The sequence below is a fragment of the Streptomyces sp. NPDC048521 genome (assembly GCF_043199855.1).
GTDB lineage: Bacteria > Actinomycetota > Actinomycetes > Streptomycetales > Streptomycetaceae > Streptomyces.
Map to the genome: position 1 here is coordinate 280,408 of NZ_JBICWR010000010.1, position 56,100 is coordinate 336,507.

The 56,100-nt window shown below is 71.6% G+C and carries 53 protein-coding genes (1 of these 53 only partly in view); 20 read left to right on the top strand and 33 right to left on the bottom strand.

Annotated elements, in window-relative coordinates:
- Positions 1–1,225, bottom strand: partial view of a helix-turn-helix domain-containing protein gene (locus ACGFRF_RS24230; protein ID WP_393743139.1) — the 5' portion only. 47 nt of this gene lie to the left of the window's left edge; the window shows 1,225 of its 1,272 coding nt (coding positions 1–1,225); it begins with the start codon at positions 1,223–1,225; its stop codon lies beyond the left edge, outside the window.
- 175 nt (positions 1,226–1,400) lie between these two features.
- Between ACGFRF_RS24230 and ACGFRF_RS24235 the strand changes: the two genes are divergently transcribed.
- Positions 1,401–1,838, top strand: a complete 438-nt coding sequence (locus ACGFRF_RS24235) for an ATP-binding protein (RefSeq protein WP_393743141.1) — start codon at positions 1,401–1,403, stop codon at positions 1,836–1,838.
- Positions 1,839–1,844: 6 nt separating this feature from the next.
- Here the strand turns inward: ACGFRF_RS24235 and ACGFRF_RS24240 are convergent, their stop codons facing one another.
- Positions 1,845–3,203: an APC family permease gene (locus ACGFRF_RS24240; protein ID WP_393743143.1), complete on the bottom strand. Its 1,359-nt coding sequence runs from the start codon at positions 3,201–3,203 to the stop codon at positions 1,845–1,847.
- Positions 3,200–4,087 (bottom strand): carbon-nitrogen hydrolase family protein, encoded by an 888-nt coding sequence (locus tag ACGFRF_RS24245; RefSeq protein ID WP_393743145.1) that lies wholly within the window; start codon positions 4,085–4,087, stop codon positions 3,200–3,202. Before ACGFRF_RS24245 ends, ACGFRF_RS24240 begins: the two co-directional genes overlap by 4 nt.
- 96 nt (positions 4,088–4,183) lie before the next feature.
- On the opposite strand from ACGFRF_RS24245, the gene ACGFRF_RS24250 reads away from it, so the two are divergent.
- The gene (locus ACGFRF_RS24250) at positions 4,184–4,927 is read left to right on the top strand and encodes a FadR/GntR family transcriptional regulator (protein ID WP_393743147.1); all 744 of its coding nucleotides are present in this window, start codon (positions 4,184–4,186) and stop codon (positions 4,925–4,927) included.
- 401 nt (positions 4,928–5,328) lie between these two features.
- Here the strand turns inward: ACGFRF_RS24250 and ACGFRF_RS24255 are convergent, their stop codons facing one another.
- Complete coding sequence (locus ACGFRF_RS24255; protein ID WP_393743149.1) at positions 5,329–6,159, bottom strand: M55 family metallopeptidase; 831 nt, start codon at positions 6,157–6,159, stop codon at positions 5,329–5,331.
- 77 nt (positions 6,160–6,236) lie between these two features.
- On the opposite strand from ACGFRF_RS24255, the gene ACGFRF_RS24260 reads away from it, so the two are divergent.
- On the top strand, positions 6,237–6,506 hold the full coding sequence (locus tag ACGFRF_RS24260; RefSeq protein WP_393743151.1) for a hypothetical protein: 270 nt from the start codon (positions 6,237–6,239) through the stop codon (positions 6,504–6,506).
- 58 nt (positions 6,507–6,564) lie between these two features.
- Here ACGFRF_RS24260 and ACGFRF_RS24265 read toward each other — a convergent pair whose 3' ends face one another.
- Complete coding sequence (locus tag ACGFRF_RS24265; RefSeq protein ID WP_393743153.1) at positions 6,565–11,019, bottom strand: hypothetical protein; 4,455 nt, start codon at positions 11,017–11,019, stop codon at positions 6,565–6,567.
- Positions 11,020–11,226: 207 nt separating this feature from the next.
- On the opposite strand from ACGFRF_RS24265, the gene ACGFRF_RS24270 reads away from it, so the two are divergent.
- Positions 11,227–11,397, top strand: coding sequence for a hypothetical protein (locus ACGFRF_RS24270; RefSeq protein WP_393743155.1), 171 nt, complete (start codon positions 11,227–11,229; stop codon positions 11,395–11,397).
- Positions 11,398–11,618: 221 nt separating this feature from the next.
- On the opposite strand, the gene ACGFRF_RS24275 is transcribed toward ACGFRF_RS24270, so the two are convergent.
- The 6 genes from ACGFRF_RS24275 to ACGFRF_RS24300 all read right to left on the bottom strand — a co-directional run bounded on the left by ACGFRF_RS24275 (position 11,619) and on the right by ACGFRF_RS24300 (position 17,416).
- Entirely contained in the window at positions 11,619–12,245 is a 627-nt protein-coding gene (locus ACGFRF_RS24275; protein ID WP_393743157.1) for a GNAT family N-acetyltransferase, read from the bottom strand.
- A gap of 97 nt (positions 12,246–12,342) precedes the next feature.
- A complete protein-coding gene (locus ACGFRF_RS24280; RefSeq protein ID WP_393743159.1) occupies positions 12,343–13,812 on the bottom strand; it encodes an ATP-binding protein in 1,470 nt (489 codons plus the stop codon).
- Positions 13,813–14,541 (bottom strand): response regulator transcription factor, encoded by a 729-nt coding sequence (locus ACGFRF_RS24285; protein WP_393743161.1) that lies wholly within the window; start codon positions 14,539–14,541, stop codon positions 13,813–13,815.
- Between the two features lie 219 nt (positions 14,542–14,760).
- On the bottom strand, positions 14,761–15,333 hold the full coding sequence (locus ACGFRF_RS24290; protein WP_393743163.1) for a CE1759 family FMN reductase: 573 nt from the start codon (positions 15,331–15,333) through the stop codon (positions 14,761–14,763).
- Positions 15,330–16,415 (bottom strand): LLM class flavin-dependent oxidoreductase, encoded by a 1,086-nt coding sequence (locus ACGFRF_RS24295; RefSeq protein WP_393743165.1) that lies wholly within the window; start codon positions 16,413–16,415, stop codon positions 15,330–15,332. Before ACGFRF_RS24295 ends, ACGFRF_RS24290 begins: the two co-directional genes overlap by 4 nt.
- A 110-nt stretch (positions 16,416–16,525) precedes the next feature.
- Positions 16,526–17,416, bottom strand: a complete 891-nt coding sequence (locus tag ACGFRF_RS24300; RefSeq protein ID WP_393743167.1) for an NADP-dependent oxidoreductase — start codon at positions 17,414–17,416, stop codon at positions 16,526–16,528.
- A 136-nt stretch (positions 17,417–17,552) separates the two neighbouring features.
- On the opposite strand from ACGFRF_RS24300, the gene ACGFRF_RS24305 reads away from it, so the two are divergent.
- Positions 17,553–17,957 (top strand): winged helix-turn-helix transcriptional regulator, encoded by a 405-nt coding sequence (locus ACGFRF_RS24305; RefSeq protein WP_393743169.1) that lies wholly within the window; start codon positions 17,553–17,555, stop codon positions 17,955–17,957.
- 37 nt (positions 17,958–17,994) lie between these two features.
- Here ACGFRF_RS24305 and ACGFRF_RS24310 read toward each other — a convergent pair whose 3' ends face one another.
- On the bottom strand, positions 17,995–18,516 hold the full coding sequence (locus ACGFRF_RS24310; RefSeq protein ID WP_393743171.1) for a hypothetical protein: 522 nt from the start codon (positions 18,514–18,516) through the stop codon (positions 17,995–17,997).
- 143 nt (positions 18,517–18,659) lie between these two features.
- Here ACGFRF_RS24310 and ACGFRF_RS24315 point away from each other — a divergent pair, with 143 nt between their 5' ends.
- The 3 genes from ACGFRF_RS24315 to ACGFRF_RS24325 are packed head-to-tail and all read left to right on the top strand — an operon-like array spanning position 18,660 to position 19,972.
- Positions 18,660–18,998, top strand: a complete 339-nt coding sequence (locus ACGFRF_RS24315; RefSeq protein ID WP_393743262.1) for a YnfA family protein — start codon at positions 18,660–18,662, stop codon at positions 18,996–18,998.
- A 51-nt stretch (positions 18,999–19,049) separates the two neighbouring features.
- On the top strand, positions 19,050–19,826 hold the full coding sequence (locus ACGFRF_RS24320; protein ID WP_393743173.1) for an SDR family NAD(P)-dependent oxidoreductase: 777 nt from the start codon (positions 19,050–19,052) through the stop codon (positions 19,824–19,826).
- A complete protein-coding gene (locus ACGFRF_RS24325; protein ID WP_393743175.1) occupies positions 19,823–19,972 on the top strand; it encodes a hypothetical protein in 150 nt (49 codons plus the stop codon). The genes ACGFRF_RS24320 and ACGFRF_RS24325 overlap by 4 nt, the downstream gene beginning before the upstream one ends.
- Positions 19,973–20,017: 45 nt before the next feature.
- Here ACGFRF_RS24325 and ACGFRF_RS24330 read toward each other — a convergent pair whose 3' ends face one another.
- Positions 20,018–21,211: an RtcB family protein gene (locus ACGFRF_RS24330; RefSeq protein WP_393743177.1), complete on the bottom strand. Its 1,194-nt coding sequence runs from the start codon at positions 21,209–21,211 to the stop codon at positions 20,018–20,020.
- Between the two features lie 230 nt (positions 21,212–21,441).
- Here ACGFRF_RS24330 and ACGFRF_RS24335 point away from each other — a divergent pair, with 230 nt between their 5' ends.
- From ACGFRF_RS24335 to ACGFRF_RS24345, 3 genes are all read left to right on the top strand, one after another.
- Entirely contained in the window at positions 21,442–22,293 is an 852-nt protein-coding gene (locus tag ACGFRF_RS24335; RefSeq protein ID WP_393743179.1) for a DUF3558 domain-containing protein, read from the top strand.
- 113 nt (positions 22,294–22,406) lie between these two features.
- Positions 22,407–23,375 carry a DUF3558 family protein gene (locus ACGFRF_RS24340; RefSeq protein WP_393743181.1) on the top strand — a complete coding sequence of 323 codons (969 nt, stop codon included), beginning with the start codon at positions 22,407–22,409 and terminating at the stop codon, positions 23,373–23,375.
- A gap of 99 nt (positions 23,376–23,474) precedes the next feature.
- A complete protein-coding gene (locus tag ACGFRF_RS24345) occupies positions 23,475–24,719 on the top strand; it encodes a DUF2637 domain-containing protein (RefSeq protein ID WP_393743183.1) in 1,245 nt (414 codons plus the stop codon).
- A gap of 62 nt (positions 24,720–24,781) precedes the next feature.
- Here ACGFRF_RS24345 and lysS read toward each other — a convergent pair whose 3' ends face one another.
- The gene (gene lysS / locus ACGFRF_RS24350; RefSeq protein WP_393743185.1) at positions 24,782–26,524 is read right to left on the bottom strand and encodes a lysine--tRNA ligase; all 1,743 of its coding nucleotides are present in this window, start codon (positions 26,522–26,524) and stop codon (positions 24,782–24,784) included.
- Between the two features lie 127 nt (positions 26,525–26,651).
- On the opposite strand from lysS, the gene argS reads away from it, so the two are divergent.
- From argS to ACGFRF_RS24365, 3 genes are all read left to right on the top strand, one after another.
- The gene (gene argS / locus ACGFRF_RS24355) at positions 26,652–28,415 is read left to right on the top strand and encodes an arginine--tRNA ligase (protein ID WP_393743187.1); all 1,764 of its coding nucleotides are present in this window, start codon (positions 26,652–26,654) and stop codon (positions 28,413–28,415) included.
- Between the two features lie 52 nt (positions 28,416–28,467).
- Positions 28,468–29,343, top strand: a complete 876-nt coding sequence (locus ACGFRF_RS24360; protein ID WP_393743189.1) for a nucleic acid/nucleotide deaminase domain-containing protein — start codon at positions 28,468–28,470, stop codon at positions 29,341–29,343.
- Between the two features lie 251 nt (positions 29,344–29,594).
- The gene (locus ACGFRF_RS24365; RefSeq protein WP_393743191.1) at positions 29,595–30,278 is read left to right on the top strand and encodes a chaplin family protein; all 684 of its coding nucleotides are present in this window, start codon (positions 29,595–29,597) and stop codon (positions 30,276–30,278) included.
- A 103-nt stretch (positions 30,279–30,381) separates the two neighbouring features.
- Here ACGFRF_RS24365 and ACGFRF_RS24370 read toward each other — a convergent pair whose 3' ends face one another.
- Positions 30,382–31,353 carry a helix-turn-helix transcriptional regulator gene (locus tag ACGFRF_RS24370; protein ID WP_393743192.1) on the bottom strand — a complete coding sequence of 324 codons (972 nt, stop codon included), beginning with the start codon at positions 31,351–31,353 and terminating at the stop codon, positions 30,382–30,384.
- A 73-nt stretch (positions 31,354–31,426) separates the two neighbouring features.
- Here ACGFRF_RS24370 and ACGFRF_RS24375 point away from each other — a divergent pair, with 73 nt between their 5' ends.
- Positions 31,427–31,813 carry a VOC family protein gene (locus tag ACGFRF_RS24375; RefSeq protein ID WP_393743194.1) on the top strand — a complete coding sequence of 129 codons (387 nt, stop codon included), beginning with the start codon at positions 31,427–31,429 and terminating at the stop codon, positions 31,811–31,813.
- Positions 31,814–31,900: 87 nt separating this feature from the next.
- Positions 31,901–32,755 carry a DUF4253 domain-containing protein gene (locus ACGFRF_RS24380; RefSeq protein WP_393743196.1) on the top strand — a complete coding sequence of 285 codons (855 nt, stop codon included), beginning with the start codon at positions 31,901–31,903 and terminating at the stop codon, positions 32,753–32,755.
- A 56-nt stretch (positions 32,756–32,811) separates the two neighbouring features.
- Here the strand turns inward: ACGFRF_RS24380 and ACGFRF_RS24385 are convergent, their stop codons facing one another.
- Together ACGFRF_RS24385 and ACGFRF_RS24390 are read right to left on the bottom strand one after the other, a co-directional pair.
- Positions 32,812–34,020, bottom strand: a complete 1,209-nt coding sequence (locus ACGFRF_RS24385) for a PLP-dependent aminotransferase family protein (protein ID WP_393743198.1) — start codon at positions 34,018–34,020, stop codon at positions 32,812–32,814.
- Positions 34,021–34,122: 102 nt separating this feature from the next.
- On the bottom strand, positions 34,123–35,604 hold the full coding sequence (locus tag ACGFRF_RS24390) for a helix-turn-helix domain-containing protein (protein WP_393743200.1): 1,482 nt from the start codon (positions 35,602–35,604) through the stop codon (positions 34,123–34,125).
- Positions 35,605–35,819: 215 nt separating this feature from the next.
- Between ACGFRF_RS24390 and ACGFRF_RS24395 the strand changes: the two genes are divergently transcribed.
- Positions 35,820–36,596: a DUF4232 domain-containing protein gene (locus ACGFRF_RS24395; RefSeq protein ID WP_393743202.1), complete on the top strand. Its 777-nt coding sequence runs from the start codon at positions 35,820–35,822 to the stop codon at positions 36,594–36,596.
- Positions 36,597–36,632: 36 nt separating this feature from the next.
- On the opposite strand, the gene hemB is transcribed toward ACGFRF_RS24395, so the two are convergent.
- The 7 genes from hemB to ACGFRF_RS24430 form a co-directional block, all read right to left on the bottom strand.
- Positions 36,633–37,625 carry a porphobilinogen synthase gene (hemB, locus tag ACGFRF_RS24400; protein ID WP_393743204.1) on the bottom strand — a complete coding sequence of 331 codons (993 nt, stop codon included), beginning with the start codon at positions 37,623–37,625 and terminating at the stop codon, positions 36,633–36,635.
- A gap of 101 nt (positions 37,626–37,726) precedes the next feature.
- Entirely contained in the window at positions 37,727–38,533 is an 807-nt protein-coding gene (locus ACGFRF_RS24405) for an alpha/beta fold hydrolase (RefSeq protein WP_393743206.1), read from the bottom strand.
- Between the two features lie 83 nt (positions 38,534–38,616).
- The gene (locus ACGFRF_RS24410; RefSeq protein WP_393743208.1) at positions 38,617–40,341 is read right to left on the bottom strand and encodes a uroporphyrinogen-III synthase; all 1,725 of its coding nucleotides are present in this window, start codon (positions 40,339–40,341) and stop codon (positions 38,617–38,619) included.
- Entirely contained in the window at positions 40,338–41,297 is a 960-nt protein-coding gene (gene hemC, locus ACGFRF_RS24415) for a hydroxymethylbilane synthase (RefSeq protein WP_393743210.1), read from the bottom strand. Before hemC ends, ACGFRF_RS24410 begins: the two co-directional genes overlap by 4 nt.
- Positions 41,294–42,988: a glutamyl-tRNA reductase gene (locus ACGFRF_RS24420; RefSeq protein ID WP_393743212.1), complete on the bottom strand. Its 1,695-nt coding sequence runs from the start codon at positions 42,986–42,988 to the stop codon at positions 41,294–41,296. Before ACGFRF_RS24420 ends, hemC begins: the two co-directional genes overlap by 4 nt.
- Entirely contained in the window at positions 42,985–43,761 is a 777-nt protein-coding gene (locus ACGFRF_RS24425) for a redox-sensing transcriptional repressor Rex (protein ID WP_393743214.1), read from the bottom strand. The genes ACGFRF_RS24420 and ACGFRF_RS24425 overlap by 4 nt, the downstream gene beginning before the upstream one ends.
- A gap of 281 nt (positions 43,762–44,042) precedes the next feature.
- Positions 44,043–44,318 carry a glutaredoxin family protein gene (locus tag ACGFRF_RS24430; RefSeq protein WP_393743216.1) on the bottom strand — a complete coding sequence of 92 codons (276 nt, stop codon included), beginning with the start codon at positions 44,316–44,318 and terminating at the stop codon, positions 44,043–44,045.
- A gap of 136 nt (positions 44,319–44,454) precedes the next feature.
- On the opposite strand from ACGFRF_RS24430, the gene ACGFRF_RS24435 reads away from it, so the two are divergent.
- The 3 genes from ACGFRF_RS24435 (at position 44,455) to ACGFRF_RS24445 (ending at position 48,021) form a co-directional block, all read left to right on the top strand.
- Positions 44,455–45,372, top strand: a complete 918-nt coding sequence (locus ACGFRF_RS24435; protein WP_393743218.1) for an HAD family hydrolase — start codon at positions 44,455–44,457, stop codon at positions 45,370–45,372.
- A 387-nt stretch (positions 45,373–45,759) separates the two neighbouring features.
- Complete coding sequence (locus ACGFRF_RS24440; protein ID WP_393743220.1) at positions 45,760–46,539, top strand: ECF subfamily RNA polymerase sigma factor, BldN family; 780 nt, start codon at positions 45,760–45,762, stop codon at positions 46,537–46,539.
- A 246-nt stretch (positions 46,540–46,785) separates the two neighbouring features.
- Entirely contained in the window at positions 46,786–48,021 is a 1,236-nt protein-coding gene (locus tag ACGFRF_RS24445; protein WP_393743222.1) for a DUF5667 domain-containing protein, read from the top strand.
- Between the two features lie 78 nt (positions 48,022–48,099).
- Here ACGFRF_RS24445 and ACGFRF_RS24450 read toward each other — a convergent pair whose 3' ends face one another.
- The 9 genes from ACGFRF_RS24450 to ACGFRF_RS24490 all read right to left on the bottom strand — a co-directional run bounded on the left by ACGFRF_RS24450 (position 48,100) and on the right by ACGFRF_RS24490 (position 55,984).
- Positions 48,100–49,188, bottom strand: coding sequence for a lysophospholipid acyltransferase family protein (locus ACGFRF_RS24450; RefSeq protein ID WP_393743224.1), 1,089 nt, complete (start codon positions 49,186–49,188; stop codon positions 48,100–48,102).
- A 14-nt stretch (positions 49,189–49,202) separates the two neighbouring features.
- Entirely contained in the window at positions 49,203–50,264 is a 1,062-nt protein-coding gene (locus ACGFRF_RS24455) for an NAD-dependent epimerase/dehydratase family protein (protein WP_393743226.1), read from the bottom strand.
- Positions 50,265–50,483: 219 nt separating this feature from the next.
- Complete coding sequence (locus tag ACGFRF_RS24460; RefSeq protein WP_003948845.1) at positions 50,484–50,582, bottom strand: 30S ribosomal protein bS22; 99 nt, start codon at positions 50,580–50,582, stop codon at positions 50,484–50,486.
- Between the two features lie 134 nt (positions 50,583–50,716).
- Positions 50,717–50,929 carry a helix-turn-helix domain-containing protein gene (locus ACGFRF_RS24465; RefSeq protein ID WP_046417307.1) on the bottom strand — a complete coding sequence of 71 codons (213 nt, stop codon included), beginning with the start codon at positions 50,927–50,929 and terminating at the stop codon, positions 50,717–50,719.
- A 129-nt stretch (positions 50,930–51,058) separates the two neighbouring features.
- Positions 51,059–51,874: a phosphatase gene (locus tag ACGFRF_RS24470; protein WP_393743228.1), complete on the bottom strand. Its 816-nt coding sequence runs from the start codon at positions 51,872–51,874 to the stop codon at positions 51,059–51,061.
- 190 nt (positions 51,875–52,064) lie between these two features.
- Positions 52,065–53,237: an acetoin utilization protein AcuC gene (locus tag ACGFRF_RS24475; protein WP_393743230.1), complete on the bottom strand. Its 1,173-nt coding sequence runs from the start codon at positions 53,235–53,237 to the stop codon at positions 52,065–52,067.
- Positions 53,188–54,408 (bottom strand): MFS transporter, encoded by a 1,221-nt coding sequence (locus ACGFRF_RS24480; RefSeq protein WP_393743232.1) that lies wholly within the window; start codon positions 54,406–54,408, stop codon positions 53,188–53,190. The genes ACGFRF_RS24475 and ACGFRF_RS24480 overlap by 50 nt, the downstream gene beginning before the upstream one ends.
- A 101-nt stretch (positions 54,409–54,509) precedes the next feature.
- Entirely contained in the window at positions 54,510–55,247 is a 738-nt protein-coding gene (locus ACGFRF_RS24485; RefSeq protein ID WP_393743234.1) for a VC0807 family protein, read from the bottom strand.
- 92 nt (positions 55,248–55,339) lie between these two features.
- A complete protein-coding gene (locus ACGFRF_RS24490) occupies positions 55,340–55,984 on the bottom strand; it encodes an HAD family hydrolase (RefSeq protein ID WP_393743236.1) in 645 nt (214 codons plus the stop codon).
- Positions 55,985–56,100 lie beyond the last annotated feature (116 nt).

The following is a 56,100-nucleotide window of genomic DNA, read 5'->3' on the forward strand; positions in this document are numbered from 1 at the left end:
GGGTACGTCGGCGGTCGCGGGCGGCCATGTCGGCGACCAGGTTGCGGACGTCGGGGCGGCGGATGTCCTGGGCGGCGCAGGTCTCGGCGATCCTCAGGGCTTGGTAGCCGTCGGCGAGGCGGCCCTGCTGGCTGTAGGCGCGGGCCGCCTCGACCCATAGTGCGACCCGGCGTTCCGGAACCGGGATGTGCCGGCGCATGAGGGGCCGGGCCGCCTGGAGGGCGAGGCCAGCGTCCCCAAAAGCCACCAGTGCGCTCAGCTCGTGCAGGGCGACATTGGTCGGGCTGAAGGTGGCCCAGGCGTCGGGCCGGTCGAGAGTGACGTAACGCGAGACTTCTTTCGCCTCGGTGAGGAATTCCTTCGTGGCCGCGCGGTCACCGCGACTGCTGGCCGCGGTCACACCGCGCAGGAGCAGCAGTCCGACGGCGGCGAGGTACTTCGATGAACGCCGGTCGTAGGATCCGGTGAGCTGGTCCGCGGTGTGCCGGACCAGGGTGACGGCCTCAGTGGCGTGCTTCTCGCGGACCAGGACGTGGGCCTGGACACGGACGCTGGAGGCGAGGACGACCGGGTCGCCTGAGCGTTCGGCTTCTGCCATCGCCCGGCCGACGGCGAGCCATGCGTTGCCCTGGTCGTGCTGCTTGAGCAGCAGGCTCGTCGCCGTCTGGTACGCCGTGGCCAGGAGCCGGGACACTGTATCTCTGTCCGTCGCATCACCGGCCGCCAGTCGCAGGTCGGCGATCAGGCCCGGGAGGGTGCGCTCCAGCTCTGTGTAGTGGCAGGTGTGGAAAAGCCTCAGTGCTGATCCGACGCGTTCATACAGGACAGTCGTGTCCTGTGGACCACCGGTGCCCGTAGGGCCGGGGCCGGGCAGGAGTGCCTGGACGAGGGCGGTGTGCGAGGCCGTAGAGCCGGCCTGGGCCGCGAGCGCTGCGATGCTCGCGGCGAGGAAGGTGCGGCGGTGCATGTCGTCAGCTTCTTGATCGGTGGCGGACACGTGCTGAGCTGGGGCGAGGCCCAACTCGTGAGGCGGGATGTTCAATTCCTGCGCGACGGCGCGTAGTACACGAATGTCCTCCGTGCCACGACCGCTCTCCAGGCGGCTCACCTTGGACTGGTGATACCCGAGCGCTGCGGCCACGTCATGCTGTGAACGCCGCTGTAACACCCGCGCCCGACGGATCCGTTCTCCGATCCGTCTCGCTTCCCCATGCGCGTCGGCCATCTGCCACGGCTCCTTCCGCCGTCGCTGATCTTGCCTGCTCAATCGAGCATAGGTCAGGCGTAGTTGGCGGTGATGCGGCTCCTGCATAAGTCATGCAGCGCCCGCGTCAGGGCTCACCACTCACGGCGACGGGCTGGTTGCTTGGTGTGGCCGCACCTACACCGGGAGGCCGTTCATGGAAGTGCGCCAGCTCACTCTTTCCCTACCCGCGACACCCGCCGCAGCAACCGCGGCCCGGCACCAGGCCGTGAGCGCGATAGCGGGCTGGGACGCGGGACTGGGCACCGAGGTGGTGCACACGGCCAAGCTGCTGGTCAGCGAGCTCGTCACCAACGCGGTCCAGTACTCCGGCACCACATCGGTCTCACTCGCGGTCTGTCTCGACGGGACCGTTCTGCGGATCGAGGTCTGCGACGCGAGCCCGGTGCTGCCCCAGCCGGCTCTGCCCGACGCGGACAGCGAGGGCGGCCGGGGCCTGTTCCTCGTCGCCGCTCTCGCCGACCGGTACCACGCCGAACCGACCGAGGCCGGCAAGCGCTGCTGGGCCGAAATCGACCTGCCCAGCAAACCCAGCCAGGAAGTTGCCTGTTTTCTTCCCCTCCAGAGGAGTTGATGCCGGTCACACGGTCTCCGGCTGCCGCTCGTCCTCGGTCATGGCCAGCTCCGGCGGCGGCGTGCGGAACAGGCGGGTGAGCCAGGCCAGGTAGCAGACGCCGAGCGCGAGCCAGATCAGGCCCAGTGTCAGGGCCCTGCCGTCGAGGTGGGCGAGCAGCCAGAGGTCGACCGCGGCGCCGATCGCCGGGGCCACGACGTACGGCAGGACACCGGGGTGTGCGCCGCGCCGGCGCTCCCGGACGTACGTGGCGATGACGCTGACGTTGACGAAGGTGAAGGCCGTGAAGGCGCCGAAGTTGATGAAGGACGTCGAGGTGGCGACGTCCATGCGCAGGGCTATGAGGCCGATCGCGCCCGTGAGGAGCACGTTGCGGACCGGGGTGCGGAACCGCGGGTGGATGTGGCCGAAGATCCGGGGCGGCAGAACCGAGTCGCGGCCCATCGCGTACATCAGCCGGGAGGCGCTGGCCTGCGCGGCGATGCCGGATGCGGCCTGCGCGACGACCAGCCCCGCGAGGAAGACCGAGGAGAACAGGTCACCGCCGATGGTCCGGGCGATCTCGAAGGCGGCCGATCCGGTGTCGGCGAAGTGGGCGCCGGGGTGGGCGAGCTGGGTGGTGTAGGCGACCGCGACGAAGACCGCGCCGCCGATCAGGGCGGTCAGCAGGATCGCCCGGGGCATGGTCCGCTCGGGTTCCACGGTCTCCTCGGTGAGCGTGGTGACCGCGTCGAAGCCGAGGAAGGAGTAGGCGGCGAGCGCGGCGCCGGCGGAGATGCCCGCCGCGGTCGTGGCGCCGCCGGTGAAGGGGGTGGTGCTCGCCAGGGCGGCGGCCCCGTCGGCCGCCACGACATGCCGCAGGGACAGCAGCACGAAGATGCCGATGACCAGGATCTGGAAGACCATGAGCAGGTCGTTGACGCGTTCGGCGGTCTTGATGCCCCGCACGTTCAGCGCGGTCGTCACGGCGATGAACGCGGTGATCCACACCCAGGACGGAACGCCGGGGAACCGGGCGTGCAGGTAGGCGCCGCCGATCAGCCAGATCACCATCGGCAGGAAGACGTAGTCGAGCAGCGTGGCCCAGCCGACGAGGAAGCCGGCGCGGGAGTCGACGGCCCGCCGGACGTAGGTGTAGGCGGAGCCGGCCACGGGGTGGGCGGCGGCCATCCGGCCGTAGCTGTGGGCGGTGAACAGCATGGCGAGGAGGGCGAGGAGGTAGGCGGTGGGCACCGCGCCCGCGGTCTCGTCGGCGACCACGCCGAAGGTGCCGAGCACGATCATCGGGGTCATGTACGCCAGGCCGAACAGGACGACCGATCTCAGGGTCAGGGTCCGGGCCAGGGCGGGGGCAGGGGTGTTCATGAGCGGGCTCCGGGGGACGGGGCGGGGCGCCAGCGGCGGGGATCGATGCGGCCGCCGTACAGCGGCAGCTCTATGGGGCGGTCGGTGTCGGTGAAGTGGTCCCACATGCGGGTGACGCCGGCGGTGCCGTGCGCCCGTACGCGGGTGACCTCGTCCAGGTCGAGGACGTCGGTCAGGACGGCCGGGTCCGCGGACGCCGCCTCCGTGCGCACACGGCCCTCGGGGTCCACCACCAGGCTGTGGCCGGTGCCGGTGGGGCCCGCCGTGTTCACGCTGACGACGAAGACCTGGTTGGCGATGGCGTTGGCGCGGGCCAGGACCAGTTCCTGCTCGCGGTCGGGCGTCGTCGTCATCACCGGGTTGACGATGACCTCGGCGCCCTGCCACGCCAGGTGCCGGGCGACCTCCGGGAACCAGGCGTCGTAGCAGACGGCGAAGCCGATCCGGCCGGTGCCGGGCACGTCGAAGACGACGAAGCGGTCACCGGGGTCGTACGGCTCGGTGGGGCGCCACGGGAAGACCTTGCGGTACGACGCCACCAGGCGGCCCTCGGGCGAGAAGGCGAGCGCGGTGTTGAACAGCTCGCCGTTCGGGCCCTGTTCGCAGACCGTGCCGGGCAGCAGCCAGATGCCCAGGTCACCGGCGAGTGCCGCCAGCTCCCTGACGCGGGGGCCGTCCAGCGGCTGGGCGGCCTCCCGCAACCGGCTCGCGTTCTCGGCGGGCGGGCCGGCCGTCCCGCACAGGTGGAGTTCCGGGAAGACGGCCATCCGGGTCCCGGGCGCCTGCCGGAGCATCCGCTCGACCTCGGCGGTGAAGGCGGACAGCGGGTCGCCGGCCGGGTGGGGGGCCAGCTGACCGAGGGCCAGGGGAAGTGCACGGGGCATGGCGTCGAAAATAGGTCAGGATGAGCACTTAAACAAGAGTGCTCATCCTGATCAGTTTTAGGGGGTGGCCGCCGTCCCGCTGGTTAAGGTGGCGCCATGCCTGGCCTTCCCGATGCCGCCCCACCGACCGCAGGGCTCGACGCGCCCGAGCTGAGCGGCATCCGGCGGCTGTCCGCACTGGAGGCCGTGCGCGCCCGCATCGCCCTCGCCGTGGACCTCGGCCTGCTCACCCCCGGCGAGCGCCTGCCCGGCACCGACCGGATCGCCGCCGCGCTCGGCGTCAGCGAGATCACCGCCCGGCGCGCCCTGGTCTCCCTGTGCGAGGACGGTGTACTGGAGCGCCGCCGCGGACGGAACGGCGGGACCCTGGTCGCCGAGCAGCCCGCCAAGGGCGTCATCGGGGCGACCACCGCTTACCGCTCGGACGCGGCCGCCGTACGCCGGCTGATCGACCACCGGCTGGTCCTGGAGTGCGGCATCGCCCACCTGGCCGCGGGACACGCCGACGAGACGGCCCTGGCGGAACTCGAGCAGCTCGTGGACACCATGGACGGGACGGCGAGCTGGGCCGAGTTCCACGGCCTCGACGAGCGGTTCCACCTGGCCGTGGCGGCGGCAACCGGCGTCACCTCCGCCGACGGACCGTACGGCGCGGTCCTGCGCGAGCTGTACCAGTACTACCTGCCCTACCCGATGGACGCCCTGCGCCGGTCCAACGCCGAGCACCGCGCACTCGTCCGGGCGCTGCGGGACCGGGACGCCGCTGCGGCCGGGGCGGTCGCCCGGCAGCACGTCGAGACGCTGCACCGGACGATGTACGTCGGCCTGCTCGCCGACTGACGCCCGCGGGACCGCGCACACCCACGGGTCACGGACCGCTCCGGACGCGAGGCCCGGACGGACCTCGGCGCCCTGCTCGGCCTTCCCGGCACGTTCACCGGCACGGGACCGTCCGGGGCGGCCCCGCGGTCCGGCTCGGGCCGACGGGACCTCGCCGTGGTGGACGACCGTGATGTGCTGATCGGGTCCCGGTGTCGCGAGTTCGCTCGTGGCCCGCCCACGCCGCACCGCCCGGGCCACAGCGGAATGACCGACGGCCCCTCGGCACCCGCCCTCAGAGACACAGCGGCGCTCAGCGGCCACGCCACCGGCGGCGCACGCTCGGCGGCCGGCGGACCGACCGCGGACCCCGACGGTACGGCGCTCGGCGGTCAGGGACCCCGGCGCCGCGCCAGTACCCGCTAGCAGTACGGCGCCTGATGGCCGAGCGAGGCCGCCACCCGCATCCACACGCCGAACTGGCGGTACAGAGAAGGGAGTCGGCCGGTCGCGCGGACCGTGCGGCTGTCGTCGGCCGTGACGCCGGGGATGCCGAGGAGCGTGGCGGCGACCGAGGCGGACTGCCAGCGGACGGTGAGGGTGGCCTCGGCCTCGGACACCGCGGGGCGGCGCGGGAGCGGGGTCAGCGCCCGCGCGACCGTCTCCTCGATGGCCTTGCGCGCCTCCGCCTCCGGGCGCAGCTCGGCCGCGAACCGGTCGTGGGCGTACTTCACGGGGACGGAGGCGACCGACGCGTCCCAGGCCGTCATCTCCGCGCACGCCGCGTCGTCACCCGTGAGGGCCACGACGGGCACGCCCAGCGCCGCCGCCGTGGCATGGGCGAGGCCGATCTCACCGACCGGGCGGCCGTCCAGCCACATGTCCTCGATCTCATGGCCCATGAAGCTGTGGCTGAGCACGCCCAGGGCACCGGCGCGGGAGTGGTAGCCGACGCACAGCGCGGCGTCGTACTCCCCGGTCAGCCCCTCCAGCATGCCCATCTGCTTGGGCTTGCCGCGTACCAGGCGGGCCGCCGGGTGCAGCGCCTCGGGGAGCAGGTTGCGCATCGGGCCGTGGGCGTCGTTGACGAGGACATCGGCCGCACCGGCCGTCAGTGCGCCGCGCACGGCCGCGTTCACGTCCTCGGCCATCATGGAGCGGCCCCGCTCGTAGTCCCGGCCGCCCGGCTGGACGTCCTCGGCGTCGACGAGCCCGGTCACGCCTTCCATGTCCACGCTGATGTAGATCCGCACGGCGTCGACCCTAACCGACCCTACGTAATGTAGGTTCCCAACCGCCAACGGCCATACGTCTGTTCAACGGGGGAATCATGCAGGACACGGAAACCGGACCCAGCGGGGAGGTCGGTGTCCGCAGCCTCGCGCCGACCCTGACCGTGCTGGTCGTCAGCGTCGTGATCGCCGCCGTCGGCGTGTACGAGCTGTGCGGCTTCGGGCTGCACAGCCTCGACCGGCGCCCGCATCTGTTCAGCGACGGCCTCGCGACCGGCGGGGTGATCGTGGCCGTGGTGGCGGCCGGGGCGGCGGTGGGCAACCTGGCCTGGCTGCTGGCGGCCTCCCGCCGCCGTACCGACGGCTGACGGACGAGCGGCGACATCCCGGTAACCGGCGTGGCGAGCGCCCGGGCGCAGGGCTTTGTCACGCTACCGGGGACGGGCGGTCGGTCACGGCGGTCGGGCCGGCCTCCGGCGCCATGACCAGACCGGGGACATCGGGGAGGGCGGTCCGGACCGCTTCGGCCACTTGCTCCAGGTCCACGCCCAGGCGGGTCAGGGAGGCAAGGAGGTCTTCGAACGGGAGCCGGGCGTTGCGGGCGATGTGCAGGAAGTCCTCGATCGGGCTGTACAGCGCGAGGGGCAGTTCCTCGTGGCCCGACCCGAAGCCCTCCCGGCACAGGCTCAGATCGGTCTCGCTCAGACTGTCCAGTTCGTACGCGGGCACGTCCAGACCCAACTCGGCCAGGCGGCCGATGATGTCCTCCCGCTCGATCAGGAGCGAGGACGGGGCGGTGACGAGGTGGAACAGCGGGACCGGTCTGTCCCAGTCGAGATAGCCGTTCGGCTTGAGACTGACCAGATCCCCGTCGTACCTGCTCGCTTTCGTCGGTGCCGTGGCGTGTGAGGTACGCACGCCGTAGCGGTGCAGGCAGTCGATGACGGCCTGGGGTGACAGACGGACGGAACTGGCGGTCCGCACTATCGCCAGCATGGGCACCGTGTCCGTGGTCAGGTCGTCCTCACCGTACGGCAGCACGCTGTAGACACCGTTGAACACTTCCCCGTCCTCCGGCGCCATGTGTTCAGGAAGCGTGACGTACTGCGGCAGCAGCCCGTAGGCGCGCAGGCGTTCAGCCGCCTCCCTCGGCCGCAACCCGCTCTCGGCGGCCCGCTGCACCAGCCCCACCAGGGAGATCTCACGCTCGCGACGGAGGTACTGGGGGATGTCCAGGAGCACCGGATCCGTATCCGCAACGGAGTCGGGCAGGCACCCGGTGGAGAATCCCAGCTCTCCCAGTCGCCGTGCGATGTCGGACAGCGGAATGCCGGAACGCAGGGACGCCTGGGCCAGGGCGCGGGGAGGCACATCCGTGTGGATGTCGAGGAGCCGTAGCACCGAGCCGTGCCAGCCCCAGTCGGCACTCAGTCGCAGCAACTCCCGCGCCGACCGCTCGTCCAGGCAGCCCGTCTCGGCACGCAGCCCGTAATCGCCCAGCCGCCCGACGATCTCGTCCAGGGAGCGGTCCAGGTCATGCATGGCCAGCACGACCTGGCCCGCGAGGACCGGCTCGGCAGGTTCGAGCCAGGGGGCCGAGCCGTCCAGACGATGGCTGAGCAGCCGTACCACCCAGTCCTCGGGCGTCTCGGTCCGCATGTTCTGCGCCGGCACGGGGAAGCACAACGCCCTCATCCGGTCGAGCGCCTCATCGATGCCGATGTTCAGCACGAGGTGTGCCTTGACGAAGTGCCCCGGCGGTACCGGGACCCCGGCACGAAGCCAGCGCTCGGAGACGAAGTTCTCGTCCGTGCCGCGAAGTTGCCGGTCCGACAACGCGAGCGTCGTGGCGTCGACGGCCACCTCGCCACGGGGCCGCTCCGGCACGGGCAGGCCGAGCTGCGCCATGCGGGCCAGCGCGTCGTCGTACGACACCCCGCAGGTCATAGCCACCGACAGGACGTGCCCCGGATGTACGGGCTCCTCCTCCCGCGTCGGCTTGATCCACTCCCGCAGGGTGCCCGTTCTGGAGGCCTTGGAACGCATCCACACGTCCGAGGGCCGCGCCGGCAGCACTGCCTGGACCCGGGACAGTTCCGGAACGACACCGGTCAATGCGTCGAGTTCGGCGTTCGGCCGGTGAGCGATCAATCGCCACAGCAAGGAGGCGTCGTCGGGGGACTGGCCGGCGACCTGGGCCGGTCGGGACCACTCCTCGTCCACGTCCGCGCAGTGGACGAGGGTGGCGTCGGGCGGGAAGAAGCCCACCGTCGCCACCGGCGCGGGGTGGCCGTGGACGTCGAGGACGATGCCCGCCTCGCCCGCCGCCTCGGTCACGATGTCCGCGAGGCGGGGGCTGTGCCGGGCCACATCCGCCAGCCATTCGCCCGTCAGCAGGGGTGGATCGGCGGCGAGGAGAGCGGGCAGGGCGGCCCTGATCAACCCCTCGACCACCTTGTCGACGTCCGGGTCCAGGATCTCCGCACGGTCCACGGACAGGTCCCTTGGCCGGCTCTTCCCCGTCAGGTTCACCACGACCCCGCGCAGACGTCCGCCCTCCTGCGGCCCGGCCAGCACCCCGCGCCGTACCCGGGGCTCGATGAAGATGCCGTCGGCGAGGACACCGCCCCCGTGCTCGCACCAGACGACCTGGCCGTCGACGCGCTCGTCGCCCTCGGGCCAGGAGACTTTGCGCCCGTGGGCGACGAAGCCGTCGGACCGGCCTCCGGTGGGCTCCCTCGGCTGCAGTTCACCGGGGGCCCACGACGCGCTCTGCGTCGTCCCGTGCCGTGCCTCGGTCGCGACCTCCGCGATCCCCAGCAGCCTGCGCAACTCCCGGACACAGGACGGCGCGTTGTCTCCGTCCCGGAGGTAGAGGCGGACCCTGGTGCCGACCCTTCCCCACTTCCCGGTCCGCCGTACCCGGAAGTAGTGGCCCGGCCCGGTGATCAGCACCGTCAGCTCCTCGGGCCGGCCGTCACCGGTGTGCTCCGGACAGGTCGTGACCCGGATCTCGTCGGCGAGCATGAAGTAGCTGAGCACCCCGATGCCGAACCGGCTGTTGGCACGGACAGTGGATCCGTCACCCTCCGCGCCTTCCGTCTGCCATGGCATGTCCTGGAAACGGGCGTGATCGCTGAACCGCACCCCGGCCCGGGAGAACACCTCGGCCAGCACGGTCTCGTCCATGCCGATGCCGTTGTCCACGCACTCGAGGTAGTGCCGCTCCTCGACCGGGTCGTACCCCTGCTCGAAGGTGATCTTCCACGGGAACGTGTCCTGCCCGTCCCGCATGAGCCGGGAGGCACGGCGGTACCGGCAGGCGTCCAGCGCGTTCTGGTACAGCTCCCGGATGGCGAGGCTGCGGTCGCGGTACAGGTTCTCCCCCATGAGGAGTTCCTGGATCCGTTCCTCGTCCAGCCGGAACCGGATGACCTCACCGGCCTGCCGGGGCTCCCCCGTCTCGTCCACCTCGCGCACCCCGTCGGCGTGGGCGTACACCGGCAGGGCCCCGATCTCCTCGGTCGGCCGGGTGCGGCGGGCCTCGCGCAGCAGGGCGTCCACGTGCTGGGCGTGTTCGGTCAGCGCTGCCACGGCGGCGGGGTGGTCGCAGTCGGCGTGGAGGGCGAGGGTGTCCCCGACCGGTTTCCAGGCCGCCTTGTTCAGCCTTCTGAGCAACTGTCTCGGGTCGAGTGCTTCCGGAATGCCCACGTGCTTGACGACGGCGGACTGCAGATCCGTTGCGTCGATCGCCATGGCGTGGGCGATCGCGAACAGCGGCCCCACCAGACGTTCCCTGAGCTTCTGCGAGTCACGGCCGTCGAAGTCCACGTAGGGCGCGTCCTCTTGCAGCAGCCCCTCGGATTTCCTGCCGAACAGCTTGCGTGGTCCCAGGTGCGCGCAGGACAGCAGCCGGGGGAGCCACGGCTGGTCCAGTACGGTGGCGATCCCGGGCCCGACCGGGCTGAGGGCGTCCAGCACGTCGTCGAGCCGTCCCGGCTCCCCCACCTGCGGCTTCACCCACTGGTGGAACAGCCACCAGCCGACCTCCGCGCGCCCGTCGTCCCGGTCCGGCAGCGTGTTCCCGAGGTTCGCCTGACGGACGAGCCGCTTGTGGTTGTGCAGCAGGCGGTTGTAGCTCCGGCGCTCCGGGCCTCCCTTCGCCTGCTCGTCGAGGTCGATCGGGTCGACGTGGCAGAGCATGGCGACCGTCCACGCGTTCTGCACCTGGTACAGGAACGGCAGCAGCGCGAGCAAAGTGGCCTCGACCGCGGTCAACGACTCCGTCTGCAGGCGGTCTTTGATGTCGGTCAGCCGTATGTTGAGCCAACGAACCGTGCGCCGGCCCAGTTCGGGGTCGTGCCAGGGGTCCTGCGCGAGTAAGTCCCTTTTCTCGTCGTACAGTTCCGCGAGCCGCTCCGCGACGTCCCCGGCCTGCTTCCTGAGCACTCCGGCCCGAGCCGCGTACCCGGGCGCGACGAGCTTCCAGGCCTCCGATCCCTCCACGTCGTCCCGCCAGATCTGCTGGAAGGCGCTGAACTGCGGTGACGGCACGGCGCCGGCACCGGTCCCGGTCGATCGGGTCTGGCGCCGCCGTTCCTGTGCCTCCTCCACGAGGCGGTCCCAGTCCTCGTCCCTGAGGACGTTCCAGCGGTTTCCGGTCCGTGCCCGCGCGAAGGACTCCAGTGTCCTGAGGAACGCGCGCCGTCGCTCCGGATGACGGGGGATGACCTTGCACGCGAGCCATCCGTCGATCGTCGTGGTGGGGACTCTCAGCCTGTATCTCGTGGCTATCTCGTGGCTCAGGCCGTGCGAAGCCGGCTCTCCGGCCGCCTTGTACAGCTTCTTCAGGCAGTCCTCGTACCGCAGCGGCCCCACCATCGCGCCCGCCTCCCCCTCCGAGCTCGCCCCTCGCACGGGCCAGGACACCCGAGTCGTACGACTCGTACGACTCGCGAAGTCGCACATTACCGGGTTGACCTGGGACGTCACCCGGAATCGACCAGATCCGTCCACGCCTGGGCCCGGCCCCGTCAGGCATGGTCGTCGGCGTTGGCCCCACCGCCCAGTGCGCCGAAAGGCTCCCCGATGGACCCTCTCCTCGTAGCCGCCGTCTGCGGCCTCCTCACCCTCCTGATCGTCAGCTGCGCCGCCGTCCTGCTGGTCCGGTCCGCGCTCCACGGAGCCGAGTCGAAGGATCGCGCGTCGATTCTCGGTGCCGTGGCCGAGGTCGTGCGAGCTCTGCGGGGGAAGCGGTGACCGGCGCGGCCGGCTTCGTCCCGCCGGTCCGTGACACCGTCACCAGCGACCCCGAGTGGAAGGACGGCGACATCGATCCCGGTGTGAGCCTCGTCGACGCGGTACGGCTGCGGAACTCCACCACGTCGTCCTCCTCCTGGGACCGCTGGGACACGCGGGCCGCCCGCACCCGCCGACGACACAGCCGCACAGCCCGCCCGCGTGGTCCGGGCGGGAACCCCCTACGCCGCAGGCGAAGCGGAGGCGGCTCGGAACGGCACCCTCCGCATCCCGACCCGCTCGTACGCGGCGACGGCCGCCCCGTTCTCCACGTCCACCATCAGCGCGGCCCGCCCGAACTCCCGTACCAGCGCGTCGACCACGAACCGGGACACGGCGACACCCAACCCCCGCCCCCGCGCGGCCGGATGTGTCAACACCCCCGCCACGAACCCGCACCCCGCACCGGACCACGCATCCGCCGCCACCGCCGGCAACCCCCGCTCACCGGCCGCCGCCTCGCCGTGCACGCCGGCCCACCGGCGCACTCCGGGCCGCCCCGGCTGGGCGTACGACTCCGGGAAGTACCGCTCGAACAGCGGCACCGCCTCGGCCTCCGCACCCCCGTCCAGCCACTGCGCGCGGGTAGCCGCCCCTGGCCGCTGCGCCGTCTCCATCCACCAGAACGGCGGCCCCCCGTACTCGAGCCCAGGCACCGCCCGCACCACCGCGTCGATCAACTCCGCCCGCCCGAAGGGCCGATACGCGGGCCCGACCTCCGCCCACACCTCCCGTACGAGCGGCACCGCGTCCTGCGCCGCCCCCGCCACGGCGATCCGGTCCCGCCCGGAAAGCCCGGGCGCGGCCACGGCGCACGCCGATCCACGCCGAAAGACCCGCACCCCGTCCCCGTACGCACCGTCCGCCCGGACCTGTGCCGCCCACAGCACATGTCCCGGACCGCCCTCAGCCGTCCCCGACGCGCCCACTGCCACCACTCCCCGCGAACCCACCGCTCCCCGTGAACCCGCCGCCCACCGTGAACCCGATGACCGCCCCGCCGCCCTCCCGCCGGAAGGCGAACGGTGCTCCGCCGTGCGCCATGGCCACCTCGCGCACGATGGAGAGCCCGAGGCCGGACCCCGGCAGGGACCGCGCATCGGCGGCCCGGTAGAAGCGGTCGAAGATGCGGATGAGGTCGCCGTCGGCGATCCCGGGCCCCCGGTCCCGCACCTCCACGCGCACGGTACCCGGCCGCGCCGGCCCGGTGACGGCGACCTCGATCGGCGCCTTGCCGTCCCGGTCGAACTTGGCCGCGTTCTCGACCAGGTTGGACAGTGCCCGCTGGAGCATCCCGGGCCGTCCGTCGGTCGTCGTGTCACCGCTCGTACGCAGCGCGATCTCCCGGCCGGTACGCCGTCTGGCCAGCCCCACCACGTCCTCGGCGATGTCGGCGAGGTCCACCCGCTGCGGCGGCTCGGCGTCGGACTGCCCGGCGGCGAGGTCGACCAGCTCGTTGACCAGATCGGTCAGTTCCCGGGCCTCCTGGGTGAGGTCGGCGACGAGGTCCTCGCGGGTGGCGGGCGGGAGTTCGTCGATGCGCCTCAGGAGCGAGATGTTGGTACGGAGGGAGGTCAGCGGCGTACGCAGTTCGTGCCCCGCGTCCTGGACGAGCCGCCGCTGGTCCTCCTCGGACTGGGCGAGCCGGCCCAGCATGCGGTCGAAGGCACGCCCGAGCCGCCCCACCTCGTCCAGGCCCGCGACCGGCACCTGGATGCCCAGCTGCCGGGTGCGGGCCACGTTCTCCGCGGCGGACGTCAGGATCACCAGCCGCCGGGTGATCCGCCGGGCCAGCCACCACCCGAACAGCCCGGCGGCGACCACGACCGCCGCCATCAGGATCAGCGTGCGCTGCTGCAGCGCCCGCAGCAGGTCCTCGGTGTCGCTGAACTCCTGCGCGACCTGGACCGCGCCCCGCCCGTCACCGAGCGAGACGGTGGCGATGCGGAACAGGTCCTCGTCGACGCGTACGTCCTTGTGCTGGACGACCTTCCCGGCCGACCGCGCGACGGCCATGGCCCTGTCGTGGGAGGTGACGGGCAGCACCGGGCTGCCGTGGTCGACGATCTGCCCCTGCGCGCCGAGCACCTGTACATCGGTGCGGGCGGGGCGGACCAGGTCGTGCCCAGGGCGGGAGGAGGAGAAGTCCTCCGGACCCATCTCGTGCTGCCGTACCTCGTCCTGGACGTCCTGCACGACCTGCGTGAACACCGACTGCTGGTCGACGCGGACCATCCGGGCGGCGGAGCCGTAGGACAGGATGCCGACGAGGATCGTGACGGCGGCGGTGACGGCCGCGAAGGACACGGCGAAGGTGGTGCGCAGGGAGACGAGCTTGGGCCGGCGCAGGGCCGGTGGCCGCCGCGGGCGGCCCACTCAGTCCTCCCGCAGCACGTAACCCACGCCCCGCACGGTGTGGATCAGCTGAGGGGCGCCGGGCTCGTCCAGCTTGCGGCGCAGATAGCCGACGTAGACGGCGAGGTTCTTGGAGCCGGGCCCGAAGTCGTAGCCCCAGATCCGGTCGTAGATCGTCGCGTGGTCGAGCACGATGCCCGCGTTGCGCACGAGCAGTTCCAGCAGCTCGAACTCGGTGCGCGTCAGTTCCAGCTCGCGCCCGCCGCGCCAGGCCCGGCGGGCCTGCAGGTCCATGCGGAGGCCGGCGGCCTCCAGCTGCCGGTCGGACACCTGGGCGTCGGCCCGGACGGCGCCCTCCGGGCTTGCGCCGCCGACCGGCACCGTGCTGGTGCGGCGCAGCAGGGCCCGCAGCCGGGCGAAGACCTCTTCCACGTCGAACGGCTTGACCACGTAGTCGTCGGCGCCGGCGTCCAGGCCGGCGATGCGGTCGGCGGTCTCCACGAGCGCGGTCAGCATGAGGATCGGGGTGCGGTCGCCCTCGGCGCGCAGCACCCGGCAGACCTGCAGGCCGTCGATGCCCGGCATCATCACGTCGAGCACGAGGACGTCCGGTGGGGTCCGGTGCGCCTGCGCCAGGGCCTCGACGCCGTCGGCGACCGCCGTCACCTCGTACCCCTCCAGTGTCAGGGCACGCTCCAGGGCATGGCGGATGGCACGGTCGTCTTCGGCGAGCAGCACAGTCTGGGGCACGCATCCAGTCTGCCAAGGCCTGCGGGTGCCGGGCCGGGCCCAGCGAGCTGCGATCACCCCTTTTTACCGCCCTCTCACCGTCACAAGGGCAATCCGCCCAACGGCCCCGCCGCCTTCTCACCGCCGCCGGCCCCGGCTCGCTCCCCCGCCCGTTCGGCCCCACCCACCCGGGACGGTCGGCTCCCAGCCGACCGGGACGAGTGGGCGGGTGGGCGAGGATCAGCGCTGCAACGACGCGAGCCGGTCGGCGAACGACACGACCGCGGACTCGCTCGCCCGAGCGGCCAACGGCAGCAGCGCGGCCAGCTCCCCGGCCGCCCGCTCGATCCGCTCGGCCAGCCCCTCCGCGCCCCAGTCCTCCGACGCGGCGTACACGCCGGTCGGCACGACCACGGCCCGCAGGTAGGCGAACAACGGCCGCAGCGCGTGCTCCAGCACCATCGAGTGCCGGCTCGTACCCCCGGTGGCCGCGATCAGCACCGGCTTGCCGGCCAGCGCGTCCTTGTCCAGCACGTCGAAGAAGGACTTGAACAGTCCGCTGTAGGACGCGCTGAACACCGGCGTGACGACGATCAGCCCGTCGGCCCCCGCCACCGCGTCCTGCGCGGCGGCCAGGGCCTTACCGGCGAACCCGTTGGTGAAGTTGTGCGCGATCTCCACCGCGAGGTCGCGCAGCTCGACGACCTGGATGTCCACCGGCGTCTGCCGGTCCACCGCGGCGGCCAGCCGGTCGGCCAGCAGCCGGGTGGAGGACGGGACGCTCAGTCCCGCCGATACGACGACGAGCTTCATGCGGTGGTCGCCTCCTTCGCGGCGAGCAGGGACTGGTGGGTCGGGGCCTGGGGCACCTGCGCCGAGCGCCCGTTCGCGAACTCCTTGCGCAGCACCGGTACGACCTCCTCGCCGAGCATGTCGAGCTGCTCCAGGACGGTCTTGAGCGGCAGGCCCGCGTGGTCCATCAGGAACAGCTGGCGCTGGTAGTCACCGGCGTAGTCGCGGAAGGCCAGCGTCTTCTCGATGACCTGCTGCGGGGAGCCGACGGTCAGCGGGGTCTGCTCGGTGAAGTCCTCCAGCGAGGGCCCGTGCCCGTACACCGGCGCGTTGTCGAAGTACGGCCGGAACTCACGCACCGCGTCCTGCGAATTGCGGCGCATGAAGACCTGACCGCCCAGTCCGACGATCGCCTGCTCCGGTGTGCCGTGCCCGTAGTGGGCGTACCGGGTCCGGTAGAACTCGACCATCCGCTTGGTGTGGTCGGCGGGCCAGAAGATGTTGTTGTGGAAGAAGCCGTCGCCGTAGTACGCGGCCTGCTCGGCGATCTCGGGCGAGCGGATGGAGCCGTGCCAGACGAACGGCGGTACGTCGTCCAGCGGGCGGGGCGTCGAGGTGAAGCCCTGCAGCGGCGTGCGGAACTTCCCCTCCCAGTCGACGACGTCCTCGCGCCACAGGCGGCGCAGCAGGGCGTAGTTCTCGATGGCGAGGTCGATGCCGTCGCGGATGTCCTTGCCGAACCAGGGGTAGACCGGCCCGGTGTTGCCGCGGCCCATCATCAGGTCGACACGCCCGTCGGCCAGGTGCTGGAGCATCGCGTAGTCCTCCGCGATCTTCACCGGGTCGTTGGTGGTGATCAGGGTGGTGGACGTGGAGAGGATCAGCCGCTCCGTGCGCGCCGCTATGTAGCCGAGCATCGTGGTGGGGGAGGACGGCACGAACGGCGGGTTGTGGTGCTCACCGGTCGCGAAGACGTCCAGCCCGACCTCCTCGGCCTTCAGCGCGATGGCGACCATGGCCTTGATCCGCTCGCGCTCGGTCGGCGTGCGCCCCGTGGTGGGGTCCGGCGTGACGTCGCCGACCGTGAAGATCCCGAACTGCATGGTCGCTCACCCTCCAGGTTGTTTAGGATTCAACTATACCCCGCCAACGGTCACCCACCCCGGGTTATTCCGGCTCCCCCGATCCCGCGCACCGACGACTCCACCGGCCCTCAGGGCACCAGCACCAGCCGCCCGCGCACCCCGCCCCCGGCCAGCCGGGCGTGCGCCTTCGCCGCGTCCCGCAGGGCGAAGGTCTCGGCCACCCGCAGGCTCAGCGCCCCCTCGTCCACGAGCCGGACCAGCTCCGCCAGCCGCGCCCCGTCGGCGCTCACCTCCACGGCCGTGGTCCGCACCCCGCGCACGGACCCGGGCTGCCGGCCGGGCTGCACCCCGACGTACACGCCTCCGTCCCGCACCCACTCCAGCGCCCGCTCACCGAGCACCGCCGCGTCCAGCACCGCGTCCACACTCCCCGGCCGGACCCCGTCGGCCGTGAAGTCCGCGACCCCCAGCGACCGCACCAGCTCCTCGTCGGCCGCCCGGGCGTGCCCGGTCACCACGAACCCCCGGCGCGCGGCCAGCTGCACCGCGAATCCGCCGACCGCGCCCGCCGCACCGGTCACCAGCAGCGACGCGCCGGGCTCCAGCTCCAGCAGGTCCAGGGCCTGCTCGGCGGTCAGCCCGTTCAGCGGCAGGGTGCCCGCGTGCACCGCGTCCACCGTGGCCGGCGCCTTGGCCACCACGTCCGCGGCCACGACGACGTACTCGGCGTGTGCTCCCAGCGCATCGGCCACCCCCGGCACCAGCGCGACCACCTCGTCGCCCACCTGCCAGGCGGCGGCCACGCCCACCGCGTCCACCGTCCCGGCGACGTCCCAGCCGAGCCCGATCGTCTTGCCGGCCCCGCCGAAGACACCGGCCCGCACCCCCAGGTCCACCGGGTTCAGCGCACCGGCCGCGACCTTGATCCGCACCTGTCCCGCCCCCGGCTCCGGCACCGCCACCTCGGCGATCTCCACGGCCTCCGGACCACCGAACGTCCTCACCACAGCAGCACGCATGTCAACTCTCCTCGCCTTCAAGGCATTTGCTGGATTCTCGGCCGGTTTCCCGGCCACAGCACCAACCGTAGGAGAGCGACTATCTTTGGGTAAGTAGTTACCTGAGAGTGCGTTGGTGACCCGAAGGAGAGAGCCCATGGCGACCACGACCGCCGCCCAGCGACGCGAACAGGCCCGCGCCGAGTACGACGCGTTCCTGCGCAGCTGCCCCACCAACCAGCTCCTCGGCCGGCTCAGCGACAAGTGGGTCAGCCTCGTCGTCTCCGCCCTGGCCGCCGGCCCCCTGCGCTACAGCGACCTCGGCCGCAGGATCGCCGGCGTCAGCCCCAAGATGCTCACCCAGACGCTGCGCGCCCTGGAACGGGACGGCATCATCAGCCGCACCGTCACCCCGTCCGTCCCGGTCCGCGTCGACTACGCGCTCACCCCGCTCGGCGCCGGCCTCGCCGGCCTGCTGACCGCGGTGAAGGACTGGGCGGAGAACCACTTCGACGAGGTACGCGCGGCCCGCGAGCGCTACGACGAGGAGAACCCCGCCTGATCCGACGGCGCAGGCAGCCGCAGGCGGCCTCACCGGTTCAGAAGGCGTAGGCGTCGCCGGTGGCCAGTACCAGCACCTTCAGCCGGTCGTTCGACCGGTCCTCGTCCACCACGCCCGCGCTCCACGCCGTGTCCAGCTCCAGCGTCACCTCCGGCGGCCGCTCCCGCAGCCGTACCGGCACGCGCAGCTGCTCCCCCGTCGCGTCCGAGGTCAGCGCCCCGGTCCCGCACACCACCGTCCGCTCGTCCTCCCGGGTACACCGGGCGGGCAGTTGCTGCGCGTCCGCCAGCTCCGCCGACCAGCGCAGCCGCACCGTGGCGTCGGTGAGGGCGTCGGGCCCGTGGTTGCGCGGGGTCAGCAGTACCTCCACCCGGTCCCCGGTCATCACCGCCGTCCCGTGGAAGGCCAGGTCGGCCTCCGGCACGCGAGCGGCCGGAGCGGTCCCTGCCGCGGGAGCGGCCACCGCGGTCCCCGGCACCAGGACGGCACCGGCGCACACCCCGGACACCAGCCACGCCCGCAGCCGCACGCCCCTCGCCGCACCTCCCGCTGCTCCCACTCGCACCACTCCTCGCCACCGCACACTCGCGCCCGGCTCCTGCTGCCGCTCGCCGTTACCGATGTATGCCACGCGAGCCGCGCACCAGGCGCCCTCCAACAGGTGACGCGCCTCCGGCGTGCCAAGCTGCCCCCATGCCCCCTGTGCAGATCTTCCGCTCCGCCGCCCTGTTCGTCGTCGCCGCGCTGTTCGAGATCGGCGGCGCCTGGCTGATCTGGCAGGGCGTACGCGAGCACCGCGGTCTGCTGTGGATCACCGGCGGCGTCCTCGCGCTCGGCGTGTACGGCTTCGTCGCCACCTTCCAGCCGGACGCCCACTTCGGCCGCATCCTCGCCGCCTACGGCGGGATCTTCGTGGCCGGCTCGATCCTGTGGGGCGTGCTCGCCGACGGCTACCGGCCCGACCGCTGGGACATCGCCGGAGCGCTGATCTGCCTGGCCGGCATGGCCGTGATCATGTGGGCGCCGAGGAACGGCGCCTGAGGCTCGCCTACGCTGGACGGAACCGACCCCGCACCGACCCAGGAGCAGCCCATGGCCACCGCAGCCCCGTCCGCCGCCTCCCGCATCGCCGTCGTCACCGGTGCGAGCAGCGGCATCGGCGCCGCCACGGCCCGGCAGCTCGCCGAGGCCGGCTACCGCGTCGTCCTCACCGCCCGCCGCAAGGACCGCATCGAGGCCCTGGCCGAGGAACTGACGAACGCGGGCCACTCGGCGGTGGCGTACCAGCTGGACGTGACCGACCGCGCGGCGGTCGACGAGTTCGCGACGGCGTTCCGGACGATCGGCGTCCTGGTCAACAACGCGGGCGGCGCCCTCGGCGCGGACCCGGTGGCCACCGGCGACCCGGCGGACTGGCGCACGATGTACGAGACGAACGTCATCGGCACCCTGAACCTCACCCAGGCGCTGCTCCCCGCGCTGGTCGCGAGCGGCGACGGCGTGGTCGTCGTGGTCTCCTCCACCGCCGGCCACGGCACCTACGAGGGCGGCGCGGGCTATGTGGCCGCCAAGCACGGCGCCCACGTCCTCGCCGAGACCCTCCGCCTGGAGATCGTCGGTCAGCCGGTCCGGGTCATCGAGATCGCGCCCGGCATGGTCAGGACGGACGAGTTCGCGCTGACCCGCTTCGGCGGCGACACGGAGAAGGCGGCCAAGGTTTACGCGGGCGTCGCCGAGCCCCTGACCGCCGACGACGTGGCCGAGACGATCACCTGGGCGGTCACCCGCCCCAGCCACGTCAACATCGACCTGCTGGTCGTCCGCCCCCGCGCCCAGGCCTCCAACACCAAGGTGCACCGGGAACAGTGACGACCGCCGACGACTCCTTCGAGAAGCGCCGCCTGGCCCAGGAGACGAAGAACGAACGCCAGGTCTGGTACTTCCTGGCCTACTTCCTCTTCGGCATCCACTTCCTGGCGTTCGTGATGATCTACGCGGTCCGCCACGCGAAGTAGGGCGGGCCGGTACGGTTCCGGCCCGCCCCGACCGAGCGGAAGGCGTCAGCCCTTCACGCAGACGACCTGCTTCAGCTTCGCCACGACCTCGACCAGGTCCCGCTGCTGGTCGATGACCTGATCGATCGGCTTGTAGGCGCCCGGGATCTCGTCCACGACGCCGGAGTCCTTGCGGCACTCCACGCCCCGGGTCTGCTCCTCCAGGTCCTTCGTGGAGAAGCGCCGCTTGGCCGCGTTGCGGCTCATGCGCCGACCGGCGCCGTGCGAGGCGGAGTTGAAGGCGTGCTCGTTCCCGAGGCCCTTCACGATGTACGAGCCCGTGCCCATGGAGCCCGGGATGATCCCGTACTCCCCGGAGCCGGCCCGGATCGCGCCCTTGCGGGTGACGAGCAGGTCCATGCCCGCGTACCGCTCCTGCGCCACGTAGTTGTGGTGGCAGGAGATCTCCCGCTCGAAGGCCGGCCTGGCCTTCTTGAACTCCTTGCGGACCACGTCCTTCAGGAGCGCCATCATCAGCGTGCGGTTGTACTTGGCGTACTCCTGCGCCCAGAACAGGTCGTTGCGGTAGGCCGCCATCTGCGGGGTGTCCGCGACGAAGACGGCGAGATCGCGGTCGACCAGGCCCTGGTTGTGCGGGAGCTTCTGGGCCACGCCGATGTGGTGCTCGGCGAGTTCCTTGCCGATGTTCCGGGAGCCGGAGTGCAGCATGAGCCAGACGGAACCGTTCGTGTCCGTGCAGATCTCAATGAAATGGTTTCCGCCTCCGAGCGTTCCCATCTGCTTCGAGGCACGCTCGTGACGGAACCTGACCGCTTCCGCGACCCCGTCGAACCGCCCCCAGAACTCGTCCCACCCACCGGTGGCCAGCCCGTGGAACCGGCCCGGCTCGACGGGATCCTCGTGCATCCCCCGCCCCACCGGAATCGTCTGCTCGATCTTCGACCGCAGTCGGGACAGGTCGCCCGGCAGGTCGTCGGCCGTCAGGGACGTCTTGACCGCCGACATCCCGCACCCGATGTCCACTCCCACCGCGGCCGGGCACACGGCCCCCTGCATCGCGATGACCGATCCGACCGTGGCGCCCTTTCCGTAGTGGACGTCCGGCATCACGGCCAGGCCCTTGATCCAGGGCAGGGTGGCCACGTTCTGGAGCTGGCGCAGGGCCACGTCCTCCACCGTCGCGGGGTCCGTCCACATCCGGATCGGGACCTTCGCGCCCGGTATCTCCACGTACGACATACGTTCCTCATTCCCCCGGCAAAGACAACACAAGGCTTAAAAGCAACAAAACGCAAAAGCGGCGCCAAGGTCCATGAAAAGGGACGAGGGACCGGCGTCCACGGCAGTGCGTGCGATACACATTGTCTCCAGGGGGCGCCCCGCCACGGCAAGCGAATAACCAGCGGGGACACTGGAGCACCAGGCGATCGACCACCGTCGGATCGCACACCGTCGAGAGGAGCCCGACCGTGCAGCGCAAGGCGTACGTACCCGGCACCGCCGCCCTCCTCGCGGCGTTGCTGGCCGGCTGCACGGGCGGTTCCGGGGGCGACAGCCCGACGGACGACGCGAACCCGGGCGACGCAGGGACGAGCGTGGCCACCGCCCAGCCCGGCAAGTACCGCACCCTGCCCGAGCCCTGCGGCGCGGTCGGCCACGACACGCTCGACTCATTGCTGCCCGGCATCAAGCAGATCACCGACCCGAGCCAGCGGGACAAGGCCTACCAGGGCGCGGCCTCGCTCACCTACGACACCGATCGCAAGGTCGGCTGTCACTGGAAGGTGGAGTCGGCCGCCGCCACCGACCGCCTCTCGGTCGACTTCGAGCGCGTGGTGTCGTACGACAACGCCGTCAGCGACGACGACCAGGCGCAAAAGCTGTTCCAGGAGAAGGAGACGGCGGCCGATCTGCCCGAGCCGGGCAGTGGCTCGGCGTCGGCGGGCGCCTCGAGCGCCACCCCGTCGCCCACGGCCTCCGCCGGCGGCAAGGCGACCCCCTCGGGCACCCCTTCCGGTTCCGCCTCCGGCCCCGCTTCCGGCTCCCCCTCCGGGTCCTCCGCCGGCGCCACCCCGACCGGTCTGGAGCCGCGCACCCTTCCCGATCTCGGTGACGAGGCGTATCTCGACGACCAGCTGAGCACGTCCGGTTCGACGGCCGAACAGCGGACGGTGACTGTGGTGTTCCGCACGTCCAACGTCGTCGTCACCCTCCAGTACGAGGAGCAGCCGACGGCGATGGGAACGGTCCCGGACAGCAAGGAAATGCAGGACAGGGCCCGTGATCTGGCCTCCCAACTGGCCGACGCGCTCAACAGTTGACGGCCGTGGCGGGCCCACCCGAGCCCGCCCGCGAAGCGGTCGGAGGCAAACCCCGCGGCTTGTTCACCGCGTACCGTGGGGCCCCGCAGGAACCCGCACGAACACCGAGCGTCATGAGTGAAGGAACCATGCAGCGAGCAGCCCAGCGAGACGACCGTGCCATGGGGGTATCGCCCACACCGTTCACGCAGTGGGGGAGTGACCGGCGAGCCAAGCGCCTGCGCCGTGCTCTCGTCTGCGCGGCAGCCGTTCCCGCGGTGCTGATCACCGCCGCCTGCTCCTCGGACTCGGGGGACTCCAAGGCCGAGGGCGGCGACAGCGCCTCTGCCCAGCAGTCCACGGGCAGTTCCACGCAGCCCTCCGCCAGCGCGTCCCCGACCGTGCGGGCGGCCGCGTACGGGGAACTTCCGGACCCGTGCGCGGTGCTGCCGAAGAAGACCCTGACCGATCTGGTGCCCAAGGGCGCGAAGTCCGGCAAGAAGGGCAGCTCGGACGATCCGTCGTTCCGTGCCTCCTGCGCCTGGAACAGCCTGGACAACAACGGCGTCAAGGGGTCCCAGTTCCGCTGGTTGAACGTCTCCCTGCTCCGTTTCGACTCGGACACCACGCGGGGCGCCGGCGACACGCAGGCGCACGCGTACTACACGCAGCAGCTCAAGGACGCCCAGGCGGTGGAGGGCGCCAAGAACACCAAGGTGATACCCGTGTCCGGTACGGGCGCTGAGGCGACGGCGGTGCGCTACGACCTGAAGAAGAAGGAGGGCCTCTTCAAGCAGCAGACGGTCGTGGCCCGGGTCGAGAACGTCGTCGTCACCCTCGACTACAACGGTGCCGGTCTGGCGGGCGAGAAGACCCCGGACGCCGACGACCTGACGAAGGCCGCGGAAAAGGCGCTCAAGGACGCGGTCGCGTCCGTCTCGGCGGCCAACGGTGAAGGTTCTGCGCAGGGTTCGGACACCACTGCCCCCGCGTCTCCCTCCGCGTCGGCGTCGAAGTCCCCGTCGAAGTCGCCGTCGAAGTCGCCGTCGAAGTCCCCCTCCGCCGGCGCGTCCGCGTCCAGGGCAGCCGCCAAGAAGGACTGACCGGCACCACGTTCGCCGCACGCGTGTGCCACTCTGTTGCGCGCAACAACACGCAAGGGGAGGGGAGTGCGAGTGGCCGCGCCACTGCAGCTGACTCGGATGCACCGCGTTCTCATCGGCGTGGTCGTGACCGGCGCGCTGATCATCGCCGGCATCGGCTTCGCCGGTTCGTACGCGGCCGTCCGTGAACTGGCCGTCAAGAAGGGCTTCGGGAACTTCTCCTACGTGTTCCCGGTGGGCATCGACGCGGGCATCTGTGTCCTGCTCGCCCTGGACCTGCTGCTGACCTGGATCCGCATCCCCTTCCCGCTCCTCCGCCAGACGGCGTGGCTCCTGACGGTGGCGACGATCGCCTTCAACGGAGCCGCCGCCTGGCCGGACCCGCTGGGCGTGGGCATGCACGCGGTGATCCCGATCCTCTTCGTCGTCGCCGTCGAAGCGGCCCGCCACGCCATCGGCCGCATCGCGGACATCACCGCCGACAAGCACATGGAGGGCGTCCGCCTCACCCGGTGGCTGCTCTCCCCCCTACCGACGTTCCTCCTCTGGCGCCGTATGAAGCTGTGGGAGCTGCGCTCCTACGACCAGGTCATCAAGCTGGAGCAGGAACGTCTCGTGTACCAGGCCCGACTGCGCTCCCGCTTCGGCCGGGCCTGGCGCAGGAAGGCTCCGGTGGAGTCGCTGATGCCCTTGAGGCTGGCCCGCTACGGCGTCCCGCTGGCGGAGACGGCCCCGGCGGGCTTGGCGGCGGCGGGCATCGAGCCGGTGCTGCTCCCCCCGGCCCCGCAGCAGCCGCAGCTCGCGGCGGCAGCCGATGCCGCCGTGGCCGTGGGCGGTCGTGCCGCCGGGCCGGCGCCCGTCCCACGGCAGGTGGCGCCGCGCGGCGAGCAGCGCCCCGAACCCCCCGTGGACGAGCAGAGTCCGTGGTTCCAGGCGCAGCGCGAGATCGAGTACCACGGCGGCTACGACCCGACCTACGAGCCGCCCCCGGAGCCTCAGTACGAGCCCGAGGAGCAGTACGAGGACTGGTACGAGGAACAGCCCGCCGAGCAGTTCCAGCAGCCCTCCCCGGAGGAGACCGGCAGCTTCCCCATACCGGTGGGCCCGAACCGCACGCGGGAACTCGGCGACGGCGGCGGCACTCCGGAGCCGGAGCTGACCGAGGAGGACTTCTACCTGGTCTTCCGCAAGTCGATCGACGGCAGCTACCCCACGCCCGCCCAGTTCAGGGACGACGTGGAGGCGACCTTCGGTATCGCTCTCCCGCCGCGCGAGTCCGACCGCATGGTCACCCGCTTCGCCGAGCGTCACACCCGGGAACTCCAGGAAGAACACATCGCCTGACGCCATGCGGACGGCAGGAAGAAGGGGCCCTCCTTCCGAAAGGGCCCCTTCTTCCTCACCGCTTACTCCCCGAGCAGGGCCCGCACCCGCTCCTGCCCCACCGCGAGCAGCAGCGTGGGCAGCCGGGGCCCGGTGTCCCGGCCCACCAGCAGGTGGTACAGCAGCGCGAAGAACGACCGCTGAGCCGTCTTGATCTCCGGCGGCAGCTCCTTCGGCGTGGCGTCGGCCGAGAACCCGGCCTGCACCTTCGGCACGCCGTAGACCAGGTGCGTCAGCCCGTCCAGCGACCAGCGCTCGGCGAGCCCGTCGAGCAGCAGCCGCACCGACTGCTGGGACGCCTCGTCGAGGGACTTCAGCAGCTCGGCGTCGGGCTCGTCGCGGACGATCGTGCGCTGGTCGGCGGGGACGTGCGTGTTGATCCACGCCTCGGCCTTGTCGTACCGCGGCCGCGCCTCGTCCAGCGACGCCAGCGGCTGCTCCGGGTCCAGCTCGGAGAGGATGCGCAGGGCCTGGTCCTCGTGTCCGGCGGTGATGTCGGCGACGGACGCGAGCGTGCGGTACGGCAGCGGACGCGGCGTCTTCGGCAGCTCACCGGCGGCCGTGCCCACGGCACGCGTGTACGCGGCCACGTCCGCCGGCAGGGCGGAGCCGTCCGCGACCTTCGCCGCCAGCTTGTCCCACTCGTCGTAGAGCCGCTGGATCTCCTGGTCGAAGGCGATCTTGAAGGACTGGTTGGGCCGGCGGCGCGCGTACAGCCAGCGCAGGAGCTGCGGCTCCATGATCCTCAGCGCGTCGGCCGGGGTGGGCACGCCACCGCGCGAGGACGACATCTTCGCCATGCCGGAGATGCCGACGAAGGCGTACATCGGGCCGATCGGCTGCTTGCCGCCGAAGATGCCGACGATCTGGCCGCCGACCTGGAAGGACGAACCCGGCGAGGAGTGGTCGACACCGCTCGGCTCGAAGATCACGCCCTCGTACGCCCACCGCATCGGCCAGTCGACCTTCCAGACCAGCTTGCCGCGGTTGAACTCGCTGAGCCGGACGGTCTCGGCGAAGCCGCAGGCGGTGCAGGTGTACGACAGCTCGGTGGTGTCGTCGTCGTACGAGGTGACGGTCGTCAGGTCCTTGCCGCAGCCGCCGCAGTACGGCTTGTACGGGAAGTATCCGGCGGAACCGGAGCTGCCGTCGTCCTCGGACGCGGCGCCCGAGCCCTCCTCGGCCTCCAGCTCGGCCTCGTCGACCGCCTTCTGCTGCTGCTTCTTGGCCGGCTTCGGCTTGGTCCGGTACTGGGCGAGGATCGCGTCGATGTCACCGCGGTGCTTCATCGCGTGCAGGATCTGCTCGCGGTAGGCGCCGGAGGTGTACTGCTCGGTCTGGCTGATCCCGTCGAACTCGACGCCCAGCTCGGCCAGCGACTCGATCATCGCGGCCTTGAAGTGCTCGGCCCAGTTCGGGTGCGCCGAGCCCTTCGGGGCCGGCACCGAGGTCAGGGGCTTGCCGATGTGCTCTGCCCAGGACTCGTCGATGCCCGCGACACCCGCCGGCACCTTGCGGTACCGGTCGTAGTCGTCCCAGGAGATCAGGTGGCGGACCTGGTACCCGCGGCGGCGGATCTCGTCGGCGACGAGGTGCGGGGTCATGACCTCGCGGAGGTTGCCGAGGTGGATCGGGCCGGAGGGAGAGAGGCCGGACGCGACCACGACCGGTTTGCCCGGGGCACGGCGCTCCGACTCCTCGATGACCTCATCCGCGAAACGGGAGACCCAGTCGGTGGTCTCGGTGCTCTGAGCCACGATCGGCACGTCCTTCTTTCTGAACGGGTGACACTCCATTGTCACAGACCGTCTTGCGACCGGGAAAACCGCTTTACCCCCCATGGGATACTGACGGGGACTATCCATCCCCACGAGGAGAACGGCACCCATTCCTATGGCCTCGGTCACGTCCCTCAGCGACTCCGTCCAGCAGCACCTCGCGTCCGCCCTCTCGGCCACCCTGCCGGAGGCCGCCGACGCCGACCCGCTGCTGCGACGTAGCGACCGGGCGGACTTCCAGGCCAACGGCATCCTGGCCCTGGCCAAGAAGGCGAAGGCGAACCCCCGGGAGCTGGCGACCCAGGTCGTCTCCCAGGTGGTGACAGGTGACCTGATCGAGGACGTCGAGGTCTCCGGCCCCGGCTTCCTCAACATCACCATCGCGGACAAGGCGATCACCGGGAACCTGGCCGCGCGGTACGCGGACGACACGGGACGCCTCGGCGTGCCGACCGTCGCGAACCCCGGCACGACGGTGATCGACTACGCCCAGCCGAACGTGGCGAAGGAGATGCACGTCGGCCACCTGCGCTCCGCGGTGATCGGCGACTCGGTGGTCCAGCTCCTGGAGTTCACCGGCGAGAACGTGGTCCGCCGCCACCACATCGGCGACTGGGGCACCCAGTTCGGCATGCTCATCCAGTACCTGGACGAGCACCCGCACGAGCTGGACCACAAGGACACCCAGGTCACCGGCGAGGAGGCGATGTCGAACCTCGACCGCCTCTACAAGGCCGCGCGCAAGCTCTTCGACTCCGACGAGGAGTTCAAGACGCGGGCCCGCCGCCGGGTGGTCGACCTCCAGGCCGGCGACCCGCACACGCTCGCCATGTGGCAGAAGTTCGTGGACGAGTCGAAGATCTACTTCTTCTCCGTCTTCGAGAAGCTCGACATGGAGATCCGGGACCCGGACATCGTCGGCGAGTCCGGCTACAACGACATGCTGGCCGAGACCTGCCGCCTGCTGGAGGACTCGGGTGTCGCCGTCCGCTCCGAGGGCGCCCTGTGCGTGTTCTTCGAGGACATCAAGGGCCCGGACGGCAAGCCGGTCCCGCTGATCGTGCAGAAGTCGGACGGCGGCTACGGGTACGCGGCGACCGACCTGTCCGCGATCCGTGACCGCGTCTTCAACCTCAAGGCGCACACCCTGCTGTACGTGGTGGACGCCCGCCAGGCCCTGCACTTCCGGATGGTCTTCGAGACCGCGCGCCGGGCCGGCTGGCTGGGTGACCACGTCAAGGCGCACCAGCTGGCGTTCGGCACGGTCCTCGGCAAGGACGGCAAGCCGTTCAAGACGCGTGAGGGGGAGACGGTCCGCCTGGTCGACCTGCTCGACGAGGCGATCGAGCGCGCCTCCGCGGTCGTACGGGAGAAGGCGCAGGACCTCTCCGAGGAGGAGATCGCCGAGCGCGGCGCCCAGGTGGGCATCGGCGCGGTGAAGTACGCGGACCTGTCGACGTCGGCCAACCGGGACTACAAGTTCGACCTGGACCAGATGGTCTCGCTCAACGGCGACACGAGCGTGTATCTGCAGTACGCGTACGCCCGTATCCAGTCCATCCTGCGCAAGGCCGGCGAGGTCCGCCCGGCCGCGCACCCGGAGCTGGAACTGGCGGACGCCGAGCGGGCGCTGGGACTGCACGCGGACGCGTTCGCGGAGACGGTGCGGGAAGCGGCGGCGGAGTACGCCCCGCACAAGCTGGCCGCGTACCTGTACCAGCTGGCGTCCCTGTACACGACGTTCTACGACAAGTGCCCGGTCCTGAAGGCCGAGACGCCGGAGCAGGTGGAGAACCGCCTCTTCCTGTGCGACGTCACGGCCCGCACCCTCCACCAGGGCATGGCCCTGCTGGGTATCCGGACCCCCGAGAAGCTCTGACACAGCCCTTAGAGTCTGTGGAGACCCGTCTCCACAGACCGAAAGGCACCCCATGCCCGAGCGTGTCCCCGATCCGTCCGTGGCCCACTTCGGTGCGGACGGCATGCGCCGGTTCACGATGTCCGGCTCGTACGGGATCGAGCTGCCCGAGGCGGCCCGGGAGACGCTGACGGGCACCGGGGTGCCGCTGCACGTGGCGCCGTACTTCACCGCGGCGGGTGACACCGACGGACCGACGCTGGGGACGGCCGCCGGGCACGACGGACTGCGTGCGCCCGCCGGGCAGGAGAACTGGCTGCGGATCGGCACGGACCCGCTGGCACACCTGTGCGTACGGCCGGACGGCGCGGTGCAGGCGGTGTTCCCGCAGCTCGAGGAGGACGACATGTTCGTCAGCTCCGGCGTCCCGGCGTTCAACGCCTCACTGGCGGCGCTGGACCGGCGGCTGCCGGTGATCGCCGCCTCGACCAGCCTGCCCGTGGCGGCCGCCGCGTTCCGTGAGCTGAACGCCGAACTGCGGCTGATCGACGCCGACGCCTTCGCGGAACGCGAGAGCTGGTGGCCGAGGGTGCTGGACGACGTACGGCACACCCTCAACTTCCCCTTCTCCGCCGCGTTCGAGTACGTCGACGCGGCGGGCGGCAAGCAGATCGTCACCGACGCGACGGGGCCGGGCCGTGCGCACCCGGAGGAACTGGTCTGGCAGCGGCTCCGGGCCGAGGGGGTCGCACCGGAGCAGGTGCGGCGCGTCTACTGCGAACTGGAGCCGTGCGTGATGCCCGGCCACTACTGCGCCGTGTGGCTCCAGGCGACGTTCCCGCACGCGGAGTTCACCCACAGCTTCGACTACGGCTCCACCGCCGAGTCCCGGGAAGAGGGCCTCAAGGAGTTGATCACCTACGCCGCGAAGCAGGCGGGCCGCGGGTGACGTCAGCGGGAGAAGGGGGTCGCCCGCGGACCGCCTGAATCGGTCGCTCGATGAACTCGAGCACGGAATCCGGTGAGACATGAATATCGGATCGGCGACGCGAGTCATCCGCCACCCGGGGCCATGACGCGGAGCGAAAGGTGGATAAGCCATAACTTGGACGGCCTCCCCTGCGTTTCACCTGGTGCGGGTGAGCGCCCGCACCATGTCTGAGAGGCAGGGAGCCTATGAGACGGGTTACCCGAAACAGTGTGCTTGCCGTCGCGGCCGCCTCCGGCGCGATGGCAGTGGCAGGTCCGGTGCACGCCGACTCCGCCGCGGACGCCGCCGCGGTCGGCTCACCCGGCCTGATCTCCGGTAACACGGTGCATCTACCGCTACACGTCCCCGTGAACGTGTGCGGGAACACCGTGAACGTGGCAGGACTCCTCAACCCTGCCCTGGGCAACAAGTGCGCCAACGAGGGCGGGACCCCCGGGAAGGACGGGAAGGAACAGCCCACGGCAGCGGACCAGGCCACGGCCCAGTCCGTCACGAAGGACTCGCCGGGCGTCGTCTCCGGGAACGGCATCCAGCTGCCGGTGCATCTGCCGGTGAACGTCAGCGGCAACACCGTCGACGTCGTGGGCATCGGCAACCCGGTCTTCGGCAACACGTCCACGAACGGCTCGACCGACCGTCCTGACGAGCCCAGTCCGTCCACGCCGCCCACGCGGACCTCGCCGCCGGACCGAGCCGAGCCCCAGCCGCACACCCCTCCCGCCGAGCGCACGACGCCGAAGCCGGTCGTCGTGGCGCAGCCGCCGAGGCACACGCTCGCCCACACCGGAACGGACAGCACCGTGACCGCCGTGGCCGCGAGTGTGGCGTCGCTCCTCGGCGGGACGGTCCTGTACCGCGGTTTCCGCTCGCGGACGGCCCGCCGGGAGGGCTGATCCAACGGCGCAGCAAGACGGCCTCGTCGGACACGTCCACGTTCCGACGAGGCCGTAGCTGTTCCCGCGTGCGCCAGGACGAGACGCAGGGCCGCCGCGGCCCTCAGTCCGCGGCCGGACCGCCGTTCGCGTTGGCCTCGTACACGGCGCTGGTTCGGCGCAGCAGGGCCTGCCGTACCGCATCCGGTGCGAGGACCCGCAACGGTGTCGCCAGACCGAGGAGGTAGCGGGCGAGGCCGTCCGCGTCGGGGCCGCCGATGTCGACGAGCGTGGCGTCGGGGCCGTCGGGGCGGTGCGTGCCGACGGTCGCGGGGACCAGCCGCAGCGCCTGGTCCATGGGCACGGGGAGACGGACGGTCGCGGTCAGCGGGTAGGGGCCGTTCGCGATGTTGCGGGAGACCAGCAGCGCCGGGTCGGGCGGGTCGGTGAGCTGCGCCGGCTGCCCGGTGAGCTGCAGCCGCTCCACCCGGTCGGCCCGGAACGTCCGCCACTGCTCGCGGGCCACATCACGCGCGACGAAGTACCAGCGCCGTCCGGTGTGGACGAGACGGTACGGATCGACGTCCCGGACGGTGGCCTTCCCCTGTCCGTCGCAGTACGCCAGCCGGGCACGTTCACCCCGGCGGCAGGCGGCGGCCAACTCCAGCAGCAGGCCGGACCTGATCTGCGGTTCCTCGGGCCCCGGGAGGCGTACGAAGGCGTCGTCCCACTCCCCCAGGCGGTCCGCGATCCGCTGCGGCAGCACCTGGCGGAGCTTCAGCAGCGCCGACAGCGCGGCCTGGTCGCCGCCGGGCGCGCCGCTGAGCGCCGCCCCGCGCAGCCCGACCGCCACGGCGAGGGCTTCCTCGTCGTCGAGGATCAGCGGAGGCACCCGGGAGCCGGCGCGCAGGCGGTAACCGCCCCAGGGCCCCGCGTCGGAGTCCACGGAGTAGCCGAGTTCGCGGAGTCTTGCGACGTCCCGCCGGACCGTGCGGTCGGTGACCTCCATGCGCTCGGCCAGTTCCGCGCAGGTCCAGGACGGCCGGGAGGACAGCAGGGACAGCAGGCGCAGCAGGCGGGCGGACGCACTGATCACGCCGCGAAGTCTTCCACACGGTCTTTCCTGACCAGGACCGGAACTGTCCTGGTCATGTCCTAGCGTCGTCCCCATGAGCACGGAGACCACTTCCACACCCGCGTTCCGCTACGCCGCCGTCACCTTCGACTGCGCCGATCCCGCCGAACTGGCTCGCTTCTACGGCGAGTTGCTCGGCTTCCCGGTCCTCTTCTCCACCGACGACTTCGTCCTGCTGGGCCAGGAGGGAGCGGCCGGCCTCGGCTTCAACCGCCTGGCCGACTACCGCCCGCCCACCTGGCCGGACCCCACCCAGGAGAAGCAGGCCCACATCGAACTGGGCGTCGACGACCTGGAGGCTGCCGAGACCCGGCTGCTGGCCCTCGGCGCCAAGAAGCCCGACTTCCAGCCGTCCCCGGATCGCTGGCGGGTCCTGCTGGACCCCGCGGGCCACCCGTTCTGCATCACCACACTCGTCTGAGAGCGACCCACACTCGTCCAGGGCAGCCCGGAGTCACATCCGCCGCACCCGTCATCGATGTCAGTGCCTGCCCCTACAGTCACGCGCATGGCGACTCTTCCCAACCCGCTGCCCGCACTGGCGGCCGACCCGAGCGGGCGTTCCGCCGGACTCCGACTCCCGCCGGGGAGGCTGATCGACGCGACGATCGACGGCCCGTGGCGGGAGCCACTGCTGTGGCATGCCGGCGGTCCGGCCGCGCCCGGGCACTGGGCGGCCCTGGGCGTACCGGCCCGCCGGGCGGGCCTGCTGCCGGTGCTGCTCGACGTGGACGGCACCCAGGGCGGGCCCGAGGACTGGCAGCTGCGGCCCGGGCGCACCTCGTACCCCGGGGACCACGACGCCGAGGAGGTGCTCGCGGAGTACTGGGGTGACGAGGAACCGGAGGGAGCGGAGGAGGGGCAGGCGTACGGGCCCGACGACGAACTGGCCGAGCTGCTCGCGCCGTTCGGGTTCGACTGGCCGGGCCTCGCGCCCGCCGGCCCCCTCACCGTCGACCCCGACACCTGTGCCGCCCGGCTCGCCGACTCGCTCACCGACGGGTCCTCCGCCCGGGCGACGGGCGGGCCGCGACTGGCCCTGGTGCCGGCCCGGCGCTCCGCCGACATCCCCGCCGCCATCGGCTGGTCCGGGCCGCTCAACCACGAGAACGACGTGGCCCGCCTCTGTGCGGTCCTGCGCTCCTGGGAGGACCGCTTCGGCATACGGGTCGTGACGCTCGGCTTCGACACACTGGTGGTGTCCGTGGCCGCCCCGCCCGTCGATCTCGCCGACGCCGAGGCGCTGGCGGCGGAGCACTTCGCGTTCTGCCCGGACAACCTCACCCAGAGCGGCCTGGGCAGCCTGGGCGACTACGCCAAGGCACTCGTCGGCGAGCGCGCCTGGCACTTCTGGTGGGACTGACCACACCCGTCAGCCCACCCCCCCCCGTCAGCGCAATCCCGTCAGCGCAACCCCCGTCAGCTCAGTCCCCTGCCCAGCCTCCGCAGCCCCTCCCGGATCTCCGGCGGCGTCTGCGTCACGAAGCACAGGCGGAGCGTCGAGCGGTCGGGTTCCCCGGCGTAGAAGGGGGCACCGGGGACGTACGCCACGTCCCGCTCCACCACCCTCGGGAGCAGGGCCGTGGTGTCGTACGTCTCCGGCAGTCTGACCCACAGGAACATGCCGCCCTCGGGACGGGTCCACGACGCGCCCTCGGGCAGGGCCTCGGCCAGCCCGGCGAGCATCGCGTCCCGGCGTTCGCCGTACACGGCCCGCACCCGCGCGACATGCGCGTCCAGAACGTCCAGGTACCGGGCCGCCGCCAACTGGTTGACCGTCGGCGTGTGCAGGTCCGCCGCCTGCTTGGCGACCGCGCACGCCGGGCGCAGTCCGGCGGGGGCGCGCAGCCAGCCCAGGCGCAGGCCGGGGGCCATCACCTTGGAGAGGGAGCCGAGGAGGACCGTCCTGTCCCCGGCGCCGGGGAAGGACGCGATCCAGGGGACGCGCTCGCCGTCGTAGCGGAGTTCGCCGTACGGGTCGTCCTCGATGATCCACAGCCCCTCGCGGGCGGCCACGGCGGCGATCGCCTCGCGACGCGGCGCGGGCATCGTACGGCCGGTGGGGTTCTGGAAGGTGGGGACGAGGTAGAGCAGCTTCGGACGCTCGCGGCGGACCGCCTCCTCCAGAGCCTGCGGGTCCGCTCCGTCCTCGTCGCCCGGCACGGCGACCACCCGCGCGCCGGCCAGGCCGAAGACCTGGAGCGCCGCGAGGTAGCAGGGGTTCTCGACGAGGACGGTGTCGCCGGGTTCGAGCAGGGCCGTCGCCAGGAGGGACAGCGCCTGCTGCGAACCGGTCGTGATCAGCAGGTCGTCGGGGCCGGTGGGCAGACCCGCGGCGGTGACTCGGGACGCCAGCCCCGCGCGCAGCGCCGGTTCGCCCTCAGTGGTGGAGTACTGGAGCGCCTGGGCCGGGGTGTGAGCCAGCACCTCCTGGAACGCGGCCGCTATGCCGTCCCGGTCGAAGAGTTCCGGTGCCGGGAGGCCGCCGGCGAAGTTGATGACCTCGGGGCGTGCGGTCACCGCGAGGATGTCCCGGACCGGCGAGCCGCCCACGCTGCGGGCACGGGCGGCGAGCGGTGGAACGGGGGCAGCGGACGGCGCGGACGGCGCGGACTCGGTGACGGTCATGGCACGGCTCTCCTTCGGGTGCGGGCGTCTCGTCCGCAGCGTAGGGAGTTAGGTGCCGGCTACACCGATAGTTCCGGGATCCGGACAACACCGCGCGGCCGCTCAGAACTGGGTCGTGCCCTCCTTGACCCACCCCGAGCCACCCAGCGGGAACTCATAGGCCGGGCGGCCGTTGTTGCCGCTCGTGCGGAACGGCCGGCCGTGGTCGTCGACCCGCAGCACACCCCGGCGTGAGCCGCTGGACCAGGCCAGTTCCAGGTACCAGCTCACGTCGTACGCGGAGGCGTCGGCGTTGATGTGGAACACCTCCGGGTCCGACTCGCTCACCTTGAACGGGAAGTCACGGTGGCCCGCCTCGGGTACGACGGCGGGGCGGGCCGCGTCGAGGGCCACGCTGAAGGAGCGGCTCGGCACCGCGCCGCCGCAGCCGACGCCCGGATAGCCCATGGCGTAGTCGTTCCAGGCGAGCGGTGCGCGCTTGGTGGACGACACGACCGCCAGACTCTCCACCACCACGGTCGCCTTCCCGGTCCCCTGCACGGTGAGCGTGACCTCCTGCTCCCCGGAGGAGACGGCACCGTGCGCGGCGACCCAGGCGGTCGCGCCGGACTCGGTCGGCGGCGGGTGGACCTGTGCCGGGGGCCGGTTGATCAGATAGCGCCCGGAGCAGGGGCTGCTCCAGGCGTACGGGTTGGTGACCACCGTCAGCGGAGCGGCGCCGGCGGCGGTACCCGACGAGGGCCTGCGCTCGCCGCCCGTGCTGGGGCCGCCCTCGGCCGACGCGGAGGCGGAGGCAGAGGCAGAGGCAGAGGCGGACGAGGAGGCCGACGGGGAGCCCGAGGGCGAGGTGCTGTGACTCGGCGTCACCGAGGGGTGCGTACGACCGGGCGTCCGGTCCGGTGCCTGGGTCGCCCCGACGGGCCTGCCCCCGGCGTCGTCCGAGTGACCGTCAGGAAACCGCACGGCCAGGGCGACGGCCCCGAGGACGGCGGCGCCGGCGATACCGGCGACAAGGACGGCCCGGACCCGGCGCCGCCTGCCCGCACCGCCCGCCCCGGCGGAGGTGACCACGGTCCCCGGCTCCGCGTCCGCCCCGGAACCCGACGCCGGAGGGCCATCCTCCGACTCCGGTACCCCGGCGACCCCGGCACCACCAGCGGCCTCGGCACCCTCGGCACCACCAGTGCTCTCCACGACAGCAGGGCCCTGGGCCGCTTCCGAAGCCGCAGGCGCAGCAGCCTCTTCCGGGGCCAACGGCCCGTCAGCCGCTTCCCGGGCCAACGGCCCGTCGCCGGCTTCCGGCGCCCGAGGACCTTGGGCGTCCCCCTTCCGCCCGCGCAGCGCATCCGCCAGCACCCACCGGCGGTGCAGCTCGACCAGTTCCTCCGGCGTGGCCCTGCAGATCCGGGCCAGCCGCTCCACCGGTGCGTAGTCCGCCGGTACGGCGTCCCCGTTGACGTACCGGTGCAGCGTCGACGTACTCGTGTGGAGCCGCTTGGCGAGCGCGCCGTAGCTGAGCCCCGAGCGGTCCTTCAGCTCCCGCAGCATCGCCGCGAAAAGCCCCCCCGCAGTGCCGTCCGACACCCGTTCCCCCACCTTCCGTTCCATTCCCCCGTTCCAGGGAGGAGGTGTTTCCCCAGCTCAGAGCCGAGGTCGGCGTTCCAGCGTCCCTGATCGCCCGCCGGGCATGGCGGGCGGAACGGATCGTCCCACAAGCTGTGGACATCCCGAACGCCGCTCCCGACGACCGGTCGAGCGGTCTGGCGACCGACCCCACCTACTCGAAAGAGGACTCTGCCATGCGTACGCGCCGTACCTCCCTGCTCGCCGTCACCGGAGCCGCCCTCGCCGCCCTCGCGCTCACGGCGTGCGACGGCGGATCGGGAACGAAGGACGAGGGGGCGGCGTCCGTGTCCTCATCGGCGGCGGCCCGCTCCTCCACCCCGTCCGCGAAGCCCACGGCCGACAGCGCCGCCGACACCACCGGCGCCGGCGGCGAGTCCGGCTCCACCGGCACGACCGGCACGGAAAGCGGCTCGACGTCGGGCAAGGGCTCCGGCTCCGGCTCCGGCTCCGGCTCCGGCTCCGGCTCCGGCAAGAGCGGAACCTCCAAGGCGCCCGGCACCGCATCGGATCCCGGCCGGCCGACGACCGTCCTGTGCAACGGCTCCAACACGACGGTCAGCGTGGAGCCGGTGCCCAGGCCCCTCAACCACATGCTGATCGCGGTCAGGAACACCGGCGACAAGACGTGCGAGCTGACGTACTACCCGGTCCTGCGCTTCGACGAGATGCAGTGGGTGCCCCAGGCGGCCGAGGCGACCCACCCGCAGGCGGTGACGAGCCTCGCGCCCGGCGAGTCCGGCTACGCGGGTGTCCTGCTGTCGGCCGCCGACGGCAGCGGCAGCGGCGGCATGACCGCCCACAAGCTGACGGTGGGTTTCCAGGGCCGCACGCCGAACAGCAGCGGCGGCCCCGCCGCGACCCCGTCCCTGCCGGCCAAGGGGGTCTACTACGACAGCTCGCTGACGGTGACCTACTGGCAGCGAGACGCGGACGACGCGCTCAGCTGGTGAACCTCCGGGGCGCCGCCCGGCACCGCCGGGCGGCGTTCAGCGCAGCTTCTGCGCCACCTCGGTCGCCCAGTACGTGAGGATGTTCCGCGCCCCGGCCCGCTTGATGCCGGTCAGGGTCTCGACGATGGCCCGGTCCCGCTCGATCCAGCCCTTCTCGGCGGCGGCCTCGATCATCGAGTACTCGCCGGAGATCTGGTAGGCGGCGACGGGCACGTCCACGCTGTCGGCGACCCGGGCCAGGATGTCCAGGTACGGCCCGCCCGGCTTGACCATCACCATGTCCGCGCCCTCGGCCAGGTCCAGTTCCAGCTCCCGCAGCGACTCCCGCCAGTTGGCGGGGTCCTGCTGGTAGGTCTTCCGGTCGCCCTGCAACGACGACCCGACGGCTTCCCGGAAGGGGCCGTAGAAGGCGGAGGAGTACTTGGCGGTGTAGGCGAGGATCGCCACGTCCTCCCGGCCGATCTGGTCGAGCGCGTCGCGGACGACGCCGATCTGCCCGTCCATCATCCCGCTGGGGCCCACGACATGGGCGCCCGCGTCGGCCTGCACCTGAGCCATCTCGGCGTACCGCTCCAGGGTGGCGTCGTTGTCGACCCGCCCCTCGGCGTCCAGCACCCCGCAGTGCCCGTGGTCGGTGAACTCGTCCAGGCACAGGTCGGACATGACGAGCAGGTCGTCGCCGACCTCGGCCCGCACATCGCGCAGCGCGACCTGCAGGATCCCGTCCGGGTCGGTACCGGTCGTGCCCTGGCCGTCCTTCTTGGACTCCTCCGGCACGCCGAACAGCATGATCCCGGAGATCCCGGCCTCCACCGCCTCCAGCGCGGCCTTCTTCAGACTGTCCCGGCTGTGCTGCACGACACCGGGCATCGCAGCGATCGGCACCGGCTCGCTGACGCCCTCCCGGATGAACGCCGGAAGGATGAAGTCGGCGGGGTGCAGTCGCGTCTCGGCGACCATCCGCCGCATGACGGGCGAGGTCCGCAGCCGCCGGGGACGCGTACCGGGAAAAGATCCGTACTTCGTCATGCCTTCTACGCTACGCCCGCCCGCCCTGCGCCTTTGCCGACGCCCTGTCGGCCCGCGCCGGCCGTTCCACGGCCGTTCCCCGGCCTTTCGCGCGGGGCCGTTCAGCCTCCGTGTCCGGCATGCTCCGCGAGGAAGCTCCGCACCAGTCCGGTGAGCACAGCGAGCCGCTCCATGTGCAGATCGTGTCCGGTTCCCGGGACACCGACGGCCACCGTCCGCGGCCGCCGGCGAAGCATGCCGTCGAACTCCTCCGGCGGGACGATGCCGGACTGCGCCAGGACGACCAGGGTCGGGCAGGCGATGCTCGTCCACTCCTCCCAGAAGGAGCGCCGGGCGTTCTCCGCCACCGAGTCGACCATCACGTCCCGGTCGAAGCGTGGCCACCAGCCGTCGTCGCGCCTCTCCAGGCCGGCGGCCCAGCCCTCCCCGACCGGCCCGCCGCCGTGGTGGGCGACGGCGGCCTCGCGCGAGGGGAACGGCGTGGGCCAGGAGTCGAGCCATGCGCCGATCTGCGCCTGCACGTTCGAGCCACCGGGGCCTGCCTCCACCAGGACGAGCGCGGAGACGAGGCCGGGATGCGCGGCGGCGGTGAGCAGGGCGGTGTGGCCGCCCAGCGACTGGCCGACCAGGGCGGCCCTGCGCAGGCCGAGGTCGCGGACGACGGCGGCCACGTCGGCGACGTACGCGGCCCGGGACACATCGCGCGGGCGGCGCTCGCTGGCACCGTGACCGCGCTGGTCGACGGCGACGACGCGATGGTGGCGGCGCAGGTCCCGGGCGAGCGCGTCCCACTCGCCCACGTGACCCGCCAGTCCGTGCAACAGCGGCACGGGCGGACCGCAGCCACCCCAGTCACGGCAGACCAGCCGGACCCCGTCACGGACAACGGCGCGCTCGGTCCAGCCCATTCCGAGTACTCCCGTCGCTGCACCCGCCCGCTTCCGCGCCGACGGTTTCCGGGGGGGACCAGGGGTCACAGCCCCCTGGTCGCTCAGGTGGTCGTACGGCGCCTGCGTGCCCCCGGCCGGCGCTCGCTCGGCCGCGTCACCGGGTCCCCGGCCTCCAGCGCGGCGGCCCGGCGCCGCATCCCGAAGTCGGCCAGCGCTTCCGCCAGCTTGTGCACGGACGGCTCCGGGGCCATGACATCGACCCGCAGACCGTGCTCCTCGGCCGTCTTCGCCGTGGCCGGGCCGATACAGGCGATCACCGTCACGTTGTGCGGCTTACCGGCGATGCCCACCAGGTTGCGCACCGTGGACGACGACGTGAAGAGAACGGCGTCGAAACCGCCGCCCTTGATCGCCTCGCGCGTCTCCGCCGGCGGCGGCGAGGCCCGCACGGTCCGGTAGGCCGTGACGTCGTCGACCTCCCAGCCCAGCTCGATGAGCCCGGCGACCAGTGTCTCGGTGGCGATGTCGGCTCGCGGCAGGAAGACCCGGTCGATCGGGTCGAACACCGGGTCGTACGGCGGCCAGTCCTCCAGCAGTCCGGCGGCCGACTGCTCCCCGCTCGGCACCAGGTCCGGCTTCACGCCGAAGGCGATCAGCGCCTTGGCCGTCTGCTCGCCCACCGCGGCCACCTTGATGCCCGCGAAGGCACGGGCGTCCAGGCCGTACTCCTCGAACTTCTCGCGTACCGCCTTGACCGCGTTGACCGACGTGAACGCGATCCACTCGTAGCGGCCCGTCACCAGGCCCTTGACGGCACGTTCCATCTGCTGGGGCGTGCGCGGCGGTTCGACGGCGATCGTCGGGACCTCGTGCGGCACGGCGCCGTAGGACCGCAGCTGGTCGGAGAGCGACACCGCCTGCTCCTTCGTACGCGGCACGAGCACCTTCCAGCCGAACAGCGGCTTGGACTCGAACCACGACAGCTGGTCGCGCTGGGCGGCGGCGGAACGCTCACCGACCACGGCTATCACCGGCCGGCCGCCGTCCGGCGACGGCAGCACCTTCGCCTGCTTCAGCGTCTGCGCGATCGTCCCGAGCGTCGCCGTCCAGGTGCGCTGACGAGTCGTCGTACCGGCGATGGTGACCGTCAGGGGCGTGTCCGGCTTGCGGCCCGCCGAGACCAGTTCACCGGCGGCGGCCGCCACGGAGTCCAGCGTCGTCGAGACGACGACCGTGCCGTCCGAGGCGCCCACCTCCGTCCAGCAGCGCTCGGAGGCGGTACGGGCGTCCACGAACCGGACGTCCGCGCCCTGCGCGTCCCGCAGCGGCACACCGGCGTACGCCGGCACCCCGACCGCGGCCGCCACACCCGGTACGACCTCGAAGGGCACACCGGCGGCGGCGCAGGCGAGCATTTCCTCGGCCGCGTACGTATCAAGTCCCGGGTCCCCGGACACCGCACGGACGACCCGCCTGCCGCCCCGCGCAGCCTGCATGACAAGATGAGCGGCATCCCGGGCAGCGGCCCGGGCAGCGGCGGTTGTTGACGTGCCGTCAACGACCGTGAGCTGCGGCGTGCCCGTGCCCGGCGGTGAGACCGCGGAGGGAGCTGCATCTGTCGGTACGACGTCTGTCCGCACGACGGAAACGCCCTGTCGGGCGTGCGTCCGGATCACATCGAGCACCTCGTGCTCGGCGATCAGGACGTCCGCGTTCGACAACGCCTCCACGGCGCGCAGAGTCAGCAGTCCCGGATCCCCGGGTCCGGCACCGAGGAAGGTGACGTGCCCGTGTTCGAGGCCGGTGGGAAGGGTGGTGGGGCTCACTGTGCTCGCTCCCCCATCAGACCGGCCGCGCCCTGGGCGAGCATCTCGGTGGCGAGTTCGCGACCGAGTGCCATCGCCTGGTCGTGCGTCTGGGGCACGGGACCGGTGGTGGACAGCTGCACCATGCGGGTGCCGTCGGTCGTACCGACGACGCCGCGCAGGCGCATTTCCTTGACAATCTGCCCGTCGGCCAGAAGGTCGGCCAGCGCGCCCACAGGGGCGCTGCACCCGGCCTCCAGGGCGGCGAGCAGTGACCGTTCGGCGGTGACGGCGGCCCGCGTGTACGGGTCGTCGAGTTCGCCGAGCGCCGCGATGAGGTCCGCGTTGTCCGCGGCGCACTCGATCGCCAGGGCCCCCTGGCCGGGGGCGGGCAAAACCGTGTCGACCGACAGGAAGTCGGTCACCTCGTCGATCCGGCCGATCCGGTTCAGTCCGGCGGCGGCCAGGACGACCGCGTCCAGTTCGCCGTCGCGCACGTACCGTATGCGGGTGTCGACGTTGCCGCGTATCGGGACCGTCTCGATGTCCAGGCCGTGGGCGCGGGCGTACGCGTTCAGCTGCGCCATGCGGCGCGGGGAGCCGGTACCGATGCGGGCGCCGCGCGGCAGGTCGGTGAACTTCAGCGCGTCCCGGGCGACGATCACGTCCCTGGGGTCCTCGCGCACCGGTACGGCGGCCAGGACCAGTTCCCCGGGCTGCGTGGTCGGCAGGTCCTTGAGCGAATGAACCGCGAAGTCGACCTCGCCCGTGAGCAGCGCGTCGCGCAGCGCCGTGACGAACACGCCCGTGCCGCCGATCTGCGCGAGGGCCTCGCGGGAGACATCGCCGTACGTGGTGATCTCGACCAGCTCGACGGGCCGTCCGGTCACCTGGCGGACGGTCTCCGCCACCTGCCCGGACTGGGCCATGGCGAGCTTGCTCCGCCTGGTCCCCAGCCTCAAAGCCTTCTCAGTCATGCCGGTCGGTCCTTCTTGTCTGTGCTGTCCCCGGCCCGGGAGACGGCGGCCACCGTCTCGGGGTCGAGGTCGAACAGGGTGCGCAGCGCGTCCGCGTACCCGGCGCCGCCGGGCTCGGCCGCGAGCTGCTTGACCCGTACGGTCGGCGCGTGCAGCAGCTTGTCGACGACCCGGTGCACGGCCTGCCGGATCTCGCCGCGCTGGCGCTCGTCCAGGTCGGGCAGGCGGCCGTCGAGCCGCGCGATCTCATGGGCGACGACGTCGGCGGCCATGGTGCGCAGCGCGACCACGGTCGGCGTGATGTGCGCCGCCCGCTGTGCCGCACCGAAGGCCGCGACCTCATCGGAGACGATACGCCGGACCTGGTCGACGTCGGCCGCCATCGGGGCGTCGGCGGAAGCTTCCGCCAGCGACTCGATGTCCACCAGGCGCACCCCGGCCAGCCGGTGCACGGCCGCGTCGATGTCGCGGGGCATGGCCAGGTCGAGGAGGAACAGGGAGGGCGCCGGGCGCGGGATCACGGCGACCGGCTCGGGCCTGCGCCGCTCGGGGATGCGGCCGACCGTGGCGGCGGTCGCGGCGAGCGCGGTGATCAGCTCGGCGTCCGCCTCGGGCGTACGGCGCTCCCGGCGGTCGATCGTTCCGCCCGCGGCCCAGGCCGCGTGCTGCTCCAGCGTGGCCGCGTCCATGCCGGCCACGGCGGCTTCGCCCATGAGGGAGAAACCGGACTGCACGGCGGCCAGGTCCAGCGGGCAGTTGTCGTCGGTGCCGACACTGGTGGGCGGCAGTGGCGCCTTGCCCTTCGCGGCCGTGGGCGCGCTGTCGGCGATCTCGGCCACGGGCTGCCCGGTGCGGCCCTCGACCGCCTGCGCGACCGTCTCGGCCGTGAGCACCAGGCCCGTCGCCCCCGTGCAGGAGACGACGACGTCGGCACGTGTCAGCTCGCCGGGCACCGCGTCCATCGGTACCGCGCGGGCGGTCACGGCGGTGTCGTCGCCCTCGGTCAGGATCTGGGCGAGCCGCTCGGCGCGCTCGAAGGTGCGGTTGGCGACGACGACCTCGGCCACCCCGGCTCGCGCGAGCGTGGCGGCGGCCAGCGAGGACATCGATCCGGCGCCGATGACCAGCGCCTTCTTGCCCGCTGCCCAGGCGGCGACGTCCGCACCGACGGCCAGCTGCTGCAGGCCGAAGGTGACCAGGGACTGCCCGGCGCGGTCGATACCGGTCTCGGAGTGGGCGCGCTTGCCGACGCGCAGGGCCTGCTGGAACAGGTCGTTCAGCAACCGTCCGGCGGTGTGCAGCTCCTGTGCCCTGGCCAGCGAGTCCTTGATCTGACCGAGGATCTGCCCCTCGCCGACGACCATCGAGTCCAGCCCGCAGGCCACCGAGAACAGGTGGTGGACGGCCCGGTCCTCGTAGTGCACGTAGAGATAGGGCGTCAGCTCTTCCAGGCCGACCCCGCTGTGCTGGGCGAGCAGCGTGGACAGCTCGGCGACACCGGCGTGGAACTTGTCCACGTCGGCGTACAGCTCGATGCGGTTGCAGGTGGCGAGCACCGCGGCCTCGGTGGCGGGCTCGGCGGCGACCGTGTCCTGCAGCAGCTTGGTCTGGGCGTCGGCGCTCAGCGCGGCCCGCTCCAGCACGCTGACCGGGGCGCTGCGATGGCTGAGGCCCACGACGAGAAGACTCATGCCGGCATCACGGCGGGTACGTCCCCCTCGGGCCCCTGGTCGGCGGAATCGTCGGCGGCTGCGCCACGGCGAGCGGCCGCGGGCAGGGCGCCGTCGCCGGCCGCGGTCTCCTCGCCGGCCTTGCGCTGCTCGTGGAAGGCGAGGATCTGCAGCTCGATGGAGAGGTCGACCTTGCGCACGTCGACGCCGTCCGGGACGGACAGCACGGTCGGCGCGAAGTTCAGGATCGAGGTGACCCCCGCGGCCACCAGCCGGTCGCAGACCTGCTGGGCGGCACCCGCCGGGGTGGCGATCACGCCGATGGAGACCCCGTTGTCCTTGATGATCTTCTCGAGGTCGTCGGTGTGCTGGACGGGGATGCCCGCCACCGGCTTCCCCGCCATCGCCGGGTCGGCGTCGATGAGGGCGGCGACCCGGAAGCCGCGGGAGGCGAACCCCCCGTAATTGGCCAGCGCCGCGCCGAGGTTACCGATACCGACGATCACGACCGGCCAGTCCTGGGTCAGGCCGAGTTCGCGGGAGATCTGGTAGACGAGATACTCCACGTCGTAGCCGACACCGCGCGTTCCGTAGGAGCCCAGGTAGGAGAAGTCCTTGCGCAGCTTGGCGGAGTTGACTCCCGCCGCCGCGGCCAGCTCCTCGGAGGAGACCGTGGGGACCGAGCGCTCCGACAGTGCGGTCAGGGCTCGGAGGTACAGCGGAAGCCGGGCGACGGTGGCCTCGGGAATCCCTCGGCTACGGGTCGCCGGTCGGTGTGTTCGGCCAGTTGCCACGGTGCTCCTGCGGGTAGAGCGGGGCTGTAGGCGGTCATGCGTCCCCAGACCGCCCCGTCGACAGCAGGCTATGTCTTTGTGAACGCGTGCACAAAGATGGTGTCCGATTTGCCCGGCAGAAGTGACCGGTGTCACGCGACTGGTACGCCCCTGGCGGGAACCGGTACATACGCACCGCCGTTCCTTCGTTACTGGGGGCAAAACCGCACACGCTCCTCACGAATCCCGCCCCCGAGACCAAATCGCCGTCGATCCTAAGCGACTTTCCGGGCCAGTTTGGACTACTCGGTCAGTGCCCGGCGCAGTCGCTCCTCGTTCACGCGCCAGAAGGTGTGCTGTTCGCCGTCGATCAGTACGACCGGAATCTGCTCCCAGTACCGGTCGTGCAGCTGCCGGTCCTCGGTGATGTCCTTCTGCTCCCAGGACACGCCGAGTTCGCCACAGACCTTGTCGATCACCAGCTCGGCGTCGTCGCACAGATGACAGCCGGGCTTGCGGATGAGGGTGACCAGCCGCTCACGGGGCCCGGCCGCCTTGCGTCGGAAGAGGGGACTCATGCCGACCATTGTCCCGCGTCCGCCACTGCGCCCCGCGGCTGCTCGCGCCCCGTTCGACGACACGGCCACCGAGAGTTCACACCGTTCGAACCTCTCTGGCGCCGGAAGCACCGAACAGACTGGCTATGCTCACGGCATGGCCGCTCTCGGATGGCTCACTCCCCGTAGGCGCTCCGCCACGGCGCGGAGCGTGTTGGCAGGCGAGGCCTCGGCGGAGGCCGCCCGCAAGTCCTCGCAGGAAGCTCCGCAGTCCGCCGAGGAACCTCAGTTCCCGGTGATCGGCGACGAGAAGGCGGCCGCCTTCTTCGACCTCGACAACACCGTGATGCAGGGCGCCGCGCTGTTCCACTTCGGCCGGGGCCTGTACAAGCGCAAGTTCTTCGAGACGCGGGACCTGGCCAGGTTCGCCTGGCAGCAGGCGTGGTTCCGGCTGGCCGGGGTCGAGGATCCGGAGCACATGCAGGACGCCCGCGACTCGGCCCTGTCCATCGTCAAGGGCCACCGCGTCGCCGAGCTGGAGACGATCGGCGAGGAGATCTACGACGAGTACATGGCCGACCGCATCTGGCCGGGCACCCGCGCCCTGGCCCAGGCCCACCTGGACGCGGGCCAGAAGGTGTGGCTGGTCACGGCCGCGCCGGTGGAGATCGCCCAGGTCATCGCCCGCCGCCTCGGCCTGACCGGCGCGCTCGGCACGGTCGCGGAATCGGTCGACGGCGTCTACACCGGCAAGCTGGTGGGCGAACCGCTGCACGGCCCCGCGAAGGCGGAGGCGGTCCGCGCGCTGGCCGCGGCGGAGGGCCTGGACCTCTCCCGCTGCGCGGCCTACAGCGACAGCCACAACGACATCCCCATGCTGTCCCTGGTCGGCCACCCCTACGCCATCAACCCGGACGCCAAGCTCCGCAGGCACGCCCGCGAGAAGGACTGGCGCCTGCGCGACTACCGCACCGGACGCAAGGCGGCGAAGGTCGGCATCCCGGCAGCGGCAGGCGTCGGCGCGGTCGCCGGCGGCACAGCGGCGGCCATCGCCCTCAGCCGGCGACGCCGGTAGCTCCGCGTGGCCGCGGTGCGGCCCACCGCCACAGCACCGCGAGCCGTCCCCCGGCCGCGGCCCCGCCGCCACCGGCCGCGCGGTACGCGGCGCTCCCTTTCCGCCCAGCCCCCGTCCCGCGCGCCCGAATTATGCCGCGGCCATTTCAACACGCCCCGTTGTTCGCCGAAATCAGCCCCTTTCCGATCAACAACCGATCACCCTACGGAACGTGATAGGGCGTCAATCGGACACAGAAGCGACGCAATCGGTGATTTGAGCAACTCGGTGTAGCAGGGCCTGTACGAAGCGTTATTCTCCTCAGACGCAAACCGGTACCCCTCCGTCGCTACGACGGGTGAACGGTCCCGCACTGCACGTGATGGAAGCTCTGCCTCTGGGAGTCCCGTGTACCCACACGTCGGGGTTGACGCCTCGGGCCTGGCTACGCTGCGCGCAACGGTCGCGACGGTCAAAGAGACGCTGCGCGGCCTCGTCCCCGCCGCGTACGCCGTCCCCGCCTTCGCCACCGCCGCGCCCATCGGCCCGTGCTACGCACTGGCCGACGGCAGCGCCGCGGTCGGCAGACGAGGGCGCTCCGCCGGCCCCGCCACCGCCCGCCGTCCCGCCGCGGACAGCGACAGCGCGCGGATGATGGACCTCGTCGAGCGCGCCCAGGCGGGGGAGGCCGAGGCCTTCGGGCGCCTGTACGACCAGTACAGCGACACCGTGTACCGGTACATCTACTACCGCGTCGGCGGCCGCGCGACCGCCGAGGATCTCACGAGCGAGACCTTTCTGCGGGCCCTCAGAAGGATCGGCACCTTCACCTGGCAGGGACGGGACTTCGGGGCGTGGCTGGTCACGATCGCCCGGAACCTCGTCGCCGACCACTTCAAGTCCAGCCGCTTCCGTCTCGAGGTCACCACCGGCGAGATGCTGGACGCCAACGAGGTCGAGCGCTCCCCGGAGGACTCCGTCCTGGAGTCCCTGTCGAACGCCGCCCTCCTGGACGCCGTGCGCCGGCTCAACCCGCAGCAGCAGGAGTGCGTGACGCTGCGCTTCCTCCAGGGCCTCTCGGTCGCCGAGACCGCCCGGGTCATGGGCAAGAACGAGGGCGCGATCAAGACCCTCCAGTACCGTGCCGTGCGTACCCTCGCCCGGCTCCTACCGGACGACGCGCGCTGAACCGGCGACCCGGTGCGCCACGCAGGGCAACGCTCAACTCACGCTGTGTGAAGGTCCGTTGCCATTCTGATCCGGTCACCTGCCGTCCGTAACCCAAGTGCCGAGCCACTCGTTGTGCGGGATACAGGCTCCCTGTGGTCACGTCCCGGCCGACCCTGATCGCTCGATCGTGTGAACTGGTCGTGGGCGTGCAACCCTCAGGACCCCCTGGGGAGTCGACCGTCATGACGAGAGGAGGTGCCGCCAGTGATCGCGAACGTATCGGCGCACCGGCGGGCGAACGCCTTCGCCCAGGCCCTGGAGGAGCAGTCCGACCGGGACACGGCGGCCGAGCAGTCCGCAGCACCGGCGGAATCACCGCCGGCCGCCGGGGAACACGCCGAACAGGGCCCCCTGCTGGCCCTGGCGGCGGGTCTCGGCGCGCTGCCCAAGCCGCAGCTCGACCCCGAGGTCAAGGTCGTCCAGCGCGCCCAGCTGGTGGCCGCGATGGAGGCCATGCTCCAGGAGGGGACGGGGGCGGCGGATGCGTCGGTGCCGGAGCAGCGCCCTCATCGGGCCAAGGGCGCGCACCGGGCGAGTCCGCTGGGCAAACTCCGCCCGCGTTCCAGACTGACCAAGGGGCTCGCCGCGGGCGGGCTGAGCGTCGGCGTGGCCGCCGGGGCCTTCGGCGGCGTCGCCGCCGCCAGCTCCGACGCCCTGCCCGGCGACTCGCTGTACGGGCTCAAACGCGGCATCGAGGACTTCAAGCTCAACTATCTGGCCGACGGCGACGACCAGCGCGGCCAGACGTACCTCGACCAGGCCTCCACCCGGCTCAGCGAGGCCCGCCGGCTGCTGGAGCGCGGCCGCGGCGGCCATCTCGACCACGAGTCCATCGGCGAGATCCGCCGCACCCTGTCCGGCATGCAGCACGACGTCACCGAGGGCCACCGGCTGCTGCACGCGGCCTACGAGGCCGATCCCGACTCGCTGGGCCCCATCCAGGCACTCTCCACCTTCTCGCGGTCCCACCGCGAGGTGTGGAGCGCGCTCAGCGACAAGCTGCCCACGCAGCTCGGGGACGTCAAACAGCAGGTGTCGTCGGTGTTCGACGCCATAGACGAAGAAGTCGCCCCGCTGCAGTCCCTGCTTCCGCAGCAGCCGGCCCGGCCCGGCGGCGGCAAGCGGGAGGGGGGCTCCGGCTCGGCGTCCACCGGCTCCTCCGGCACCCACCGGTCGACCGCGCCCAGCTCCGGCAACACCCCGTCCTCCGGCAGGCACACCGGCTCCGGCAGCCCCAGCGGCTCGGCCACCGGGGACAGCGACGACAGCCTGATCGGGGGCAACACGGGCGGCCTGCTCGAACCGCCGAAGACCGGTACCGGCGGTGGCGGTTCCCCGTCCGACAGCAAGTCCCCGACGGGCGAGCCGGACGTCACCATTCCCCCGCTTCTCCCTGACCTGCTGCCCGGCCTGGGCATCGACAGCGAGGACGCGGACTGACGCCGTACGGCACCAACGATGGGGGCGCCCCTCCCGAGCGCGGCGCCCCCATCGTCGTCCACACACACGCATCAGCCCTCAGAAGAAGACCGACCTCCGCTGCACCAGGAGCTTGTACAGCGTGTGCTGGATCTGTTCGCGGACCTGGTCGGTGAGGTTGAACATCAGCATCGGGTCCTCGGCCGCCTCCGGCGGATAGCCGTCCGTCGGGATCGGCTCACCGAACTGGATCGTCCACTTCGTCGGCAGCGGGATCGCGCCCAGTGGGCCCAGCCACGGGAAGGTCGGCGTCAACGGGAAGTACGGGAAACCCAGCAGCCGGGCGAGCGTCTTCGCGTTGCCGATCATCGGGTAGATCTCCTCGGCCCCCACGATCGAGCACGGGATGATCGGCGCGCCCTGGCGCAGGGCCGTGGAGACGAAGCCGCCACGACCGAACCGCTGGAGCTTGTAGCGCTCGCTGAAAGGTTTCCCGATGCCCTTGAAGCCCTCCGGCATCACCCCGACCAGGTCGCCCTGCCCCAGCAGCCGCTCGGCGTCCTCCGCACAGGCCAGGGTGTGCCCCAGCTTGCGGGCCAGCTCGTTGACCACCGGCAGCACGAAGACCAGGTCGGCCGCGAGGAGCCGCAGATGCCGGCCGGCCGGGTGGTGGTCGTGCACGGCGACCTGCATCATCAGCCCGTCCAGCGGCAGCGTCCCGGAGTGGTTCGCGACGATCAGCGCCCCGCCCTTGGCCGGGATGTTCTCGATGCCCTTCACCTCGACCCGGAAGTACTTCTCGTACACCGGCCGCAGCAGCGACATCAGGACCTGGTCGGTCAGCTCCTCGTCGTAGCCGAAGTCGTCGACCTCGTACTCCCCGGTCAGCCGGCGCCGCAGGAAGGCCAGCCCGGCCGCCACACGCCGCTCCAGGCCGCCGTCACGCGCGCCGGCCTCCGACGGCCCCAGCGGCTCCTCCTCGCGGCTCACGGCCCCATCATCCTGCGCCTGCGCCCGGCCCGGCAGAGGCTGGACCTCGCCGATCTCCCCGGTCTCCCCGGCCCCGCGCGCCATGGCGCTCTCGCCGCCCTTGCGCCGGCTCCCCGCACTCCGGCGCCGTGCCGGGCGTTGCGCGGCGTTCCCGCGGGACCGGTCGTCGTCGAACGGAATGACCTTGGCGTCCGCCATCGTTGCTGCGCTCCTCAGTTGGCGCTGTGCGTCGTGGGCCGGCCGCCGCTCTGTGCGGCCAGCGCGGCGATCCGGTCGACGGCCCCCGCGAGAGCCTCCGGCGGCAGCAGCCCGGGGCCCTGGCCGCGCGCGAAGTCCGCGAACGTCTCCGCCGTCGTGTACCTGGGCGTGAAACCCAGCGTCTCGCGCATCTGGACGGTGTCCACGACCCGCCCGTGGGTGAGCAGCCGGATCTGCTCGGGTGAGAAGTCCGTCATACCCAGCGTACGGACCAGGGAGCCGGCCCACGTGACGGCGGGCAGCAGCAGCGGCACGGTGGGGCGGCCCAGCCGCCGGGAGCACTGCGAGAGCAGCAGGGCACCGTCCCCGGCGATGTTGAAGGTGCCGCTGTTGAGGGTGCCGCGGCGCGGCTCGTGCGAGGCGATCCGCAGCACCTCGATGACGTCGTCCTCGTGCACGAACTGCAGCCGCGGGTCGTAGCCGAACACGGTCGGCAGGACCGGCAGCGCGAAGTACGAGGCGAGCGGGGTGTCCGCGGCCGGCCCCAGGATGTTGGCGAACCGCAGCACGCACACGGCGACGTCCGGCCGCCGCCGCGCGAACCCGCGCACATATCCCTCGACCTCGACGGCGTCCTTCGCGAAACCGCCGCTGGGCAGCGACTTGGGCGGGGTCGTCTCGGTGAACACGGCGGGATCACGCGGCGCCGACCCGTACACGTTCGTGCTGGACTTCACCACCAGCCGCTTGACGGTCGGCGACTTCTGGCAGGCGCCGAGCAGCTGCATGGTGCCGATGACGTTGGTCTCCTTGACCGTGGCCCGGCTGCCGCCGCCGAGGGCCGTGCCCGTCACGTCCATGTGGACGACCGTGTCGGCGCCCGTCTCGGCGAGCACGCGGGCGATGGTCGGCTGCCGGATGTCGGCCTGGATGAAGTCGGCCCCGCCCAGATGGTGCTCGGGCGGCACCGCGTCCACCGCGACCACGCGGTCGACCTCCGGGTCCCGCTGGATCCGCCGCACGAACCGGCCGCCCAGCTGCCGGGCCACTCCGGTGACGAGCACGACCTTCGCCAAGATCAGCGCCTTCCTTCCCGCGTTACCGGTATCCCGCGTTCCCCGTGTGCGGCCAACTTAGCGGGTAGACGTTGCGCTGTGATGCCCGCCCGCTGCGCGAGGTGACCGAATGTCCCCCATCGGCATACGGCGGGTGCCCGGGGATCCGTCGGCGGATACGCCTGTGGCCCCCCACCACTGCTGGTGGGGGGCCACAGGTACACGCCCTGGCGGCGCCGCTTACTTCTTGTTGCGACGCTGAACGCGCGTGCGCTTGAGCAGCTTGCGGTGCTTCTTCTTGGCCATCCGCTTGCGCCGCTTCTTGATAACAGAGCCCACGACTACCCTCGCTCACTTCTCATCACTCGGTTGTTTGGGCGCCATGGGCCCACACGACCTACGAGGGGCTAGCCTACCCAACCGAGCGCCGAGGTCGTAATCGAGGGGTGCTCCAGGGTCTTGCGAACGCACCGTCAGGCCGTTTCCACCCCCACATAGCTGTCGCGGAGGTACTCGTGTACCGCTTGCTCCGGGACGCGGAAGGACCGCCCCACCCGGATCGCGGGCAGATGACCGCTGTGCACCAGCCGGTACACGGTCATCTTCGACACTCGCATCACCGTGGCGACCTCCGCCACGGTAAGGAACTGAACCTCGTTCAGAGGCCTCTCGCCAGCTGCAGCCATGACACACCTGAACCTTCCGCACTCGACGGCCACCGGCTTCCCCTTCCGGTGACTCTTCGTCGCTGCGTGCTCACTCCCCAATGTAGGGGCGGGTGATGCAAGTGGGGAAGAGGTGCACCCATCACTGCCCTACTGTGACAGACACGCTCGTTTGAGTACGTAGCGGGTCAGCGGACGGTAGCAATCGGATCGCACGGCGTCATCAACCGGAACGACGACGGACACGCGCCCCTCTGCCTCCCCCACGAACAGCGCGGGATCGTCCGTGTCGGCCAGCCCGATCGCCTCGAACCCCAGCTGACCAGCGCCGCAGACCCACCCGTGGTCCCCGACGACCAGTTCCGGCAACGACCCCCCGCACTCCGCCGCGGCCTCGAGCGCGACCCGAACCGGGAGCGGTGAATGACTGTGGACACCCGGCTCACAACCGGGGCGCTCGGCCCCCGGTTCTCGCACCAACGCAACCCCTCGTACGTAGTCGAGGCGGTGCGTACGTAGACCGAACCGGGTCAATATGTCGACACAGCGACCCTGCGCCGGGCTGAGCACCTCACACCCCGCCGCCGAGAGGGCGTCCGCCAGGCCGGCGTAGAACCCGAGCAGCCGCTGCGGATGCCCGGTGCCGAACAGCACGGGCGCGCCCCGCCGGGCGACCTCACGGATCCGCTCGGCGAAAGCGTCCAGCGCGGCCAGCGTCCGCTCCGGGTCGATCACATCCGGACCGGACGTGTGCCGGGGATCGCCCGAAACACCGCACTTCTCCGCCATCAGCGCGAGTAAATCCCCCTGATTCCAAGTCCGTTCGGGATCGATGCCGATCAGCACGCGCGGGTCCCGCGCCGCGAACAGCCGATAACTCCGCAGGCTGTCCTCCCGCGAGGTCCCCACCACCCCGGCCAGCCGAACGGCCAACAGATGCGCACGGAGCTCGGCGGCGGTCGACACGGATGCGATGCTGACTCATCGGGGGTGCCGGGCGATGCCGGAACGGGGAAAGACCGCACGGTCGGCGTAATGGACAGCCGCGCAAGCGCGGGCAGTCGTGCCGCCAGGGGTGGCTCGGAAGGGGTGCAGCGGCAGCCGCCGGCACGGGCAAGCGGCCCCACTCCCGGCCGGCACCGACGCCGAACAGCCTTCAGGGCAACAGCCCCCGCAACGGGAACACCGCCCGCCGAGTAGCCAGTACAGCCTGATCGAGCCGGTCCGCAGGGTCGTAACCGGCCTCCCAGGACGCCCAGTTCACCGGCCACCGCCCATCGGTCATCCGCTGCGGGCCCAACTGCCGAGTCCGTGCGAACACCGCCTGCCGCCACCCCTCGGGAATCACCGTCTCCGGAGCGATCGGCCGCCCCGCCGCGATCCCCACCAGATGCGTCCACGACCGCGGCACGACGTCGACCACCGCGTACCCGCCTCCGCCCAGCGCGACCCACTTCCCCCCGGCGTACTCGTGCGCCAGCTCATGGCACGCCACCTGCACCGCCCGCTGCGCGTCCAGCGAAACGGCGAGATGCGCCAACGGATCCTCGAAGTGCGTATCGGCCCCGTGCTGCGTGACGATCACCTGCGGCCGGAACTCGGCCAGCAGCTCCGGCACCACCGCGTGAAACGCCCGCACCCACCCCGCGTCCCCGGTCCCCGCCGGCAGCGCCACGTTCACCGCGGCCCCCTCGCCCGCCCCCGCCCCGGTCTCCTGCGGCCACCCGGTCTGCGGGAACAACGTACGGGGATGCTCATGCAGCGAGACCGTCAGAACCCGCGGATCCTCCCAGAACGCCGCCTGCACCCCGTCCCCGTGATGCACGTCGACGTCCACATAGGCGACCCGCTCGGCCCCCAGCTCCAGCAGCCGGGCGATCGCCAGCGCCGCGTCGTTGTAGACGCAGAACCCCGACGCACCCCCCGGCATCGCATGATGCAGCCCGCCCGCGAAGTTCACGGCGTGGTCGGCATCCCCCCGCCACACCGCCTCGGCGGCCCCCACCGACTGCCCGGCGATCAGCGCGGACACCTCGTGCATCCCGGCGAACGCGGGATCGTCCATCGTCCCGAGCCCGTACGCCCCACGCGCCCCCGCCGGATCGGCGGACGCGGCCTTCACGGCGTCGATGTAGTCCTCCCGGTGGACCAGCCGCAGCGTCGACTCCCCGGCCGGTTTCGCCGCGACGACCCGCATCTCCCGGTCGAGCCCGAAGGCGCCCACCAGTTTCCGGGTCAGCTCCAGGCGGACCGGGTCCATCGGATGGTCCGGGCCGAAGTCATAGCCCGTTACTCCCTCGTCCCACATCAGCTGTGCGCGGCCGCTCATGCCCGCCACCGTATCGGTCCGGTTGAGCGGCGAACGACCCGGCGTACACCAATGTCACCAGCACCAACACCATCGGCACCAGCATGGCCCCCCGGTAGCTCCACGCATCCCCGAGCGCCCCCACCAACGGAGAGCCGACCAGGAAACCGACGTAGTTGAAGACGTTGAGCCGCGCGATGGCGGCATCCGACGCCCCACGGAACAACCGCCCGGCCGCCGCGAACGCCTGCGGCACCAGAACGCACAGCCCGAGCCCCAGCAGGGTGAACCCGAGCATCCCCACCCATGCGCCGGAGGCCGAGGCCACCACCGCGAAGCCACCGGCCGCGACCAACGCCCCGAGCCGTACGACCGCCACGGCCCCGAACCGCCGCACCCCGAAGTCCCCGACGGCCCGACCCACCAGCGTGGTCACCATGTACACGTTGTACGGCACCGTCGCCAGCTGCTCGGAGCTGCCCAGCACGTCCTTCAGATACTTCGCACTCCAGTTGGAGACGGTCGAGTCCCCGATGTACGCGACGGTCATCACCAGACACAACGGCAACAGCAGCGTGAAGACGACACCGTTCGACCGCCCTCGCTCCCCCTCCTGGACCTGCACGGCGTCCCCGTCGACATACCACCGGCTCGCCACGAGCACCGCCGGCAGCAGTACGACCACCACCGGCAGGTACGACACCCACAGCGCCAACTGCCAGTGCGCCCCGGCCCAGGCCAGCGAGGCGCCCACGATCCCGCCCAGGCTGTAGGCGGCATGGAAACCGAGCATGATGCTGCGCTTGTACGACCGCTGCAGGCTGACCCCGAGCATGTTCATGGAGGCGTCCAACGCACCCACGGCCAGCCCGAACACGCCGAGCGCCGCCGCCAGCACCACCACCTGCCCGTGCCCGCCGGCTCCGACCCCGAGCAGCGCCAGCAGCACCACCGGCTGGGACCAGCGCAGCAGCCGACCGGGCCGGGCCCGCTTCACCAACTGCTCGGTGGTCACACTGCCGACACCGGCGAGGATCGGTACGGCGGCCAGGAAGACCGGCAGCAGCGCGTCGGAGACGCCGTACCGGTCCTGGATGGCCGGGATGCGGGTGACCAGAAGGGCGAAGGTGACGCCCTGGGCGAAGAAGCTGAACGCCAGCGAAGCCCTACCGCGCCGCAGCACATCAGTCATGGCGGCGAGCGTAGGACCCCGGGCTACCCGTGGGTAGATCCAGCCAAAGATGAATTTCCTTCAGTTTCACCCGCTCTCGCGGGACGTCGTCGCGCCGGTCGTCACGCGGCGACGGCCACCGCAAGCCGTTCGCCCTGGCCGGCCCCGGCCTCTACCTCGGCGGCGAGCATCTTCTCCATCGGCTCGACGGCCAGGCCGCCGCCGACCACGACGGCGATCCCGACCGCCACGATCATGACGACCGTGCCGAGCCACACCATGGTGTCCACGGGGACGGTGTACGCGCCCACGACCCGTGCGACGCACTCGGCGAACAGCGCCATCCCCCACACCAGGGAGAACGCGTTCTCCTTGCGCCGGAAGGCCGCGGATCCGGCCGCCGCTCCGGACGCCAGCCGCTGCCAGGCGGCCTCCTTCGCCGCGTCGCCCTTGATGAGGAAGGGCTTCATGGCGGCGGTCATCATCGGCTTACCGAGCCCGACGGAGACCAGGATGCCGAGGGCGACCGTGCTGCTGACCCCGCTGTCCTTGGCCAGCATGAGCCGGGGGTCGCCCGAGACGAAGCTCAGCAGCAGCGAGACGACGTTCACGACGAGGATGAGCCCGGCCAGCGCATGGGTCCTGCGCTCCTTGACCAGGCCCCACCCGGTCCGCACCGCCGGCACCACGCTGCTCCAGGCGAGCGCCGCGAAGGTGCTCATCCCGAGGCCGTCCTTGAAGAGGTAGTACGAGCCGAGCGGCACCGCCACGTCGACGAGCAGCGGCTTGAAGTTGTCCAGCACGCTCGGGTTCTGCTTGTGCTGCTTGCTCCGGCCCTGGGCCCCCGTGTTCTTCGTCATGCCCTCAGCTTCGCCGCCGACGGGGGTCCGCCAGTAGAAACGATCGTCCGGAGCTCCGCATGACAAATGTCAGACCCGGCCGATGGCTCGGGTCATACCAGCAGGTCAGCCAACTCCCCCATGCTGGAGAAGAGTTGGTTCGCCCCGGTGAGCTTCGCCGCCGGCGTCATCGCGGTGAACCCGTACACGTCCATACCGGCCGCCAGGGCGGCCTGGACGCCCAGTGGTGAATCCTCCACCACCAGGCACTTGTCCGGGGCCGCCCCCATCCGTTCGGCCGCGTACAGAAAGAGGTCGGGCGCCGGCTTGCCCCGCCCCACATCCTGCGAGCTGAAGATCCGCTCCTCCGCGAACCACCGGTCGAGCCCGGTCGTGCGGTGTCCCACCCTGATGCGCTCATGGCTCCCGGAGGAGGCCACGCAGTACGGCACCCCGTCCGCGGCCAGTTTCTCCAGCACCCCGCTGACGCCGGCCACGGGCTTCAGCTCCTGCTCGAAGGCGGCGAAGACGCGCGCATGGAAGACCTCGTCGAAGTCGTCCGGCAGCCGCCTCCCGGTCCGCTCCAGGACGAGGTCGTGGATCCGGTGCATCGCCGATCCCATGTAGTCCCGTATGGACTCCTCGTACGACGTCGGGTGTCCCAGCTCGGTCAGATAGGCGGCCAGGAGCCGGTTGGAAATCGGCTCACTGTCCACCAGGACGCCGTCGTTGTCGAAGATGATGAGGTCGTAGCGCATGGCTCGACCTTAAACGACCCCGAACGCAGAAAACCCCCGCATCTTTCGATGCGGGGGTTTCCCCAAAAATTGTTCGGCGGTGTCCTACTCTCCCACAGGGTCCCCCCTGCAGTACC

Excerpts from the sequence above, each read along its gene's own strand:
- ACGFRF_RS24320 (WP_393743173.1), top strand. The coding sequence starts at position 19,050 with ATGGCCACCGCAGCCCCGTCCGCCGCCTCCCGCATCGCCGTCGTCACC.
- ACGFRF_RS24485 (WP_393743234.1), bottom strand. The coding sequence starts at position 55,247 with ATGACGAAGAACACGGGGGCCCAGGGCCGGAGCAAGCAGCACAAGCAG.
- ACGFRF_RS24265 (WP_393743153.1), bottom strand. The coding sequence starts at position 11,019 with ATGGTGGGGCCGCTGCGGTACGAGGACTGCCTGAAGAAGCTGTACAAG.
- ACGFRF_RS24270 (WP_393743155.1), top strand. The coding sequence starts at position 11,227 with ATGGACCCTCTCCTCGTAGCCGCCGTCTGCGGCCTCCTCACCCTCCTG.
- ACGFRF_RS24375 (WP_393743194.1), top strand. The coding sequence starts at position 31,427 with ATGAGCACGGAGACCACTTCCACACCCGCGTTCCGCTACGCCGCCGTC.
- ACGFRF_RS24360 (WP_393743189.1), top strand. The coding sequence starts at position 28,468 with ATGCCCGAGCGTGTCCCCGATCCGTCCGTGGCCCACTTCGGTGCGGAC.
- ACGFRF_RS24245 (WP_393743145.1), bottom strand. The coding sequence starts at position 4,087 with ATGCCCCGTGCACTTCCCCTGGCCCTCGGTCAGCTGGCCCCCCACCCG.
- ACGFRF_RS24420 (WP_393743212.1), bottom strand. The coding sequence starts at position 42,988 with ATGAGTCTTCTCGTCGTGGGCCTCAGCCATCGCAGCGCCCCGGTCAGC.
- ACGFRF_RS24380 (WP_393743196.1), top strand. The coding sequence starts at position 31,901 with ATGGCGACTCTTCCCAACCCGCTGCCCGCACTGGCGGCCGACCCGAGC.
- ACGFRF_RS24475 (WP_393743230.1), bottom strand. The coding sequence starts at position 53,237 with ATGAGCGGCCGCGCACAGCTGATGTGGGACGAGGGAGTAACGGGCTAT.
- ACGFRF_RS24290 (WP_393743163.1), bottom strand. The coding sequence starts at position 15,333 with ATGAAGCTCGTCGTCGTATCGGCGGGACTGAGCGTCCCGTCCTCCACC.
- ACGFRF_RS24250 (WP_393743147.1), top strand. The coding sequence starts at position 4,184 with ATGCCTGGCCTTCCCGATGCCGCCCCACCGACCGCAGGGCTCGACGCG.
- ACGFRF_RS24240 (WP_393743143.1), bottom strand. The coding sequence starts at position 3,203 with ATGAACACCCCTGCCCCCGCCCTGGCCCGGACCCTGACCCTGAGATCG.
- ACGFRF_RS24385 (WP_393743198.1), bottom strand. The coding sequence starts at position 34,020 with ATGACCGTCACCGAGTCCGCGCCGTCCGCGCCGTCCGCTGCCCCCGTT.
- ACGFRF_RS24295 (WP_393743165.1), bottom strand. The coding sequence starts at position 16,415 with ATGCAGTTCGGGATCTTCACGGTCGGCGACGTCACGCCGGACCCCACC.
- hemB (WP_393743204.1), bottom strand. The coding sequence starts at position 37,625 with ATGACGAAGTACGGATCTTTTCCCGGTACGCGTCCCCGGCGGCTGCGG.
- ACGFRF_RS24450 (WP_393743224.1), bottom strand. The coding sequence starts at position 49,188 with ATGGCGGACGCCAAGGTCATTCCGTTCGACGACGACCGGTCCCGCGGG.
- ACGFRF_RS24340 (WP_393743181.1), top strand. The coding sequence starts at position 22,407 with ATGAGTGAAGGAACCATGCAGCGAGCAGCCCAGCGAGACGACCGTGCC.
- ACGFRF_RS24260 (WP_393743151.1), top strand. The coding sequence starts at position 6,237 with ATGCAGGACACGGAAACCGGACCCAGCGGGGAGGTCGGTGTCCGCAGC.
- ACGFRF_RS24405 (WP_393743206.1), bottom strand. The coding sequence starts at position 38,533 with ATGGGCTGGACCGAGCGCGCCGTTGTCCGTGACGGGGTCCGGCTGGTC.
- ACGFRF_RS24435 (WP_393743218.1), top strand. The coding sequence starts at position 44,455 with ATGGCCGCTCTCGGATGGCTCACTCCCCGTAGGCGCTCCGCCACGGCG.
- ACGFRF_RS24430 (WP_393743216.1), bottom strand. The coding sequence starts at position 44,318 with ATGAGTCCCCTCTTCCGACGCAAGGCGGCCGGGCCCCGTGAGCGGCTG.
- ACGFRF_RS24300 (WP_393743167.1), bottom strand. The coding sequence starts at position 17,416 with ATGCGTGCTGCTGTGGTGAGGACGTTCGGTGGTCCGGAGGCCGTGGAG.
- ACGFRF_RS24490 (WP_393743236.1), bottom strand. The coding sequence starts at position 55,984 with ATGCGCTACGACCTCATCATCTTCGACAACGACGGCGTCCTGGTGGAC.
- ACGFRF_RS24345 (WP_393743183.1), top strand. The coding sequence starts at position 23,475 with ATGCACCGCGTTCTCATCGGCGTGGTCGTGACCGGCGCGCTGATCATC.
- ACGFRF_RS24480 (WP_393743232.1), bottom strand. The coding sequence starts at position 54,408 with ATGACTGATGTGCTGCGGCGCGGTAGGGCTTCGCTGGCGTTCAGCTTC.
- ACGFRF_RS24330 (WP_393743177.1), bottom strand. The coding sequence starts at position 21,211 with ATGTCGTACGTGGAGATACCGGGCGCGAAGGTCCCGATCCGGATGTGG.
- argS (WP_393743187.1), top strand. The coding sequence starts at position 26,652 with ATGGCCTCGGTCACGTCCCTCAGCGACTCCGTCCAGCAGCACCTCGCG.
- ACGFRF_RS24465 (WP_046417307.1), bottom strand. The coding sequence starts at position 50,929 with ATGGCTGCAGCTGGCGAGAGGCCTCTGAACGAGGTTCAGTTCCTTACC.
- ACGFRF_RS24235 (WP_393743141.1), top strand. The coding sequence starts at position 1,401 with ATGGAAGTGCGCCAGCTCACTCTTTCCCTACCCGCGACACCCGCCGCA.
- ACGFRF_RS24395 (WP_393743202.1), top strand. The coding sequence starts at position 35,820 with ATGCGTACGCGCCGTACCTCCCTGCTCGCCGTCACCGGAGCCGCCCTC.
- hemC (WP_393743210.1), bottom strand. The coding sequence starts at position 41,297 with ATGACTGAGAAGGCTTTGAGGCTGGGGACCAGGCGGAGCAAGCTCGCC.
- ACGFRF_RS24305 (WP_393743169.1), top strand. The coding sequence starts at position 17,553 with ATGGCGACCACGACCGCCGCCCAGCGACGCGAACAGGCCCGCGCCGAG.